The sequence below is a fragment of the Pseudomonas alkylphenolica genome (assembly GCF_016009175.1).
GTDB lineage: Bacteria > Pseudomonadota > Gammaproteobacteria > Pseudomonadales > Pseudomonadaceae > Aquipseudomonas > Aquipseudomonas alkylphenolica_B.
Window position 1 is genome coordinate 1 of record NZ_JADUCM010000026.1, and the last position, 57,519, is coordinate 57,519.

General features: G+C 63.0%; 49 protein-coding genes (1 of these 49 only partly in view). 37 read left to right on the forward strand and 12 right to left on the reverse strand.

Annotated elements, in window-relative coordinates:
- Positions 1-448 precede the first annotated feature (448 nt).
- The 11 genes from I5S59_RS19510 (at position 449) to I5S59_RS19560 (ending at position 14,870) form a co-directional block, all read left to right on the forward strand.
- The gene (locus tag I5S59_RS19510; RefSeq protein ID WP_197878081.1) at positions 449-955 is read left to right on the forward strand and encodes a DUF3015 domain-containing protein; all 507 of its coding nucleotides are present in this window, start codon (positions 449-451) and stop codon (positions 953-955) included.
- A 125-nt stretch (positions 956-1,080) separates the two neighbouring features.
- Positions 1,081-2,055 (forward strand): AAA family ATPase, encoded by a 975-nt coding sequence (locus I5S59_RS19515; protein ID WP_197878082.1) that lies wholly within the window; start codon positions 1,081-1,083, stop codon positions 2,053-2,055.
- Positions 2,056-2,059: 4 nt separating this feature from the next.
- A complete protein-coding gene (locus I5S59_RS19520) occupies positions 2,060-3,019 on the forward strand; it encodes a DUF58 domain-containing protein (RefSeq protein ID WP_197878083.1) in 960 nt (319 codons plus the stop codon).
- Entirely contained in the window at positions 3,016-3,522 is a 507-nt protein-coding gene (locus I5S59_RS19525) for a DUF4381 domain-containing protein (protein ID WP_197878084.1), read from the forward strand. Before I5S59_RS19520 ends, I5S59_RS19525 begins: the two co-directional genes overlap by 4 nt.
- The gene (locus I5S59_RS19530) at positions 3,509-4,510 is read left to right on the forward strand and encodes a vWA domain-containing protein (protein ID WP_197878085.1); all 1,002 of its coding nucleotides are present in this window, start codon (positions 3,509-3,511) and stop codon (positions 4,508-4,510) included. The genes I5S59_RS19525 and I5S59_RS19530 overlap by 14 nt, the downstream gene beginning before the upstream one ends.
- 1 nt (position 4,511) lies before the next feature.
- Positions 4,512-6,113 (forward strand): VWA domain-containing protein, encoded by a 1,602-nt coding sequence (locus tag I5S59_RS19535; RefSeq protein ID WP_197878086.1) that lies wholly within the window; start codon positions 4,512-4,514, stop codon positions 6,111-6,113.
- Entirely contained in the window at positions 6,110-7,417 is a 1,308-nt protein-coding gene (locus I5S59_RS19540) for a BatD family protein (protein WP_197878087.1), read from the forward strand. The genes I5S59_RS19535 and I5S59_RS19540 overlap by 4 nt, the downstream gene beginning before the upstream one ends.
- Positions 7,418-7,459: 42 nt before the next feature.
- Positions 7,460-8,458 (forward strand): HAD family hydrolase, encoded by a 999-nt coding sequence (locus tag I5S59_RS19545; protein WP_197878088.1) that lies wholly within the window; start codon positions 7,460-7,462, stop codon positions 8,456-8,458.
- Between the two features lie 104 nt (positions 8,459-8,562).
- Positions 8,563-10,128 carry an arylsulfatase gene (locus I5S59_RS19550; RefSeq protein WP_197878089.1) on the forward strand — a complete coding sequence of 522 codons (1,566 nt, stop codon included), beginning with the start codon at positions 8,563-8,565 and terminating at the stop codon, positions 10,126-10,128.
- An 83-nt stretch (positions 10,129-10,211) separates the two neighbouring features.
- On the forward strand, positions 10,212-12,746 hold the full coding sequence (locus I5S59_RS19555) for a fused MFS/spermidine synthase (RefSeq protein ID WP_197878090.1): 2,535 nt from the start codon (positions 10,212-10,214) through the stop codon (positions 12,744-12,746).
- A 150-nt stretch (positions 12,747-12,896) separates the two neighbouring features.
- On the forward strand, positions 12,897-14,870 hold the full coding sequence (locus I5S59_RS19560; protein WP_197878091.1) for a BCCT family transporter: 1,974 nt from the start codon (positions 12,897-12,899) through the stop codon (positions 14,868-14,870).
- Between the two features lie 10 nt (positions 14,871-14,880).
- On the opposite strand, the gene I5S59_RS19565 is transcribed toward I5S59_RS19560, so the two are convergent.
- Positions 14,881-15,798: a LysR family transcriptional regulator gene (locus I5S59_RS19565; protein ID WP_197878092.1), complete on the reverse strand. Its 918-nt coding sequence runs from the start codon at positions 15,796-15,798 to the stop codon at positions 14,881-14,883.
- A gap of 96 nt (positions 15,799-15,894) precedes the next feature.
- Here I5S59_RS19565 and I5S59_RS19570 point away from each other — a divergent pair, with 96 nt between their 5' ends.
- The 3 genes from I5S59_RS19570 to I5S59_RS19580 all read left to right on the forward strand — a co-directional run bounded on the left by I5S59_RS19570 (position 15,895) and on the right by I5S59_RS19580 (position 19,118).
- Entirely contained in the window at positions 15,895-16,212 is a 318-nt protein-coding gene (locus tag I5S59_RS19570; RefSeq protein ID WP_197878093.1) for a putative quinol monooxygenase, read from the forward strand.
- Positions 16,209-17,063: a type 1 glutamine amidotransferase domain-containing protein gene (locus tag I5S59_RS19575; protein ID WP_197878094.1), complete on the forward strand. Its 855-nt coding sequence runs from the start codon at positions 16,209-16,211 to the stop codon at positions 17,061-17,063. The genes I5S59_RS19570 and I5S59_RS19575 overlap by 4 nt, the downstream gene beginning before the upstream one ends.
- Positions 17,064-17,207: 144 nt before the next feature.
- Complete coding sequence (locus tag I5S59_RS19580) at positions 17,208-19,118, forward strand: tyrosine-protein phosphatase (RefSeq protein ID WP_197878095.1); 1,911 nt, start codon at positions 17,208-17,210, stop codon at positions 19,116-19,118.
- Between the two features lie 3 nt (positions 19,119-19,121).
- Here the strand turns inward: I5S59_RS19580 and I5S59_RS19585 are convergent, their stop codons facing one another.
- Positions 19,122-20,123 carry an AraC family transcriptional regulator gene (locus I5S59_RS19585; protein WP_332262088.1) on the reverse strand — a complete coding sequence of 334 codons (1,002 nt, stop codon included), beginning with the start codon at positions 20,121-20,123 and terminating at the stop codon, positions 19,122-19,124.
- 162 nt (positions 20,124-20,285) lie between these two features.
- Here I5S59_RS19585 and ppk2 point away from each other — a divergent pair, with 162 nt between their 5' ends.
- Positions 20,286-21,107: a polyphosphate kinase 2 gene (gene ppk2 / locus I5S59_RS19590; RefSeq protein WP_197878096.1), complete on the forward strand. Its 822-nt coding sequence runs from the start codon at positions 20,286-20,288 to the stop codon at positions 21,105-21,107.
- Between the two features lie 57 nt (positions 21,108-21,164).
- Here the strand turns inward: ppk2 and I5S59_RS19595 are convergent, their stop codons facing one another.
- On the reverse strand, positions 21,165-22,166 hold the full coding sequence (locus tag I5S59_RS19595) for an AraC family transcriptional regulator (protein WP_197878097.1): 1,002 nt from the start codon (positions 22,164-22,166) through the stop codon (positions 21,165-21,167).
- Between the two features lie 184 nt (positions 22,167-22,350).
- Here I5S59_RS19595 and I5S59_RS19600 point away from each other — a divergent pair, with 184 nt between their 5' ends.
- Positions 22,351-23,997, forward strand: a complete 1,647-nt coding sequence (locus I5S59_RS19600; RefSeq protein WP_197878098.1) for a fatty acid--CoA ligase — start codon at positions 22,351-22,353, stop codon at positions 23,995-23,997.
- Between the two features lie 101 nt (positions 23,998-24,098).
- Here the strand turns inward: I5S59_RS19600 and prpR are convergent, their stop codons facing one another.
- From prpR to I5S59_RS19630, 6 genes are all read right to left on the reverse strand, one after another.
- Entirely contained in the window at positions 24,099-26,033 is a 1,935-nt protein-coding gene (prpR, locus tag I5S59_RS19605) for a propionate catabolism operon regulatory protein PrpR (RefSeq protein ID WP_197878099.1), read from the reverse strand.
- 72 nt (positions 26,034-26,105) lie between these two features.
- On the reverse strand, positions 26,106-26,879 hold the full coding sequence (locus I5S59_RS19610; RefSeq protein WP_197878100.1) for an SDR family NAD(P)-dependent oxidoreductase: 774 nt from the start codon (positions 26,877-26,879) through the stop codon (positions 26,106-26,108).
- 15 nt (positions 26,880-26,894) lie between these two features.
- The gene (locus tag I5S59_RS19615) at positions 26,895-28,079 is read right to left on the reverse strand and encodes an acetyl-CoA C-acyltransferase (protein ID WP_197878101.1); all 1,185 of its coding nucleotides are present in this window, start codon (positions 28,077-28,079) and stop codon (positions 26,895-26,897) included.
- A 15-nt stretch (positions 28,080-28,094) separates the two neighbouring features.
- Entirely contained in the window at positions 28,095-30,212 is a 2,118-nt protein-coding gene (locus I5S59_RS19620; RefSeq protein WP_197878102.1) for a 3-hydroxyacyl-CoA dehydrogenase NAD-binding domain-containing protein, read from the reverse strand.
- Positions 30,213-30,227: 15 nt separating this feature from the next.
- Positions 30,228-32,015, reverse strand: coding sequence for an acyl-CoA dehydrogenase C-terminal domain-containing protein (locus tag I5S59_RS19625; RefSeq protein WP_197878103.1), 1,788 nt, complete (start codon positions 32,013-32,015; stop codon positions 30,228-30,230).
- 111 nt (positions 32,016-32,126) lie between these two features.
- The gene (locus I5S59_RS19630; protein WP_197878104.1) at positions 32,127-34,775 is read right to left on the reverse strand and encodes a LuxR C-terminal-related transcriptional regulator; all 2,649 of its coding nucleotides are present in this window, start codon (positions 34,773-34,775) and stop codon (positions 32,127-32,129) included.
- Positions 34,776-35,096: 321 nt separating this feature from the next.
- On the opposite strand from I5S59_RS19630, the gene I5S59_RS19635 reads away from it, so the two are divergent.
- Genes I5S59_RS19635 through I5S59_RS19655 form a run of 5 tightly spaced genes read left to right on the forward strand, consistent with a single transcriptional unit; the run spans position 35,097 to position 39,200 of the window.
- Positions 35,097-36,158: a phosphotransferase family protein gene (locus I5S59_RS19635; protein WP_197878105.1), complete on the forward strand. Its 1,062-nt coding sequence runs from the start codon at positions 35,097-35,099 to the stop codon at positions 36,156-36,158.
- The gene (locus tag I5S59_RS19640; RefSeq protein ID WP_197878106.1) at positions 36,155-36,529 is read left to right on the forward strand and encodes a DUF6285 domain-containing protein; all 375 of its coding nucleotides are present in this window, start codon (positions 36,155-36,157) and stop codon (positions 36,527-36,529) included. The genes I5S59_RS19635 and I5S59_RS19640 overlap by 4 nt, the downstream gene beginning before the upstream one ends.
- Positions 36,522-37,241, forward strand: coding sequence for a histidine phosphatase family protein (locus tag I5S59_RS19645; RefSeq protein WP_197878107.1), 720 nt, complete (start codon positions 36,522-36,524; stop codon positions 37,239-37,241). The genes I5S59_RS19640 and I5S59_RS19645 overlap by 8 nt, the downstream gene beginning before the upstream one ends.
- A 28-nt stretch (positions 37,242-37,269) precedes the next feature.
- Entirely contained in the window at positions 37,270-38,445 is a 1,176-nt protein-coding gene (locus tag I5S59_RS19650) for an acyl-CoA dehydrogenase family protein (protein WP_197878108.1), read from the forward strand.
- Entirely contained in the window at positions 38,442-39,200 is a 759-nt protein-coding gene (locus tag I5S59_RS19655) for an SDR family NAD(P)-dependent oxidoreductase (RefSeq protein WP_197878109.1), read from the forward strand. Before I5S59_RS19650 ends, I5S59_RS19655 begins: the two co-directional genes overlap by 4 nt.
- 55 nt (positions 39,201-39,255) lie before the next feature.
- Here the strand turns inward: I5S59_RS19655 and I5S59_RS19660 are convergent, their stop codons facing one another.
- A complete protein-coding gene (locus tag I5S59_RS19660) occupies positions 39,256-40,089 on the reverse strand; it encodes an alpha/beta fold hydrolase (RefSeq protein WP_197878110.1) in 834 nt (277 codons plus the stop codon).
- A gap of 281 nt (positions 40,090-40,370) precedes the next feature.
- Between I5S59_RS19660 and I5S59_RS19665 the strand changes: the two genes are divergently transcribed.
- The 4 genes from I5S59_RS19665 (at position 40,371) to I5S59_RS19680 (ending at position 44,320) form a co-directional block, all read left to right on the forward strand.
- Positions 40,371-41,492 carry a muconate cycloisomerase family protein gene (locus I5S59_RS19665; RefSeq protein WP_197878111.1) on the forward strand — a complete coding sequence of 374 codons (1,122 nt, stop codon included), beginning with the start codon at positions 40,371-40,373 and terminating at the stop codon, positions 41,490-41,492.
- Between the two features lie 14 nt (positions 41,493-41,506).
- On the forward strand, positions 41,507-41,797 hold the full coding sequence (gene catC / locus I5S59_RS19670; protein WP_197878112.1) for a muconolactone Delta-isomerase: 291 nt from the start codon (positions 41,507-41,509) through the stop codon (positions 41,795-41,797).
- A 33-nt stretch (positions 41,798-41,830) separates the two neighbouring features.
- Positions 41,831-42,763 carry a catechol 1,2-dioxygenase gene (gene catA / locus I5S59_RS19675; RefSeq protein ID WP_197878113.1) on the forward strand — a complete coding sequence of 311 codons (933 nt, stop codon included), beginning with the start codon at positions 41,831-41,833 and terminating at the stop codon, positions 42,761-42,763.
- Between the two features lie 201 nt (positions 42,764-42,964).
- Positions 42,965-44,320 carry an MFS transporter gene (locus I5S59_RS19680; protein WP_332262089.1) on the forward strand — a complete coding sequence of 452 codons (1,356 nt, stop codon included), beginning with the start codon at positions 42,965-42,967 and terminating at the stop codon, positions 44,318-44,320.
- Positions 44,321-44,377: 57 nt separating this feature from the next.
- Here the strand turns inward: I5S59_RS19680 and I5S59_RS19685 are convergent, their stop codons facing one another.
- Positions 44,378-45,007 carry an NIPSNAP family protein gene (locus I5S59_RS19685; protein ID WP_197878114.1) on the reverse strand — a complete coding sequence of 210 codons (630 nt, stop codon included), beginning with the start codon at positions 45,005-45,007 and terminating at the stop codon, positions 44,378-44,380.
- A 459-nt stretch (positions 45,008-45,466) separates the two neighbouring features.
- Between I5S59_RS19685 and iacA the strand changes: the two genes are divergently transcribed.
- The 7 genes from iacA (at position 45,467) to I5S59_RS19720 (ending at position 51,179) form a co-directional block, all read left to right on the forward strand.
- Positions 45,467-46,639 carry an indole-3-acetate monooxygenase gene (gene iacA / locus I5S59_RS19690; protein ID WP_197878115.1) on the forward strand — a complete coding sequence of 391 codons (1,173 nt, stop codon included), beginning with the start codon at positions 45,467-45,469 and terminating at the stop codon, positions 46,637-46,639.
- 16 nt (positions 46,640-46,655) lie between these two features.
- Positions 46,656-47,018 carry an IacB protein gene (locus I5S59_RS19695; RefSeq protein ID WP_128325479.1) on the forward strand — a complete coding sequence of 121 codons (363 nt, stop codon included), beginning with the start codon at positions 46,656-46,658 and terminating at the stop codon, positions 47,016-47,018.
- Positions 47,019-47,141: 123 nt separating this feature from the next.
- Entirely contained in the window at positions 47,142-48,416 is a 1,275-nt protein-coding gene (locus I5S59_RS19700) for an aromatic ring-hydroxylating oxygenase subunit alpha (protein WP_197878116.1), read from the forward strand.
- 14 nt (positions 48,417-48,430) lie between these two features.
- Complete coding sequence (locus tag I5S59_RS19705; protein ID WP_197878117.1) at positions 48,431-48,907, forward strand: aromatic-ring-hydroxylating dioxygenase subunit beta; 477 nt, start codon at positions 48,431-48,433, stop codon at positions 48,905-48,907.
- A gap of 12 nt (positions 48,908-48,919) precedes the next feature.
- Positions 48,920-49,660, forward strand: a complete 741-nt coding sequence (locus I5S59_RS19710) for an SDR family NAD(P)-dependent oxidoreductase (protein ID WP_128325476.1) — start codon at positions 48,920-48,922, stop codon at positions 49,658-49,660.
- Between the two features lie 50 nt (positions 49,661-49,710).
- Positions 49,711-50,670: a PDR/VanB family oxidoreductase gene (locus I5S59_RS19715; protein ID WP_197878118.1), complete on the forward strand. Its 960-nt coding sequence runs from the start codon at positions 49,711-49,713 to the stop codon at positions 50,668-50,670.
- 11 nt (positions 50,671-50,681) lie between these two features.
- Positions 50,682-51,179 (forward strand): flavin reductase, encoded by a 498-nt coding sequence (locus tag I5S59_RS19720; RefSeq protein ID WP_197878119.1) that lies wholly within the window; start codon positions 50,682-50,684, stop codon positions 51,177-51,179.
- A gap of 392 nt (positions 51,180-51,571) precedes the next feature.
- On the opposite strand, the gene I5S59_RS19725 is transcribed toward I5S59_RS19720, so the two are convergent.
- A complete protein-coding gene (locus I5S59_RS19725) occupies positions 51,572-52,048 on the reverse strand; it encodes a MarR family winged helix-turn-helix transcriptional regulator (RefSeq protein WP_128325473.1) in 477 nt (158 codons plus the stop codon).
- 233 nt (positions 52,049-52,281) lie between these two features.
- Between I5S59_RS19725 and I5S59_RS19730 the strand changes: the two genes are divergently transcribed.
- The 5 genes from I5S59_RS19730 to I5S59_RS19750 all read left to right on the forward strand — a co-directional run.
- A complete protein-coding gene (locus I5S59_RS19730) occupies positions 52,282-53,424 on the forward strand; it encodes an amidase (protein ID WP_197878120.1) in 1,143 nt (380 codons plus the stop codon).
- Entirely contained in the window at positions 53,421-53,963 is a 543-nt protein-coding gene (locus I5S59_RS19735; protein ID WP_197878121.1) for a nuclear transport factor 2 family protein, read from the forward strand. The genes I5S59_RS19730 and I5S59_RS19735 overlap by 4 nt, the downstream gene beginning before the upstream one ends.
- The gene (locus I5S59_RS19740; RefSeq protein ID WP_197878122.1) at positions 53,960-55,447 is read left to right on the forward strand and encodes an aldehyde dehydrogenase family protein; all 1,488 of its coding nucleotides are present in this window, start codon (positions 53,960-53,962) and stop codon (positions 55,445-55,447) included. Before I5S59_RS19735 ends, I5S59_RS19740 begins: the two co-directional genes overlap by 4 nt.
- Before the next feature lie 276 nt (positions 55,448-55,723).
- On the forward strand, positions 55,724-57,172 hold the full coding sequence (locus I5S59_RS19745; RefSeq protein WP_197878123.1) for an APC family permease: 1,449 nt from the start codon (positions 55,724-55,726) through the stop codon (positions 57,170-57,172).
- A 93-nt stretch (positions 57,173-57,265) separates the two neighbouring features.
- A protein-coding gene (locus I5S59_RS19750; RefSeq protein ID WP_197878124.1) for a hypothetical protein crosses the window boundary here: on the forward strand, positions 57,266-57,519 show its 5' portion. The gene runs 1,063 nt beyond the window's last position; only the first 254 of its 1,317 coding nucleotides appear in the window; its start codon is at positions 57,266-57,268; the stop codon falls past the right edge of the window.

Genomic DNA, 57,519 nt, shown 5'->3' on the forward strand with positions numbered 1-57,519 from the left:
GACATCTCAAGCTGACGAGCGGCTTCGGTCCTGCCAACCGTCTCAGCCAATGCAACAGCTTGGGCTTTGAACTCATCGGTATAGCTACGGCGGTTAGGTGGGTACATGGCAACCTCCAAGTTAGCGATTTAAGTATCGCTTCTTGGCGTCCGTTGTCACGGGACAGAACCATGCCTACTTTTTCCAAGAAAAAAGTAGGCCGCCGTAAGGGCGGAAGGGGCCGGCAGCCTCGCCACATGGAATGGATAAGCTCACAGCTTCAGCTTCAGCTTCAGCCTGAACATCTATGGAACATCGATGGAACGCCCTGAAGGACCATTTATTTTTCCCGGTAAATTTGAAGTTGCCGGGCGGATCGCCTAAACCCTCTAGCGAGGGCGCGTGTTCAACGCAGGGTAGTGAGGGCTTTCACGTGTCTGTGGCGTAAATCGACCAAGAGAGTACGAGCATGACAAACAAGCTGATCGGCAAGGCAGTGTTACTTGGGCTCCTCAGTACCGCCGCGATTTCCGCGCAGGCAGCACAGGCCGGTGGCGGGGGCTGTGGTTGGGGCAACATGCTGTTCGACGGCCAAAGCGGCCTGGCGCCGCACCTGCTGGCGACCACCACCAACGGCACCTCGGGCAACGCCACCTTTGGCCTGACCTCAGGTACCAACGGTTGCGATTCGAAAGTAAAACTGGGATATGGCGGCCGTTCGTGGCTGGCAATGAACAACATGCTGGAAGGCATCTCCGAAGACATGGCCAAGGGCGGCGGTGAGTCATTGAATGCCTACGCCACCTTGTTGGGCGTGCCCAACGATGATCGCCAACACTTTGCCAGCATCACGCAACAGCATTTCGACGAGATTTTCGCCAACCAGAACGTCACCGCCCAACAGGTCTACAGCAACACCCAGGCGGTGATGAGCCGCGACCCACGCCTGGCGCGCTACGTGCAGGAACCGGGCTAACCACCTGGCGCTTGGTGATCAAGCCCTCCCTGGAGGGCTTTTTCTTGAACAGCCAGGGTGTCGTCGCATTTACCAGCTTCACTGCTGGATTTACCCCAATCATGATCGACTCAAGGACAGAACCGGTGACCATACGAGAACAGGTAGCCGCACTGGAAACCACCGTGGCCCAACAGGTACTGGGGCAGGCCGACACCATTCGGCACGTGATTCTCGGCTTGCTGGCCAATGGTCACGTGCTGCTCGAGAGTTTGCCTGGCCTGGCCAAGACCCGCACCGTCAAGGCGCTGTCCACCCATCTGGACGCGACAATGCGCCGCATTCAGTTCACCCCCGATCTGCTGCCGTCGGACATCACCGGCGGGGAGATCCTTCAGCAAACGGCTGAAGGCAACCAGATCAAGTTTCAGCCCGGCCCGCTGTTCGGCAACGTGATTCTGGCCGACGAAATCAACCGCGCCCCGGCCAAGGTCCAGGCTGCCTTGCTCGAAGCCATGGAAGAGCGCCAGATCACCGTGGCCGGGCAAAGCTACCCGATGCCGGGCCTGTTCATGGTCATGGCGACCCAGAACCCCATCGAGCAAGAAGGCACGTACCCGTTGCCCGAAGCGCAGATGGACCGTTTTCTGATGAAGCTGCAACTGGACTACCCCAAGGTCGAGGATGAGATCCTCGTGCTGCAACTGGTCCGGGCCGAGGAGCAGAAAAACAGCGCGGCCCGTCAGGCACCGATGCAATTGCCTCAGGAGGTGGTTTTTGCTGCGCGCAGCGAGGTCGCCGGGTTGCACGTCAGCGATGCAATCGATCGCTACATGATCGACCTGATCAACGCCACGCGACACCCGGTCGACTATGACCCGGACCTGGCCCGCTGGATCAAGATCGGCGCCAGTCCCCGGGGCGGCATCAGCCTGGACCGGGTGGCGCGGGCGCATGCCTGGTTGGCCGGTAACGACTTCGTGTCGCCCGACGACGTGCGGGCCGTGGTGCATCCGGTACTGCGCCATCGCCTGCAGCTGTCGTATGACGCCATCGCCGACGGGGTAGGCGCCGACCAGGTGCTCGACCGTCTGCTCGACCGTGTCGCCATTCCGGCTTGAGACCATGACGACCTCAACGCTGGATAACCCGCCTGCCGATGGCTTCGTGCATGCCTCGCTCGGGCAACTGATGGCCCTGGAGCACCGTGTACGGGGCTTGAGTTTTCTCGCCCGTCAGCCGCTGTCGAGCATTCTGTCCGGCAACCATGCTTCGCGTTTGCGTGGGCGTGGCCTGAGCTTCGACGAGTTGCGCCGGTACATCCCCGGTGACGACTTGCGTCACCTCGACTGGCGCGCCTCGCTGCGCTACGGCAAACCTTTTGTACGCACGTTCACCGAAGAGCGCGACCGGCCGACCTTGCTGCTGGTGGACCAGCGCATGAGCATGTTCTTTGGCTCGCGGCGCAGCTTCAAGTCGGTGGTCGCCGCCGAGCTTGCGGCAGTCTGCGCGTGGATCGCCTTTCATGCCGGCGACCGTGTCGGTGGCATGGTTTTCGATGACCGTCAGGTGCAGCACATTCGCCCGCTGCGCAGCCGTTCACGGGTCGAAGCCCTGTGCGCCGCGGTTGTGCGCAGCAACCAGCAACTGTCGGCAACCAATCCGGACAACGAAGGCGACGGCCAGCTCGATACCGTGTTGCGCAATTGCATCAGCACCGCCGGGCATGATTGCCTGGTGTGCATCATCAGTGATTTTGCCGGCGCCACGGCACAGACGCTGCAACTGCTGCGCCAGTTGAGTGCACACAACGACGTCATCGCCTTGCAGGTCTATGACCCGCTGGCCTTGAACATACCGGCCTCCGGCCGGGTGACCGTGACCCAGGGCGAGCTGCAGGTTGAGCTGGATGTCGAGCGCCGCCAGGTGTACCGGCCCTTGAGCGAGTTTCTTTCCGGGCGGCTGCGCGAGGTGGCAGACATGCTGCGGCGCAGCCAGGTGCCGCTGATGATGATCGACACCGGCCAGGACCCGCTTGAACAGCTGCGCCGTGAATTGGGGCGGCTGTCCGGGGTGCCACGGTGAGCGCCCCCGTCGTACCGAGTATCGATCAGCTTCAGGTGCTGCCGACGCCGGTGCCGCCGTTCAGTTATGTGCCGCAGACCTGGGGCTGGCTGGTGCTGTTGCTGGTCGTGGTGTTCATTGCGACGCTGTGGGGTATTCGCCGCTGGCGCCGCTGGCAACGGGATCGTTACCGCCGCGAAGCACTGGAACAACTGGAAAACCTGCAGCAGGCGTTGAGTGATTCCGGCCAGCGTCTGGGTGCACTGCGTGCGTTGCCGGCGTTGCTCAAGCGGGTGGCGTTGTCGATGGCCGATGCGCCGCCAGTGCAAAGCCTGAGCGGAGAGCAGTGGCAGGCCTTTCTCAATCAGCGAGCAACAACACCCTTGCCAGACAACTTTGCCGGGCGGCTGTTTACCTTGGCCTATGCCCCGGACACGGCCTTGGCAGGGATCGCAGAACAGGAAGTGACGGCGCTGTTTGCGCTCAGTAAACAATGGATCGAGGCCCATCATGTGGCAGTTTGATTACCCCTGGGTGCTGTTTCTGCTGCCATTGCCCTGGTTGGCTTATCGCTACCTGCGCGACTATCGCGAAGCGCGCAGCGCCTTGCGGGTGCCGTTTTTTTCCGCCATGAGCCGTGCCGCGGGACAGACACCGGGTACCGCTGCTGCCAGCGGCGGGCGCTGGCAACTGCCGCTCAATTGCCTGGTTTGGGCATTGCTGCTGGCTGCCTGCGCACGCCCGGTGTGGGTGGAAAAGGCCATTGAACATGAGCAGCCGATTCGCGACATGATGCTGGCCATCGATATCTCGCAATCGATGCAGACCACCGATTACACCGACGCCAACGGCCAGCAGAGCGACCGTTTGACCGCGGTCAAAGGCGTGGTACGGGACTTCATTGTGCGACGCAAGGACGACCGTATCGGTTTGATCGTGTTCGGTACCGGTGCCTATCCCCAGGCGCCGCTGACCCTCGACCACGCCAGCCTCGGCGTGCTGCTCGATGAAGTCGGCATCGGCATGGCCGGCCCGAACACTGCGTTGGGTGACGCCATCGGCCTGACCATCAAGCTGCTGGACAAAGCCGACGAACAGGAAAAGGTGCTGATTTTGCTCACCGACGGCAATGATACCGGCAGTGCAATCACCCCTGACCATGCGGCACAGATGGCCAGGCAGCGCGGCATCGTCGTGCACACCATCGGTATCGGCGACCCGCAAGCCACGGGGGAGGGCAAGGTTGACCTGCAAACACTGCAGAGCATTGCGCAAACCACCGGCGGTCGCTTTTTCCGCGCCGATGACCGCAACGCGCTGCAGACGGTCTACGCCACCCTCGACCAGATCACGCCGCACAAGGTGAAAACCTTCAGTCACCAGCCCAAGCGCGACCTGTTCTGGTTGCCGCTGGGCGGCGCCTTGTTACTGCTGCTGGTCAGTCATCTACTGGCTGCATTGTTTGGCCGGGTCGCACGCGGTCGCAGCCGCCCGTTACAAGCGGGGCACTGATATGGAACTGGACTTCAGCGTCTTTCACTTTCTGCGCCCGCTCTGGTTGTTGCTGCTCATACCCGCAGCGCTCCTGCCATGGTTGTGGTTGCGCCGCCATGACCTCAAACGCCAACTCAACGGCCTGATTGCCCCGCATTTGCTCGAGCATCTGCTGATCACGCCGGTCGACCATCAACAGGTGCGCCCTGTCTATTTGCTGGCTGCGCTGCTTGCACTGGGAGGCGTGGCCGCTGCCGGGCCAACCTGGCAACAGGACATACCGGATTTTCTCGACAACCGTGCACCGCTGATTATCGCTGTCGACCTGTCGCCGTCGATGGACGCCGATGACGTTCCGCCATCGCGCCTCGCTGCTGCCAAGCACAAACTGCACGATCTTATCCAGCGCCGCGCCGGGGCGCGCACTGCGTTGATCGCCTATGCCGGCAGCGCCCACCTGGTACTGCCCGCCACCGAAGACCCGGAGCTGCTCGACACCTTCGTGCAGGCCTTGTCGACCGACCTCATGGATAACGCCGGCAAGGACGTTGTCGGCGTTATCGGGCAAGCCAAAAAGCTTCTGGATGCAGAAAAAATGCCCGGTACCCTGTTGCTGGTGACCGATGGCGCAGCGCCGGAACAGTTCAAAGCCATTCCCAAATTGCTGTCGGCCACCGATCTGCAGGTGCTGGTGCTGGCGGTCGGCAGCCAGGATGGCGGCCTGCTGCGCGATGCCCGCGGGCAACCGCGCATGGGTAACGATGGACAGCCACTGGTTGCCCGTTTTGATGCCCAGGGCCTCAAGCAACTGGCCAGCGCCGCGGATGCACCGCTGGGCAGCCTGACCCTCAACGATGACGACCTGGACTGGATCGAGCTGCATGCCCAGCAGCATTTCCAGCAAGTGCAGGGCGATACGCAGCAGGTGTACTGGAAGGATGCGGGCTACTGGCTGTGCTGGCCATTGGCGCTGATCGCCCTGTGTTGCGTGCGCCGTGGCTGGCGGGTGCACTGGCTCGGCAGCGTGCTGGTGGCGGTGCTGTTGAGCGCCAGCCCCGACACCGCGCGGGCCGGGGCGTTTGCCGACGCCTTTTTTACCCCGGACCAGCAAGGCCGCTGGGCGTTCGAGCACGGGCATTTTCCTCAGGCAGCGGCGCACTTCAGCAACCCGTACTGGAAAGGCCTGGCCGCCTATAACGCGGCTGACTACGACGCCGCAATGGCCAGTTTTGCCCGCCTGGACACGGCGTCGGCACATTTCTACCTCGGCAACATCTACGTGCATCGGTTCAAGTTCAGCCAGGCCATTGCGGCCTACCAGCAGGCGCTTAAAAAGCAGCCTGACTTTCCCCAGGCGACGGCCAACCTCGTCTTGGCCCAGGCCTTGTTGAAGGACTATGAAGACCAGCAAGAGGCCGGTACGCCGGATGAAAAGGCCGACAAGGTGGTCGAGGACCAGACCCCGAGCACCGGCGGCAAGGAGCAGCAGCAAACCACGCCGCAAGCGGCCTCCGACCAGCTGTGGCTGAACAACCTGACGACATCGCCGGCGCAGTTCCTCAAGCGCAAGTTCAGGCTCCAGGACGCGGCACGGCAACAGGCCGGGGAGGGTTCGCCATGAGGTGGCTGGTATATGGCCTGCTACTGTTCCCGCTGGTTGCGCTGGCAGTCCCCGATGTCCGGGTGCAAAACCGCCTGGTGCCGGAAACCGGCGTCATGGTCGGCGCCACCCTGACCATGGAGGTCGACCTGCTGGTTGATACCTGGTTCACCGCGGCGCCCGTACTGGCACCACTGAGCCTGCCGGGCAGCGTGGTGACACCGCCTGGCGGCGAAGCCCAGCACCTCAACGAACAACTGGATGGCAAAGCGTTTTACGGCTTGCGCTACACCTACCAGATCACACCGCAAGCGGCGCAGCAGTTCGACATTCCGGCGCTGCAGTTTCAGGTCCGGCCGGGGCAGGGCGACGGTCCGGTGACGGTGAGCAGTCAGCCCTTGAGTTTTGTCGCCAAGGCGCTTGCCGGTGTCAAGGCAGGTGATACGCATCCGCTGGTGGCCAGCAAGGTGACCTTCAGCCAACAGGCTCTGCATTCCCATGACCCGCTGCGGGTGGGCGACAGCATTACCCGTACTGTCACCGTTGAGGCCGAAGGCGCCCAGGCCATGCTGATTCCACCGCTGGCGTTTGCCGAGGTCGACGGCCTGAAACGCTATGTGCAAACCCCCAAGGTTACGCCGCTCAGTGATGGCCGCGGCGGCACCCTGGGCGGCAGGCGTGAAGACAGCGTGACCTATGTGGTTGCTAAAGCCGGTACGTACAACCTGCCTGCGATGACCCTCGACTGGTGGGACGCCAGCACCGGTGAGGCGCACAGTACGTCGGTCGACAAGCTGACTTTCGACGCTGCCGAGGGGACTTACACCGCGCCGTTTTCCATCACCCAGGACCTGCGCGATCTTGGCCAGAAGGCTCACGTTCGACTTGCCGGGCACTGGCTCCTGGCACTAACCGTGGTGATGCTGGCGGCAGGTCTGATCTACTTCGGCCGCCCTTGGGCCCAGGCCGCACGCGACGGGTTCCGGCGCTGGAGCGCCGAGCGGCGCAGCGCCTGGCTGGCATCGCCCGAATTTGCCCGGCGACAGGCCCGTGAACAGTTGAGCGCCAGGCCGCCGCAACTGGGTGCGTTGTACCTGTGGGTGCGGCGCAGTACCGGGCTGCGAACCCTCGCACAAATTTGTGCACAATCGCCCGACAGCAACGCCAAACGTTCACTAGACTTGCTCAGGATTCGCTATGGCACTGCCGTCTCGACTGAGGATGAGGCGGCCCCGCTGGTTCAGGCGCTCGAGGCGTTGCAACCGCAGCTGGCCCCGGTGAAGGTCAGCACGGCGCGCCATGGATTGAAATCGTTGAACCCCTGACTCATGCGAGTCGGGCACCAGGGAACTGTCCAAGGACGTCATATGCCTCAGAAGATCGCAAAACACTGGATTGTGATGCTGCTGTTGCTGATGCCGCTGTTCAGTCAGGCCGCGGACCCGTTGCCATCCTGGTACAACGGCGCCTCGCGCGGGGCCATCGAGAAATTTGTCGCTGCGGTGACCGAGCAGGGCGGCAAGGACTACGTGGCGCCAGCAGAGCGCATCGCCGTGTTCGACAACGACGGCACGCTGTGGAGCGAGCAGCCGATGTACTTCGAAGTGCTGTTTGCCCTGGACGAAGTCAAACGCCTGGCCCCGCAACACCCCGAATGGAAAACCCAGCAGCCGTTCAAGGCAGTCCTTGAAGGCGACCAGAAGGCACTGGCGGCCAGCGGTATGGACGGCATGCTGAAAATTGTCGCTGCCACCCATGCCGGAGTGAGTACCGAAGCGTTCATTGCCCAGACCCGCAGCTGGCTGGCGAAAACAGTCCACCCCAAAACCGGCAAGCCCTATACCGAAATGGTTTTCGCACCAATGCTGGAGTTGCTCCAGTACCTGCGTGAAAACGGCTTCAGGACCTACATCGTGTCCGGTGGCGAAGTGGCTTTCATGCGCGCGTTTGCCGAAGAGGTCTACGGTATCCCGCCCGAGCAGGTCATCGGCACTACGCTTGACGCCCGCTTCCAGGACAAAAATGGCGAGCTGACCATCCAGCGCTTGCCAAAACTGGTGCACAACGACGATGGCCCGGGCAAACCGGTCAGCATCGACTCCATTATCGGCCGCCGCCCGATCCTGGCCTTTGGCAACTCCGACGGTGACCTGCAAATGCTCCAGTGGACCATGGCCGGCCCCGGCAAACGCTTTGCCGGGCTGGTTCACCATACCGACAGCAAACGCGAGTGGGCGTACGACCGCGACAGCAAGGTCGGGCGCCTGGACAAGGCACTGGAAGCGGCACGCAACAACAACTGGGTGGTCGTGGACATGGCCCGGGAATGGCGACGCGTCTACCCGTTTGAAAGCATTCAGGAGTAGTGATCAACACACCGCAGGCGCAAAGGGATTTCGTTCAGCAGTCGAGTCCTCTGATGCACGTAGTCGTGGCACATGCCAGTAACGTGAAACGGAGAAATGGCCTTATGAAACTCAGAAGTAGGTGGCTTACAACAATGACACTCGCCGCCTCGGTGGCGTTAGGCGCGGGGGCAGTGCATGCGGCGGAAAAGCCGAACATTCTGGTGATCTTTGGCGATGACATCGGGCAAACCAACATCAGCGCCTATGGCAAGGGTGTGGTGGGGTACCAAACGCCCAACATCGACCGGATCGCCAAAGAAGGCATGCTGTTTACCGACTATTACGCGGAAAACAGCTGCACCGCAGGCCGTTCAACCTTCATCACCGGCCAGTCGGCGCTGCGTACCGGTCTGTCCAAGGTCGGCATGCCCGGGGTACCGGTCGGCCTGCAGGCGCGTGACGTGACCATCGCCCAGGCGCTCAAGGCCCAGGGTTATGCCACTGGGCAGTTCGGCAAGAACCACCTGGGGGACAAGGACGAGTACCTGCCGACCAACCACGGCTTCGACGAGTTCTTCGGCAACCTCTACCACCTCAACGCGGAGGAGGAGCCGGAGCGTCCGTACTGGCCGAAGGACGACGCGGCGTTCGTCAAGGCCGCTACGCCGCGGGGCGTGATCAAGTCCAGTGCCGACGGCAAGATCGAAGACACCGGCGCGCTGAACAAGAAGCGCATGGAAACCATCGACGATGAGACCACTCAAGCGGCGATGGACTTCATCGACAAACAGGTCAAGGCCGACAAGCCGTTTTTTGTCTGGATGAACACCACCCGCATGCATGCCTTCACCCACGTCCGCGAGTCCATGCAGGGCCAGAGCGGTATGCCGGGCAACGACTATGCCGACGGCATGCTGGAGCACGACGGTGACGTCGGCAAACTGCTGAAGAAACTCGATGACCTGAAAATCACCGACAACACCATCGTCGTCTACACCACCGACAACGGCCCGAACCAGTGGTCCTGGCCTGATGCGGCAACCACGCCGTTCCGCAACGAGAAAAACTCCAACTGGGAAGGTGCCTTCCGTGTGCCTGCGATGATTCGCTGGCCGGGCAAGATCAAGCCCGACACCACCTCCACCCAGCTGTTCTCGGGGCTCGACTGGTTCCCGACGCTGCTTGCTGCGGTGGGTGACACCGACATCAAGGAGCGTCTGCTCAAAGGAACCGACCTGGGTGGCAAGAACTTCAAGGTGCACCTCGACGGCTACAACCAGCTGGACTACCTGACCGGCAAAGCCGACAAGAGCGCACGTACCGAGTTCTACTACTTCAGCGATGACGGTGATCTGGTGTCCATGCGCATGGGCGACTGGAAAATTGTCTACTGTGAGCAACGTGCACCTGGCGGCCTGCAAGTGTGGAGTGAACCGTTCGTGTGCCTGCGGGTACCGAAACTGTTCAACCTGCGCATGGACCCGTATGAAAGGGCAGACGTGGTTTCCGACCAGTACTACGACTGGCTGACCAAGAACGACTACCTGCTGATGCAGGCCACGCAAAAGGCAGCCGGCTTCCTGCAAACCTTCGTTGACTACCCGCCTAGCCAACGCCCGGCGAGCTTCAGCATCGACCAGATCCGTGCTGACGTAGACAAGAAAATCGAAGAGAAGATGAAGAAGTAAGGCCGTGCCAGCGCCCGTCAAACGACGGGCGCTTTTTTTACGACTTGTATTTCGGATAGCTGCTGATCCGATAAGGCCAATTGATGCGTTCAGCCGTCAACTCCACCCGGTCCCGAAGCGCCGCTGCACAAGAGGTAGGCAAACGCCTGTCGCTGCAGCTGCTGATTCCCGCCTCTTTGCTTTGTGTTTCCGGTGCTGCGGCGCTGGTGTACCAGGTGCTATGGGTCAAACAACTGTCGCTGGTGGTGGGGGTGGAGGTGTACGCCATCACCACCGGCATCAGTGCATTTTTTGCCGGGCTGGCCTTGGGCGGCCTGGTGTTCGGGCGCTGGGCCGACCGCCTGCAGCGCCCGGTGAGGCTGTATGCCGGCCTGGAACTGGCGGTGGCCGTGCTGGGTGTGCTCAGTACCCTGGCCCTGGCCAATGCCGCCGGACTGTTTGCCCGGCTGGAGGCCAGCGTTGGCTTGCTGGCCTGGCTGCTGCCGTTTTTGCTGGTGGGCGTCCCTGCTTTTTTGATGGGGGGCACGCTGCCCGTGCTGGTGAGGGCGCTGACGCCGGCCCAGGGGCAAATGGCTGAAGCCGGCGGTCGCCTGTATGCGGCCAATACGGCCGGGGCGATTCTCGGCACCTTGCTCGCAGCTTTTGTTCTGTTGCCTCAGCTCGGCGTCACCGGTAGCGCCCTGGTGGCGGCCAGCCTGAACCTGGTGGCCGCGGCCGGGGCCTGGCTGTCGTGCCGCGCAGCCCCAGCGCTGGTACCCGCACCGCCTGCCGCTGCCTCGCCGCGCAACGCCAGTGCCACCCTGGCAATCGCCCTGTATTGCCTGGCCGGGGGCGTGGCGCTGGGCTATGAAGTGGTGTGGACGCAGTCCATTGTTCAGTTCATGAGTACCCGCGCGTTCGCCTTTGCCGTGGTGCTGGCGACGTACCTCGCCGGCCTGGTACTGGGCAGCGCCATTTACGCCCGGCGTGCCGACCGGATCAGTGATCCCTGGGGCTTGTTCGGCCTGCTGATTGCCCTGGCCGGGTTGCTGGCACTGGTGCAGATCGCCGGGCTTGGCCGTTGGTTGATTATTGCCCAGACGCAAGTGGAGGCCTTGGTCCTGCAGGTGACCGGCAATGAGCTGGCCGGCATGTGCGCACGCTTTGCCACCGCCGCCTTATGCGTGGTGTTCCTGCCTACCACACTGCTCGGTGCGGCCTTTCCCCTGGCCCTGAGATTGTGCGCCGACAGTACCCAGGCGGGCCGGGATGTCGGTGCGGTGGTGGGGCTGAACACCCTGGGAGGTATCGCTGGCGTCATGCTCACCGGCTTCGTGCTGGTGCCACAGCTGGGGCTGGTACGCACGCTGGTGGTGCTTGCCTTGCTGGCGGCAGCCATCGGCTGCGTGGTTATCTGGCGCGGCGTTGCGGTGCGTCCGGGGATGCGCGCGGCGATCCTCGGCGTGACCCTGGCCTCGCTGGTCATCGGTGTCTTGACCCCGCCCCAGCGCCTGGCACAGTTGCTCCCGGGCGCACGCGGCGGCCAGATCACGTTTTATCAGGAAGGGCGTGGCGGCACGGTGGCCGTGGTGTCCCAGGAACGCGGGGCGCGTACATTCAGCCGCCTGTACATCCAGGGCGTGTCCAATACCGGCGATGCCATGCCGTCGTTGCGCTACATGCGCCTGCAGGCATTGTTGCCGTTGTTGATTCACCACGGCGAGCCACGTTCGGCCATGGTCATCGGCTTTGGAACCGGCATTACCGCCGGGGCCATGTTGCGCTATCAGGGGCTGCAACGCCCGGTGGTGGCGGAATTGCTGCCAGAGGTACTGGCCGCAGCACCGTTGTTTACTGGCAACTTCAATGCAATCAGCGACCCGCGCCTGGACATCCGCCTGCGCGATGGCCGCCGGGAGCTGTTGCGCAGTGCCGAACGCTACGACCTGATCACCCTGGAGCCCCCACCACCTTCAGCCGCCGGCGTGGTCAACCTCTACTCAAGGGACTTCTATCAACTGGCGGCCGAGCGTCTTGAAGCCGACGGTATCGTCGCCCAATGGTTGCCGTTGCCGACCCAGAACGAAGACGACAGCCGTTCGCTGGTACGCAGTTTCCTGGATGTTTTCCCGCATGCCTCGCTGTGGACCACCGAGTTTCACGAGATGCTCCTGGTTGGCTCGCTGACACCACAGGAGCTGGACTACACGCGGATCAGCCAGCGCTTTGCCGAACCGCCAGTGGCCAAGGCCCTGGCGGAAGTAGGGGTGGATTCCGTGAATGCCTTGCTGGCCACCTGGGTGACCGACCGCGACGGGCTGGAGCGCTTTGCCGGCCAGGCCCGGGCGGTGACCGATGACCAGCCGCGGATCGAGTACGCACCCTGGGTGCGCGCCAAGGAGATCACCCGGGTGTTGCCGCAACTGTTGGCATTGCGCAAGGCGCCACCGTTGCTCAATGCCGATGTTGGCCAGCGGGCGGCGGTCGAGGACCAGTGGCAGGTACTGCAGCGCTTTTATGGCTTGACCTTGCTGGCCTACAACGGTAACCGCGAGGGCTGGGCGCGCGAGGCGCGGTTGTTGATGCAAGGGGAGGGGCGCAACCCGTATTTCCGCTGGTTCATGGGCGGTGGGCAGTAAACAGCCCGCTGTGTACTCATGCCCGCAATGGGGAAGGGGCGTGTCAAGGTGTCCGGGCCGTGGTGAGCTACGCTTGATCAGGCGCGCGATCGTCCGGTAACTGCGGCCGGTTGTCTGCTAATCGCAAGCAGTCACGGAGACACCCTGACGATGCAAACGCCGGTCAAACCCCGCAGCACCCTCAACCCGCCGGTGTTCTATACCAGTGCCGTGCTGATATTCCTGCTGGTGCTGTATGCCGTGGTGTTCCAGGAACAGGCACAAAGCCAGTTCAACCATGTCCAGCAGTGGATTTTCACCAACGCCAGCTGGTTTTACATCCTCGCCGTCGCGCTGATCCTGATCAGCGCGGTGTTCCTGGCTATAAGCCGTTATGGCGACATCAAGCTGGGCCCCGACCACAGTGAGCCGGAGTACCGCAGCAGAAGCTGGTTTGCCATGCTGTTTTCTGCCGGCATGGGCATCGGCCTGATGTTTTTCGGCGTGGCCGAGCCGGTCATGCATTTCACCAGCCCGCCGGTGGGCGAGGCGGGCACGGTGCAGGCGGCCCGCGAGGCGATGAAAATCACCTTCTTCCATTGGGGCCTGCATGCCTGGGCGATCTACGCCATCGTCGGCCTGATCCTGGCGTATTTCAGTTTCCGCAAAGGCCTGCCGCTGACGCTGCGTTCGGCGCTTTATCCGCTGATTGGCGAGCGTATCTACGGTCCCATTGGTCATGCCGTAGACGTGTTTGCGATCCTCGGCACGGTGTTTGGTGTTGCCACCTCACTGGGCTACGGGGTATTGCAGATCAACAGTGGTTTTCATCACCTGTTCGGGGTGCCGGTGAACACCACGGTGCAGATCATCCTGATTGCCGTGACCTGCGGGTTGGCGACGTTGTCGGTGGCCAGCGGTCTGGACAAGGGTATCCGCATCCTTTCAGAACTCAACCTGGCATTGGCCGTGGTGTTGATGTGCTTCGTGCTGCTGCTGGGGCCTACGGTGTTCCTGCTGCAGGCGTATGTGCAGAACACCGGGGCTTACCTGTCCGACATCGTCAACAAGACCTTCAACCTGTATGCCTACGAGCCGACCGACTGGATCGGCGGCTGGACCTTGCTGTACTGGGGCTGGTGGCTGTCGTGGTCACCGTTCGTTGGCCTGTTCATTGCCCGCATCTCCCGTGGGCGGACCATCCGTGAGTTCATTTGCGGGGTATTGTTTGTACCGGCCGGTTTCACCCTGTTGTGGATGACGGTGTTCGGTGATTCAGCGCTGCACATGATCCTCAACGAGGGCATCACCGACCTGGCGGCAGTGGTCGACCAGGACAGCTCGCTGGCGTTGTTCGCCTTCCTTGAGCATTTCCCGTTTTCGTCGCTGATCTCGATGCTCGCGGTGCTGATGGTGGTGGTGTTCTTTGTCACCTCCGCTGACTCCGGCGCTTTGGTCGTGGACATGCTGGCGTCTTCCGGGCATGACCATTCACCGCTGTGGCAGCGGATTTTCTGGTCGGTGAGCATCGGGATAGTGGCAATCGCGCTGCTGCTGGCCAACGGCTTGAAGGCCCTGCAAACGGCAACCATTGCCAGTGCGTTGCCGTTCTCGCTGATCCTGCTGGCCTCGATCTGGGGCTTGTACCGGGCGCTCAACCTCGACGCGACCCGCCAGGGCTTGCGCTACCAGGCGCTGCCGTCGCCCCGGCATGCCGCGCATTCGTTCGGGGGTTGGCAGCGGCGGCTGCGCAACATTGCCATGATGCCGCGGCGCTCACACGTCACCCGGTTTATCGCCGAGGTGGTCAGGCCGGCCTGTGACGAGGTGGCGGAAGAGCTGCGCAAGCAAGGTTACGACGTGGCCGTCGACGAGCAGGACGATGGGCGCATTACCCTGGAACTGGACCATGCTGGCGAAGGGCGCTTTCTCTATGAAGTGCGTCCCCGCGCTTTCGTGATGCCCAGCTTCGTGCTGCAGGAAAGCGATGAGGGCAGCGAGGCACGCAAGTACTTTCGCGCTGAAGTGCACCTGCGCGAAGGCGGGCAGGATTACGACATCATGGGCTGGAGCCGCGAGGATGTGATCGGCGACATCCTCGATCAGTACGAGCGGCACTTGCACTACCTGCACATGGTGCGTTGAACCGCAGCTGTCAGCCGCCAAGCCTTTGAGCCACCGCCTGCACCTGCTGGCGCAGCCAGCGCCGCAACGGGTCGGCATCGGTGCGGGCATGCCAGATCTGCATCACCTCGACCCGTGGCAGCGCCAACGGCAGCGGGTACAGGCGCAGGTCGGCATCATGTTCCACCGCCTCGACCGCCAGTGAGCGCAGGCAGGTCAGCAGCATGTCGGTGCCGCGAATCAGCCGGCTCGGGGCGATAAAGCTCGACAGTCCCGCCGCGATTCGCCGCTTCAGGCCTTTGGCCTGCAACGCTTTGTCCACCACGCCGTCGAGGTCGCCGGTGAGGGTGGTCAGCAGGTGCTCGCAGGCCAGGAAGGCATCGAGGTCCAGCCCCTTGCCCAGTCGTGTATTGCCCTTGGAGGCGAGCACGACAAAGTCTTCGCTGAGCAGGCGTTGCTGGTGGAAGGTATCCGGCAGGTCGGTATAGAAACCGGCAATGGCGACGTCGCAAGTGCCTTTTTCCAACGCTTCACGCGGCAACTGACCGCGGGTGTTGTGTGTGATCAACACCAGGTTGGGCGCCTGGCTGCGCAGTATCGGCAGCAGGCCGGGCAGCAAGGTTTGCTCGACGTAGTCGGTGCTGTAGAGGTGGATGCGTTCGGTGCGGGCGAGAAAATCGCTGCCGTCGCAGTGCTCATAGAAGGCCTCCAGTTCCCCCACCAGGCGTTGCACTTGCGGGGCCAGTTCATGCGCACGCGGGGTCGGCGACAGGCCACGCGGTGCGCGAACGAACAAAGGGTCGCCCAGTTGCTGGCGCAGCTTGTTCAGCTTGTGGCTCAACGCCGGCTGGCTGAGGGCCATGCGCGTGGCGGCCAACGAGGCATTGCGCTCCTGGTAGAGCACATGAAACACCAGCAGCAGGTTCAGGTCCTTCTTGTTGATATTCATATTTTAAATGCCAGAAATTAAAGCTTTCGAATTTTCGAATCTTAGCGACTTGTCTAGGATAGTGGCTACTGACATCGCTGACCCTCAGGAGACCCCATGACCATCAGCATCTTTGCGACAATCCGCCCCAAACCCGAGCACCGTGACGCCGTCGAACAAGCCCTGCGGGTCATGGTCGAGCGCTCGCGTGCCGAGCCGGGCAACCTGCGTTACGACCTGTTCGAGCGCGAAGGTGGTGAGCTGGCCTTCGACCTGTTCGAGCTTTATGTCGATGCTGCGGCGGTTGAAGCTCACCGCCAGAGTGCCCACTACCAGGCCTATCGGGCCGCCACGGGTGAGTGGGTAGCCGCCCCGGTCGAGGTACGCCTGGGCCGTGCGCTGGACCTGGCACCGTTCGAGGGAGCAGGGGCATGAGCCGGCGCACACTGACCAAGGTGGCCCTCGCTTTGGCCGGCACATTGCTGGCCGGCACTGCGGCTGCGGCGTCCAAGGGCGAAGTGCTGGTGCTGCTGTCCAGCGAACACCAGCTGCCCCTGCAAGGTGGCAAGCAGTACACCACCGGCTATTACCTCAACGAGTTCGGCGTACCGGCCGACGAACTGATCAAGGCCGGCTACACGCTGGTGCTGGTAACGCCGAAGGGCAATGCCCCGCGTGTCGACAAGACTTCGATCGACCCTTCGTACTTCGCTAAAGACGCCGCGCAAATGCAGCGCATCCAGACCCTGGTTGACGGCCTGCCCGGCATCCACGACAGCCTGTCACTGGGTGAGGTACTGGCCGGGGACCTGGACCGTTATGCCGGGCTGCTGATCCCAGGTGGCCATGCGCCGCTGATTGATCTGGCCAACAACCCGCAGGTAGGCGCCTTGCTGCGCCATTTCCATCAGGCTGGCAAGCCCACGGCCGCCATTTGCCATGGCCCGATCGCGCTGCTCTCGGCGCAGCAGGACCCAGCCGCTTACCACGCGGCGCTCAGCCGCGGCGAAACGCCCGCGGCCAGCAACTGGATCTATCAGGGCTACCGCATGACCATCTTCTCGGACCCGGAAGAGCAGGTGTTCGAAGGTTCGCTCAAGGGTGAGCGCCTGCTGTTCTACCCGGCCAAGGCCATGGCCGGTGCGGGCGGCAACATGAGTTATGCGCAAGCGTGGATGCCCAATGTGGTGGTGGATCGCGAGCTGATCACCGGGCAAAACCCGTTCTCGGATCACGCACTGGCCAAAGCGCTGGTGGAAAAGCTCGACGCCCAACAGAAAGATTGACCCCCGCCCCCCTTGTACGGACAGATTGCGCGGTCTAAGGACAGATCGCGCAGCGATTTGCGGCAGCTACCGCTCTGTAACATTTAGTTTCATGTGTGGCCTCAATAGTGACCAGCCCAACGCTGTCATCTATGAGGCTGCACCGTGTTTCAACGTCTTTTGTGTTCGCTGTCTGTCCTGAGCCTTTCCATCGCCGCCGCCCAGGCCGCGACCCTCGATACGCCGCGGCTGGCGAGTATCGACAACTTCCGTGATGTCGCCGGTACCACCAGCGCGTACACCACGCGCAACGATGGCACGATGCGTGCCGGGGTGTTCTACCGCTCCAACGCCTTGACGCCATCGGCCGCCGACCTTGCCACCCTCAATGGCCTGGGTATCCGCGCCATCTACGACCTGCGCACGCCCAGCGAGATCGCCGCCACCCCCGACACCCTGCTCACCGGGGCGACCTACCGCAACATCGACATTATTGGCAGCGGGACGTCCGGGGCCAATATCACCACCGTCTCGATCAGCAGTGCGGCCCAGGCCATGGCGATGATGCAGGACGCCAACCGCAGCTTTGTCAGCGATGCCGGCATGCGCAACCAGTTCGCGGCGCTGTTCACGGCACTGGCCGATGTCGACGGCGCGGCGTTGTTTCACTGCACGGCCGGCAAGGACCGCACCGGCTGGACCTCGGCAGTGCTGTTGAGCCTGGCAGGCGTCGATAACGCCACGATCATGGCGGACTACCTGGCGACCAATGACTACACCGCCGCGCGCGTGGCCAAGACCCTGGCCGCGATGCCGGCGAGCATGGCCGCGATTTATGGCCCGATGCTCACGGTCGACGCGAGCTTCCTGCAAGCCGGGCTGGACGAAGTGATCAGCCAGTACGGCAGCATGGACAACTACCTCAAGACCGGCCTGGGCCTGTCGCAAGAGACGCTCTACGTGCTGCGCGCCAAACTGGTCGAATACAACAGCCTGCCGGGCCAGGCCGGATTGCTCGGCAACGCCGCGGCGGGTGCCGGCCTGTTGCAACAGCTGCAGAACAGCAGCCTGTCGGGCGCCGATACGGCTTATAACTTCTACCTGCAATCGGCCATTGATGACGGCACCCTTGGCGGTGTCGAGTCGACGGTTGGCGGCCAGGTGCATGCCGATGCGGCCAGCTACCTGCTGCGTCAGGATGCGCTGATAGACCAGGCTGCAACGCCCTACACCCGGGGTACCGAGCTCAAGGTCGGGCAATACCGTCTGTGGAGTACCGCGCTGGCCAGCTACCTGGGCACCGATGGTTCGAACCACGCCGCCAGCAGCAACGAACACAGCCAGGGCATGATGGTCGGCCTGACCCAGCGCTTCTCGGAACAGCTCAGCGCCTACGCCGGTATTGGCTACAGCAACGGCTCGGTGGGTGGCGCCGGCGGCGAGGTGGATACCGACCTCAGCTTCATCCGTGCCGGTGCACGTTTTGCGCCCGATGGCCTGGAGCACGGGGTGTTCGTCGACGCCGATGCCAGCGCCGGCTGGCTGGACTACGACAGCAAACGCGACCTGGGCGGTGGCCTGGGCACGGCCAAAGGCGACAGCCACGGTACCCTCACAGGCGCCAGCCTGGCCTTGGGCTATCGCACACCGGTGAACGGCGTTGTATTTGAACCGACCCTCGGCGTGCGCGCCAGCCATCTGGAAATCTCCGACTTCACGGAAAAAGGCAGCGAACTGGCGCTGGCGGTAGACGGCATCAACGAGACCCGTACCAGCGCCTTCGTCAACCTCAATGCGTCGTTCAGCGCGTTTGACGTCGGCGCCTGGCAATGGGTGCCGGGTATCGACGTAGGCTATGAGCACGTGCTGGGCGATAACACCCTCGACAGCCAAGGGCACTTGCTCGGACTGGATGTTGAACAGCGTGCCGCGTTTGATAACCGCGACCAGTTCAGTGCCGGGGTCAACCTGATGGCGACCTTGGGGGCTTTGAGTGTCGGTGCCGAGGTAGGTGCCAGCGGTGGCGGCGACAGCCACGGTGCCAGTGGCAGCCTCAAGGCCAGTTACCTGTTCTGATTGTCAGCCTGGTGCTCTGCCGCCCATGCAGAGCGTCGGGCGCTTGCGTACGTCGGCCGGGCTTACGCCGTAAGCGCCCTGGAAGTACTGGCAGAACCTGCCGACGTTGCTGAAGCCGTGCTGCAGGGCCACCTCGGAGACCGATGGCGCGCCATCGCTGGCCAATGCTGAATAGGCCCGCTCCAGGCGGATCTGGCGTTGGTAGGCAACAATCGAAGTGCCGGCAAAGCGCTGAAAACCGTCCTGCAGCGCGCGCAGGCTGGTGCTGCTCAGCTGTGCCAGTTCACTGCCGCCGACCCGCGCGTGGGGATGGCTGTGGATGTAATCCATGGCCAGCTTCACATGGCGCGGTGCAATCTGCGGCGCCGGGCGGCGCAGGGCGTCAGTGAAATTGTGCGGCCAGGCCTCCAGTACCGCATCAATGAACATTTCCTGAAGACGGACCGGCATCAACGAACCGGTGTTGATCAGCAGGTCGAACTCGTTACCGGTGGCCAGTTGCACCAGGGCACGAATGCCTTGCAACGCCGGTGCGTCAAGGTTCACCCGCGGCTCGAAGCGCAACGGCTGTACGATCGGTTTGCCCAATAGCGTCGACAATCGCTCGGTGAGCAGCGCACGGCGTATCGAAAGACCGTGCTGAGTATGGCCGTCGACCACGCGCATCGAGTGCATGTCACGCTTGTCGATGGCCAGGCCGACGCCGCTCAGGCCTGCCGATTCACTGGCCTGGTTGAAAATGATGGTGCCGGCGGTGGGCAGTACGAAGGTGATTTCGTCTGCGGGGCTGGGGAGCGTGATGGTGAAGTCGCCCCGGTAATGCATGTGCCGAAAGCTGACGCCTTCATAGCGGCCATAGACGCCACCGATAACGATGTCCCGGGGCAGCGGCGGAGTATCGGCATAGAGGTTGCCGAACAGCTGGGCGAACATCGCCCCGAATGCATCGCTGTTCATCACGTCAGCGCGAAGGATGATGGGCTTGCGGGTTGTGCTGGAGTACACCGTGAGTGTCGCCTTGAACAGGAGCGCGGGCCGGCGCGGGAGTGCGCAGCGACGCTAGCAGCGCGCGATGACAAATGTATGACTTGGCTCAGGCTGCGTTGAGGACCTTCGACTAGACTCACACGCTGGATTCAAGGCATTAACGGACGCGAGGCTTTGTTCATGGCAAAAGACAAGAAAGATTCTGATAAGCGCAAGCCCTCAAAAGATACCAAGTTGAAGAACAAGGACTACCTCGAGCAATTGCGCTTGCTGCATGTCGAGCTGGTCAAGATGCAGGAGTGGGTGAAGGAAAAAGGCGTCAAGGTCTGCATTCTGTTCGAAGGCCGCGATGGTGCCGGCAAGGGTGGGACCATCAAGGCCCTGACCGAGCGGGTGAGCCCGCGGGTGTTTCGCGTGGTGGCGCTGCCTGCGCCCAACGACCGTGAAAAAAGCCAGATGTACCTGCAGCGCTATCTGCCGCACCTGCCGGCCGCTGGTGAAGTGGTGATCTTTGACCGCAGCTGGTACAACCGCGCCGGTGTCGAGCGGGTGATGGGGTTTTGCACCCAGGAGCAGGCTGAAGGTTTCCTCAACGCCGTACCGGCGGTCGAGCGCGCAATCATCGATTCGGGTGTGATCCTGCTCAAGTACTGGCTGGAAGTCAGTGAAGAGGAACAGACCCGTCGCCTTGAAGCACGCATCGAGGATGGGCGCAAAATCTGGAAACTGTCGCCCATGGACCTCAAGTCGTACAGCCGCTGGTATGACTATTCACGTGCCCGCGACGACATGTTCAAGGCCACCGACACCGGACATGCGCCCTGGTTCGTGGCCGACTCGAACGACAAACGCCGCGCGCGGCTGAACATCATCGCCGACATCCTCAGCCACATTCCCTACAAAGAGATCCCGCGCGAGAAGGTCAAACTGCCGAAGCGGCAGAAGCCTGGCAATTATCGAGAGCCCAATTACCAGTTCAAACGGGTGGTCGAGCAGTACTGACAACTGCTCTACGTGCCCATCGCAGGCAATGCCTGCGATGGGGCGCGCAGGGCGTCTTTAGCCGGCGTGCTCACGCCGCCACAGGGCCGGTGTCTTGTTGAACTGCGCCGTGAACCAGCGCGTGAACGAACTGGGCATCGAGTACCCGAGCATGTCGGAGATGCGCCCCAGCGAGTAGCCCGGGTTGTTCAGGTAACGGATGACCAGGTCGCGGCGCACACAGTTGAGCAAGTCGCTGAAGCTGGTGCCGTCGGCCTCCAGGCGCCGCTGCAGGGTGCGCACGTTCAGGCCCTGGATCAGCGCCACCTGCTCGGGTGTGGCTTTGCCCATCGGCAGCAGCAGGTAGATGGACTTGCGCACTTCAAAGGCCAGGCTGTGATCGTTCTTGCCCCTGAGCGAATTCAGGTAGCGCTCGGCATGGCGGGCCAGAGCCTGGTTGCCCAGCGGGTTGGCGGCGTCGAGGTTGGCGGCGGGGCAGGCGATGCCGTTGAACTCGCAGCCGAACTCCACTTTGCAGCCGAAGACACGCCGGTGCACCGCAAGGTCGTTCGGTGCCTCGTGGGTAAAACAGACGTACAGCGGCTGCCAGTGCACCCCCAGCAAGGCAGCGCAGAAGCGATGCAGAATGGCGGTGGCCAACTCGATGGACTGGCGGTTGCGAGTGCCTCGCTCGGTGATGAGTTCCTGGCGGATGATGACCGTCTTGCCGGTTTCCTCGATGAAGATCGCCAGGGAATCATTGAGCAGGTGCCGATACTGCACGATCACGTTCAACGCATCGCGCAGGGTGTGCTGGTGGCTGAGCAACAGGCTGACTTCGCCAAAATCTGCCAGGTTGCGCAGTTCGGCCATGCGCAGCCCCAGGGTTTCGCAGCGGGTAAGCTGTGCGGTGCGCTCCAGCAGCTCAACCGCAGGCTGGGCCGGGATGTGCTGCTTGCTGTCGGCGATGACCTCAGGGCAAAAGCCTGCCTCACGCAGCAGGGCGTCGCCGTCAAACTGCAGATGGCGGGTGACCTCCAGGTAATTGCTCAGCACGGCGGTACGGGCTAATAAAGTCATGGTGTCTTTCACCTCCCTTTGCTGACATCTGACATCCGGCGCGCCAGGCGCACTGTTATAGACGGTTAGTAGGCTGATCTGTACAGGTCGTCATCAAAAGACAAAAAGCTGACGCGAAAAGTGAAGCGCTGTGCGTGGTCGAAAATTACTGTGCAACGACATAACAGACGCAGGAAGTCGTTCCGTGGTGAAAACAAAAAAAATTCCACCTGCTCACAACGCCTACAACTACCCGTTGTTGATCAAAAGCCTGTTGCTGTCGGGCGTGCGCCATGCCCCGGAGCAGGAAATCGTCTCTGGTCATACGCTGCGCTACAACTACCGCACGCTCAACACGCGTATCCGCCAATTGGCCAACGCGCTGACCAACGCCGGGGTAAAGCCGGGCGATACCGTGGCGGTGATGGACTGGGACAGCCATCGCTACCTGGAGTGCTTCTTTGCCGTACCCATGATCGGCGCCGTGTTGCACACCGTGAACATTCGCCTGTCGCCCGAACAGATTGTCTACACCATGAACCACGCCGAAGACGACCTGGTGCTGGTGCATGACGATTTCCTGCCCCTGCTCGAGCCGATTGCCGACCAGCTGACCACGGTCAAAGGCTACATCCAGCTCAGCGATACCGGCGCAGCAGCTACCGGGCTGCCGGTGCTGGGCGAGTACGAAAGCCTGCTGGCCGAGGCCGATGGCGTTTACGACTTTCCCGACTTCGATGAAGACTCGGTGGCCACCCTGTTCTACACCTCCGGCACCACCGGCAACCCCAAGGGCGTTTACTTCTCGCACCGTCAGCTGGTGCTGCACACCCTGAGTGCGGTTGGCACGCTCGGCGCTTACAAGGGCCTGCCGCTGCTGCGTTCGGACGATGTCTACATGCCCATCACGCCAATGTTCCATGTGCATGCCTGGGGCGTGCCCTATGTCGCCACCCTGATGGGGATCAAGCAGGTGTACCCGGGGCGCTACGAGCCCAATAATCTGGTGCGCCTGTACCGCGAAGAAAAGGTCAGCTTCTCGCATTGCGTGCCGACCATCCTGCAGATGATCCTCGACAGCGCTGAAGCCGCGACGACGGACCTCGCCGGCTGGAAAATGCTGCTTGGCGGCAGTGCCTTGACCCACGGCGTAGCGGCCCAGGCAACCGGGCGCGGCATGAGCATTCATTGTGGCTACGGCATGTCCGAGACCTGCCCGATCCTCTGCACCACCTACCTGCGTGAGTCCGACTATGCGTTGCCGGCGCATGAACAGGTGTCGGCGCGGATCAAGACCGGTGTTCCCGGTGCGCTGGTGGATCTGAAGATCATCGACGCCAACGGCAAGGCGCTGCCCCACGATGGCAGCGCGCAAGGCGAGATCGTGGTGCGCGCACCCTGGCTGACCCAGGGCTACCTGAAAGAGCCGGAGCAGGGCGCTCAGCTGTGGGAAGACGGCTGGTTGCACACCGGTGACATTGCCTCCATCGATGCCCTGGGCGTGGTGGAGATCAAGGACCGCATCAAGGACGTGATCAAGACCGGCGGGGAATGGATCAGCTCGCTGGAGCTGGAAACCCTGATCAGCGAACACCCGGCGGTTGCCTCGGTGGCGGTGGTCGGTATTCCTGACCCGCAATGGGGCGAACGCCCGGTGGCGCTGGTGATCTGCGCGGCCAATGAACAGGTGGATGCCAACGCCCTGAAGACCCACCTGAACCAGTATGTTGAAAGCGGGCGCATCAACAAATGGGCAATCCCCAAGGAGATCCGCTTTGTAGCCGACATCCCGAAAACCAGTGTTGGCAAGATCAACAAGAAGCTGATCCGGGAAAACGAGTTGTCGATGTAATCCCTTCGCGGGTAAACCCGCTCCCACAAGGGGAGTGCAACGGCTGAGACCAGCACTGCACCTGTGGGAGCGGGTTTACCCGCGAAAGAAGACAGTTGCCCTTACGCCTCACGCAGCCGCCGCCACAGGGTGGTACGGCTGACCCCCAGCCGTCGCGCGGCTTCGTCCATGTTTCCCTGGCAGGCATTGACCACATGCCGGGCGTGTGCGCGTTCGGCCGTCTTGCCGTGGTGGCGCAGATCTTCCTGTACCGTAACGGGCTGCACCTCGTGCAAGGGTACAGGCACCTGCTCGAACAGCTCCGGAAACAGCGCACTCAAGCTGAAATCCGGGTCATCGCCGTGCAATGACTGAGCACACACCGCCGCCCGCTCGACAATATTCTCCAGCTCCCGAATATTGCCCGGCCAGCGATGGCGCTGCAGGAACGGCATCAACCGCTGCAGTACCCGGGTATCGGCCGGCGTCGCGCCCGGCTGGCGTTCAAGCAGGGCGTTGGCCAGCAACGCAATGTCCTCCGGGCGCTCACGCAGCGGCGGCACCGCCAGGCGCAGAATGTTCAGGCGATAGTACAAGTCTTCACGAAAGCGCCCGTCGGCGATGTGCGCGCGCAGGTCGCAATGGGTCGCCGCGACAACCCGGATATCCACTGGCGTCGGCTCGCTGGCGCCCAGACGCAACACTTCACGCTCCTGCAGCACCCGCAACAGGCGGGTTTGCAACGACACCGGCATATCGCCAATTTCATCGAGAAACAACGTACCGGTATGCGCGCTTTCGATCAGGCCGACCCGGCCACCCTTGCGTGAGCCGGTAAACGCGCCTTCTTCATAGCCAAACAGTTCGCTTTCCAGCAACGACTCGGCAAAGGCCGCGCAGTTGATCGCCACAAACGGTGCCGGTTGACGCGCACTGGCATTGTGCAAGCTTTGCGCGAGCAGTTCTTTACCTGTGCCGCTTTCGCCGGTGATCAGCACCGTCGAACCGGATTGCGCATAACGCTTTGCCAGCTGCAGGGTGGCGCGAAACGCTGGCGCCTGGCCGAGGATCTGCTCGAAACGGTAACGGGCCGTGAACTGCCGTGGCCGCGCCTGGATACGGATGCGCCGCTCGGCTCGCTGGATGGCATGGGTTTCCTGGCAGGTGATGACCATGCCGTCGGGCTGACCCGCTTCGATGATCGGGGTGAGGGTGGCCGCCAGGGTCTGCTCGCCAACGCGGACCAACTGGTTTTCTTCCTGCAAGGCCGCAGTATCGAGGGTCGGCAGCAGCTCGTGGACACAACGGCCCTGCGCCCATTGCGCCGTGACCTGAAGCAGGGCCGCCATCTTCGGGTTGATCGATTGCACGCGCCCCTCGGCGTCGACCGCGATCACGCCATCGCTGAGGTTGCGCAACACGGCATTCAGGCGCTGGTGTTCGCGCAGGCTCTGCGCACGGCTGTGGCAGAGCGACAGGGCATTGTTCAGGGTGCGGCGGATGCTATCGGCGTTGAGTGCCAGCACCCCTTGCACGCCCAACGCCTGGGCCAGCTCAACGATGGTCGAGGAACCGACGATCACCGCAAAGCCCTCATCGACCAGCTGCTGCACCTGGTGGCGGGCCTCTTCGAAGTTGCTGTAGGTGGCCTCGCGCAGCGCCACGGTGAACAGCGACTGCATCGCTGCCAGCTCCGGGTGGGCATGGCGAAAGCTCAGGATGCCGACGCGGGTGGCGCGTGACCTGGCCAGGTCCAACGCACGGATCAGGTCGAATTCGCCCATGTGGATGGCCATCACCGGGGTCGCGATGTGTTGGCGCAGGTACTCGGCGGTTGCCCCCGAACAGATGATCATGTCGGCGCGCTGTTCGGCTTCGAGCAGGCGCGCGGTGTCGAGCAACTGGGCCAACGGCGTGTCGACGATCTCGATGTGTGCGCGGCGGTGGTAATCGCCGGTTGCTTGTCCGATGAGGCGTGCCATGGGACTGGGACCGTCGGCCGGGCGCCGGTGGGTGAGCAGGGCGATGATCTTTGGCAGGTAGGGGGCTTCAGGCATGGGGGCTCCACAGGTGCGTGTGGCAGTGCAGGGGAAAGCGGGCGCCATCGTTGCAATGACGCCCGGGTGGTACTACAGCGGGTTGACCAGATGCCCGCCGTCCACGGCGATGATGCTGCCGGTCATGAACGCACTGGCTTCGCTGGCCAGCAGCAACAACGGACCGTCAAGCTCCTGCAGCCGGCCGAGGCGACGCAGGGGCACCCGCTCGCGGATGTAGCCCTGGCCGGCCTCACTGTCGAAGTAGTCGCTGTTCATTTCGGTCTTGAAGTAACCGGGGGCGATGGCGTTGACGCGGATGCCATGACGCGCCAACTCCAGGGCCATCGCCTTGGTCAGCTGCACCACACCGGCCTTGGCCGTGCAGTAGTGGCTCAGGCCCGTGCCCACGCGCAAGCCGAGGATCGAGGCAATGTTGATGATGCTGCCGCCGCGCCCGGCCTTGATCAGACGCTGGCTGGCACATTGGGCGACGCGGAACACGCCATCCAGGTTGGTCGACAGCATGCTGTGCCACTGCTCTTCGCTCAGTTCGGTAAAGCGTCCGGGATCGCCGATACCGGCATTGTTGATAACCACATCAATGTGGCCGAACTGTTCCTGGGCGGCATCGAAGGCCTGTTCGACGCTGTCGCGTCGCGTCACGTCGAGGCTCACGGCCAGCGCCTTGCCGCCGTTCTGCTGCAGCTCGCCGGCCAGCTGTTCGAGGCGTTCGACGCGGCGCGCAGCGACCACCAGGTTGGCACCGGCGCGCTGGGCCACGCGGGCGAAATGAGCGCCCAGGCCACTGGACGCGCCGGTGACCAGCACGGTCTTGCCGGTCAGGGAAAACGGGGTATCGAGCATGGTGGTTCCTTGTTCTCAGAGCACTTCAAAAAGACCGGCAGCACCCATGCCACCGCCCACGCACATGGTCACGACCACGTATTTCACACCGCGACGTTTGCCTTCGAGCAAGGCGTGGCCGACCATGCGCGCGCCGCTCATGCCGTACGGGTGACCAATGGCAATGGCGCCGCCGTTGACGTTGAGGCGTTCGGGGTCGATGCCCAGCGCCTGCTGGCAGTACAGCACCTGGCAGGCAAAGGCTTCGTTGAGCTCCCACAGGCCGATGTCGTCGACCTTCAGGCCGTGTTGCCTGAGCAGTTTCGGCACCGCCAGCACCGGACCAATGCCCATTTCCTCCGGGGCCAGGCCCGCTACGGCAATGCCGCGGTACAGGCCCAGCGGCGCCAGGTTGCGTTGCTCGGCCAGGCGCGCGTCCATCAGCACGCAGGCACTGGCACCGTCGGACAACTGGCTGGCATTGCCGGCGGTGACGCAGCCGCCGTCGATCACAGGCTTGAGCCCGGTGAGGTCCTGGAGCACGGTCAGCGGGCGGTTGCCCTCGTCCTGAGTCAGGGTGACCTGCTCGAAACGCTCGTCGCCGGTGGCCTTGTCGATCACTTTTTTGCTCGTCGTAACCGGCACGATCTCGTCGGCGAACAGGCCGGCCTGCTGGGCGGCAGCGGTGCGCTGCTGCGAGGTCAACGCGTAGGCGTCCTGTGCTTCGCGGCTGATGGCGTAACGGCGGGCGACGATTTCGGCGGTTTGCAGCATGGGCATGTAGGCATGCGCAGCGTTGAGCTCCACCTGGGTGTCGCGCTCGGCCATGGCCCATTCCATGTTGCGCGCCTGTACCAGGCTGATGTGCTCCTGGCCGGCGCCGATGGTCACCTGCATGCCGTCGACCATGATCTGCTTGGCGGCCGTGGCGATGGCCATCAGGCCTGAGGCGCACTGGCGATCCAGGGTCTGGCCGCTGACGCTGTAGGGCAGGCCGCTGGCCAGCGCGGCCATGCGCCCCAGGTTCCAGCCGGCGGTGCCGGCGGGCATGGCGGTGCCCATGACCAGGTCGTCGACTTCATCGGTTTCGATACCGGCGCGTATCACCGCAGCACGGATGGCATGGCTGGCCATGCTCGGCGACTTGAGGGCGTTGAAGGCACCGCGAAAGGCTTTGCCAATCGGGGTGCGGGCGGTGGAGAGGATGACAGCTTCTTTCATGACCGTGTCCTGTTATCAGCGTTGCGCAATGTGGGTGTGGCGATGGGCAACCAGGTGCTCAAGCAGCGGCGCTGGCTGCAACCACTGCTGGCCGTAGGCACCGAGCGCCTGACGGTAGTGCTCGATGCCGCGCAGCACGCTGTCCAGCCCCAGCTGCTCGGCGTAATGCAGCGGGCCACCGCGCCAGGCCGGGAAGCCGTAGCCATTGGTCCACACCAGGTCGATGTCGCCGCTGCGCAGGGCAATACCCTCATCAAGCAATTGCACGCCTTCATTGATCAGCATGAACAGGCAACGGTCGTGGATTTCCTGGTCGCTGATGGTGCGCCGCTCGATGCCCAGCTCGGCGGCGAGGCGCTCGGCAATCTCGACCACCCCCGGGTCTTCCAGGCGCTCGCGGCCCTGGTAGTGGTAAAAGCCGCGGCCGGTTTTCTGGCCATGGCGGCCAAGGGTGCAGAGTTCATCGGCGAGGCGGAAGTAACTGGGGTCGTGGGCCAGCTCGTCGCGCCGGGCCTGGCGCACCTGGTAGCCGATATCGATGCCGGCCAGGTCGTACATGGCAAACACGCCCATGGCCAGGCCGAGGCCGGTCAATACCGCGTCGACCTGCGCCGGGGTGGCGCCTTCCAGAACCAGGCGATGGGCTTCGCGGGCATAAGGTTCGAGCATGCGGTTGCCGATGAAGCCGAAGCACACCCCGGACACCACGGGCAGCTTGGCGATGCGCCGGGCCACCTTCAGGGTGGTCGCCAGCACGTCGGGGGCGGGGGCCTTGCCACGCACCACTTCCAGGAGGCGCATGACGTTGGCCGGGCTGAAGAAGTGCAGGCCGACCACATCCTGGGGGCGACGGGTGACGGCGGCGATCTGGTCGACGTCCAGCGTCGAGGTGTTGCTGGCAAGGATGGTGCCGGGCTTGCACACTTCATCGAGGGTGCGGAACACGTTCTGCTTGACGCCGAGGTTCTCGAACACCGCCTCGATGACCAGGTCGGCGTCGGCCAGGTCGGCATACTCCAGGGTGCCGGTGAGCAGGGCCATGCGCTGTTCGAGTTGCGCCTGGCTGATCTTGCCGCGCTTGCGGCTGGTCTCGTAGTTCTGGCGGATCTGCGCCAGGCCCCGGTCCAGCGCTTGCGACGACAGTTCCAGCACGGTCACGGCGATGCCGGCATTGATGAAGTTCATGGCGATGCCGCCGCCCATGGTGCCGGCGCCGATCACCGCCACCTGGTTGATGTCGCGCAAGGGCGTGGAGCGGTCGATACCAGGGATTTTCAGCGCTTCGTTCCTGGCGAAGAACTGGTAGCGCAGCGCCTTGGCCTGTGGGTGTTCAAGGGCCTGACGGAACAGGGTCTGTTCGTGTGCCAGCCCCTGGGTCAGGTCAAGTTCGCAGGCCGCACGCACGGCGTCGAGTACCGCCTGGGGCGCGTGTTGTCCGGGTTTGCGCGCTGCCAGCTGGGCGTTCTGCTCATTGAAAAACGTCGCGGTGGGGGCGCTCGGCGGTGCAGGGTGATGGGTGCGTGCAGGGGTGTCGCTGCCGGCGCTGTCGGCCAGCTGTTGACGGGTGTAGGTGCAGGCCTGGGCGAGCAGGTCGTCGCCGTGTTCAACCAGACAGTCGATCAGGCCCAGTTCATGGCCGCGGCGCGCCGAGATGGGTTGGCCTGCGAGCATCATCTCCAGTGCCGCCTCAACGCCAATCAGTCGCGGCAGGCGTTGCGGGCCGCCGGCGCCCGGAATCACCCCCAGGGTCACCTCGGGCAGGCCCAGCCGCGCCGAGGCTACTGCCACGCGGTGGCGGCAGATCAGCGCCAGTTCCAGCCCGCCGCCCAGGGCCACGCCGTCAATGGCGGCAATCAGTGGTTTACCGCGCCGGGCCAGGGCAGGCAACAGGTCGGGCAGGGCAGGCGCCTGCCAGGTCAAGGGGCCACCGAACTCGCTGATGTCGGCACCGGCACTGAACGGCAACTGCTGGCCATAGAGGACAATGGCGCGCACCTGCGGATCGTTGGCGGCGGTTGTACAGGCGTCGGCCAAGGCTTCGCGCAGGGCGTGGCCAAGTGCATTCACGGGGGCGCTGCACAGGCCGATCAGGGCCAGTTCCTGGTCACGGCGATAGTCAATCAACTGGGACATGGGTTCCTCGTCTCCTCAGCGGCCAAAGGCGCTGTCGGTAATGGTCATCAGGTTTGAGCTGCCGCTTTCGATCAGCGTGCGGTGAAGGGTGGCGCGGGGCAGCAGGCGTTGCAGGTATAAACGTGCGGTTTCACGCTTGCCCTGATAGAACGCCTGTTCGTCACTGCCGGCTGCCAGCGCCTGGTCGGCGAGGCAAGCGGCCCGCAGCCAGTAGTAACCGAGCAGGGTGTAGCCACTTTGCATCAGGTAGTCGAAGGCGCTGGCGCCGACCAGGTTGGCGTCGCTGTGGTGGCGTGCCTGCAAGGCCGCACTCACTTCGCGCCAGGCATCCACTTGTTTGAGCAGCGGCTGTGCCAGTTCGGTCGGAACGGCGGGACCACGGGCGAAACCTTCGATCTCTGCAAGCAACTCGCCCAGTGCCTGGCCGTTGTCGGCGAACACCTTGCGGGTCAGCAGGTCAATGCCCTGAATGGCATTGGTCCCTTCGTAGATCGTAGTGATGCGCACATCACGGGCAATCTGTTCCATGCCCGATTCACGAATAAAACCGTGCCCGCCGAACACCTGAATGCCCAGTTGCGCGGCTTCGTTGCCGGCTTCGCTGAGAAAGCCCTTGGCGATGGGCGTGAGCAGGGCCAGGCGGCGCGCGGCGACATCGCGCAGCGACGGTTCGGCAGCGTGATGCAGGCGGTCGACATCCTGGGCGCAGGCATAGGCGAGCATGCGCCCGCCTTCGGCAAAGGCTTTCTGGGTCAGGAGCATGCGTCGCACATCGGCATGGCCAATGATCGGGTCGGCTGGCTGCTCGGGGGTCAGGCGCGGGCTGGCGCGCATCTGCAAGCGTTCACGGGCGTACCCCAGGGCGCCTTGAAAGGCCGACTCGGCGTGGGCCTGGGCTTGCTGGGCAACCGCCAGGCGCGACTCGTTGATGAAGGTGAACATGGCATTGATGCCACGGTTCGCTTCACCCAGCAGGTGACCACAGGCGCCGTCGAAGTTGAGCACGCAGGTAGCATTGCCGTGAATGCCCATTTTGTCTTCGATGGCACCGCAACTGACGCCGTTGGGCTCGCCCACTTGCCCGCTGGCGCTGACCTGATGCTTGGCTACCACGAACAGCGAGATGCCCTTGATACCGGCGGGGGCACCTTCGATACGGGCCAGCACCAGGTGCACGATGTTCTCGGCGAGGTCGTGTTCACCGGCAGAAATGAACATTTTGCTGCCGCTGATCCGGTAGCTGCCGTCGGCCTGAGGCACGGCACGGGGGCGCAGCAAACCCAGGGCGGAACCGCAATGCGCTGCGGTCAGGCACATGGTGCCGGTCCAGCGCCCGGCGATCAGCGCCGGCAGGTAGCGCTGCTTGATCGCCGGGTCGGCGTGGGCACTGAGGGTGCTGATCGCACCGCCAGTGAGGTTGGCGTACATGGTCCAGGCATGGTTGGCGCTGCACAGCATTTCATGAATGACAAAGCCCAGCGTTGGCGGCAGGCCCTGGCCGCCGTAGGTGGGGTCTTTGTCCAGGCCCAGCCAGCCGTTGCTGGCAAACTGGCTGAAGGCAGCGGCAAAGCCCGGCGGCGTGGTGACCTTGCCCTCGTGCAAGCGGCAACCGTGTAAATCGCCGATGGCGTTCAAGGGCGACAGTTGATGGGCAGCGAACTTGGCGCCTTCCTCGACGATGGCATCGAAGGTGGTCGGGTCGAGGGCTTCACAATCGACCAGCTGTTGATAGTGGCCGGCAAGGTCGAGCAACTCATGGGCGACGAAGGCGATATCGCGTAAGGGGGCCTGGTAGGTGGGCATGCAGCGCTCCGGGATGGATTGGCGATGCCCCGTTTTACCAACAGGCGCTGCGCACAGCGTCCACCCCCGGGTTGATTGAGGGGTGGAAAGTGCGTTGGGTGGAGGTGGAGGTCAGTCCAGCAGGCCGAGCCCCTGGGCCATTTGCCGGGCGCTGTCGCGGTCGGCGACATCGAGCTTGCGGAACAGGTTGTTGATATGGGTCTTGACCGTGCTGAGGCTGATGAACAGGGCTTCGGCAATCTGCTGGTTGGTCTGCCCGCGTGACAGGCGCTGGAGCACTGCCAGTTCGCGCCGCGACAGCGGCACGATCAACCCCTGGTGGGGCTGTTCCTTGCCCGCCAACAGACGGGCGAACAGCGGGTTGAGGCGCTCGCGCGGTGGCGCCGGTGCGGCCAGCGCCAGTTGTTCGCGGGTCTGCGGGGTCAGCAGGTGCTGCAACGACTCGAGCTGGTCTTGTCCTTCGTATTGCAACAGCTGCCCGAAGCCGTGGCTGCTGGCCAGTTGCAGAGCGTGTTCCAGGCAGCGCAGCGCTGCATCGCGGGCACTGCGGTCCTGCTCCAGGGCTGTTTCAAGCAGCAGCACGTCGAGCAGCAGGCGCTGGTTCGACTGCGTCTGTGCCTGGTCCTTGAGCTCGGCATGAATCTGCCAGGCTTTGCGGTGCTGCCCCAGGTGGCGCTGCACCCAGGCATAGGCCAGCCATTCTTCCGGCAGCAGGTGTTCGCCATAGCGGCGAAAGCACCCGTGCCACTCGTCCAGCCACTCCAGCAGAAACGCCTGGTCATCCTCGCGTACGGCCAGCCGCGCGCGCCCGGCGCCGGCCGGGCGGTACAGCAGGAACAGCTGGTACTGGCGCGCCATGCGGCGCACTTCGTCCCAGCGCGCCTTGGCCTGGCGGGTTTCACCCGCCGCCCAGTACAGGCAGGCCTGATGGTGGAAGATCCACGCCAGAGCAGCGCAATGCGGGAAGTCCAGCGCCAGCGTTTCAGCCTGGACCAGGCACTGGCGCGCAGGCTCCAGCTGGTTGCCCTGCAGCAACACCAGGCCCTTGCCCAAATGGTGGAACAGGGCATAGAAAATGCCCGAGCTGCTGGTGCCGTTGGGGTTGGCCAGGCCGAGGAAGCGTTGCCAGGCCTGTTCGCCCTTGCCTTGGGCCAGCTCGATCTGGCCGAGCAGCGACTGCATGAGATTGGTGTACCCGCTCAGGCCGAAGGCTTGCAGCTCGTTGAGGGCGCGTTCGGCTTCAGCCTTGGCCTCATCCAGGTTGCCCAGCGCGAACAGGCAGCTGGCGCGGTCGAAGTGCAATACGGAGCTGGCTGCGTTGGGCTGGGGAAGCTGCTGCAAGGTGCGGTCGGCGATTCGCAGGCTGTGCATCAGGTTGCCGCCGAGAAAGGCCAGGCGGGTGCGCAAAAACGCCAGGGTTTGCTGGACCCGCTGCGGATGGCGGTGCGGGGCCTGCTGCCGGAGCAGCCCTTGCAGGCGCCGCAGGCACTGGCGGGCGTGTACCACGTCGTTGGTGACGATGACGATCGAGGCCTCAGTGGTGGCCAGGGTGAAACTGTCGCCGCCGGTTTGCCCGGCCAGCTGGGCGAGGAAATCGACCAGGGTGTTGATCTTGCCTTCGCGCAGCAGTTCGAAGGCATGGCGATCGACGATGGACAGCACCGCCTCGACATCCCCGGCGCGCACGAACTGGTGCAGCGCTTCGGTAAAGTGGCGCTGGCCCAGCAACCACTGCGCCGCCTGCTGATGCAGCTGGCGCAACTGCCGGGGGTCACGTTGCTCAAGGCGCTGGTAGAGGCTGTTGCGCATCACCGGGTGGTAGCGGTACTCGCTAAGGTCGTCCGGGCGGGTCTCGATGAACAGGTCCTGGCGTTGCAACTGGCGCAGTTGCTCGCGCACGTTGCTGCTGGCGCTGAGCTGCCCAGCCAGTTGCAGGTCAAAGACCTGCACCACCGAGGTCTGCTCGAGCAGGCGCAACAACTCGGGCTTGAGCTGGCGCAGGCGTTCTTCCTCAAGGAACTGGCGGGCATGGGCGTAGGCCTGGCGGCTGATTGCGCGCAAGTCGCTGGCCCCACCGTTCGAACCGGCCTGCTCGTATGCCTCAAGCCAGAACAACACGCCACTGATCCAGCCTTCGCTGCCGGCGCGCAGTTGGTAGATGGCGTCGGCACTGAGTTGTACGTTGCGCTGGGCGGCAAGTTGCCGGGTCTCTTCGCTGTCCAGAGCCAGGTCGTGGGCGGTGAGCAGGGTCAGCCGCGCATCGCGGCGCAGATGGGCCAGCGGTAGCCGCGGCGGACCTTCGCTGGCCGCCAGCAGGCGCAGGTTGGGCAGCGGGAACTGCAGCAGTTGGTCGAGGTACTGGTAAGCCTGAGGGGCATGCAGCAGGTGAAGGTCGTCAAGCAGCAAGGTAACCGGTTGGTCACTGCGCTCCAGGTGCTGCTGAATGTCGCTCCACAGGCGCTGCGCATCGCCTGCCGGGAGGCTCGCTGGCACATTCAGTGCGGCCTGCAGGTGGCCCAGCAGGCTCAAGGGCTGGTTATCGGCAGCGCTCAGGCGCAGCCACGCACAGGTGGCGCCGTGGCGGCGGGCGAACTGGCCGAGCAGGATGCTTTTGCCGTAGCCCAGCGGCGCCTGCAGCAAGGTGAAACGTCCGGCATCAACGGCCTGCTCCAGCCGCTCGAGCAGGCGCCCACGGGTGAGCGCGCGGCGCGGCTCGGCGGGAAGGCGTAGCTGGTTGGGCTTGAGCACGGGAAGAAGCATCAGGGCGTATTTCCTTGCAGGCAAAGCGTATTCAGCGCCGGGGCGCACGAGAGGGTGGCGCGCCCATCCTAGCCGAGAGTGGCAGCAGGGTGGGAGTGCCTGTGTGCAGGCGGTTGACCGGCGTTGCGTTCTTGAAACACGGGTTCATTGATGCAAGTGCGGTGTGCAATTCTGAAATCGATTCGATGTCATTAACTTCATGATTAATTTGAATATCGCGTTCAACTATATGATTAATAAGTGTTAAAAAATTCTATTTTGCGCGTGGCATCGATCTTGCTCCCGAGCAGGGCAGCTTTCAAATTGCGAGATCGAGCAACTATGCCAAGCAGTAATCCATTGCGGCGTGACTACGCCCAGACAGACATCGCGCAAGCCCATGAGGCGCTGGCTTCCTACCTGAGTGAGCAGCTCGATGGCAGGCCGGTGGTCATTGAACGTAGCGAGCGCCTGTCGGGGGGCGCCATCCAGGAAAACTGGCTGATCGAGGCCGTGGTGCACGAGGCCAAGGGGCCGCTGCGCCAGCGCTGGGTGCTGCGCACCGATGCCGCCTCTGCGGTGGCGGCGAGCATGAGCCGTGAGCAGGAGTTCGCCGTGCTGCGCGCGGTTCACCAGGCCGGCGTCAACGTGCCTGAGCCCCTGTGGCTCTGCCAGGATCCACAGATGATTGGCCGGGCGTTTTTTATCATGCAGGCACTGGCCGGCAGTGCCAGTGGCTTCGGTTTGACCACCACTGCATTCAGCGCTGAACAACGCCGTGCTATCTGCACCCAGCTCGGCGCCTGCATGGCACGCCTGCATCAAGTGACTCCGCCGCAGGGCGGCCTCGGCTTCCTCGGCTCGCCGGTGAGCGACCCGGTGCAAGACAGCGTCGACCGCTACCGGGCGTTTCTCGACACCTTGCCCGAGCGCCACCCGGTGCTGGAGTGGGGCCTGCGCTGGTGCGAAATCAACAAACCCGCGCCCTTGGCCTCATGCCTGATCCATCGTGACTACCGCACCGGCAATTACCTGCTGGACAACGGCGTGCTGACCGGCGTGCTGGATTGGGAGTTTGCCGGCTGGGGCGATCCGCGTGAGGACCTTGGCTGGTTTACTGCGCGCTGCTGGCGCTTCGCTCGCGCGGACCTGGCGGCAGGCGGTATTGGCGAACTGCAGGACTTGCTTGTCGGTTACCACAGCATCAGTGACCTGAGCCTGACGGGTGAGGATTTGCTGTTCTGGCAGGTCATGGCCCACCTGCGCTGGGCGGTGATTGCCTTGCAGCAACAGCAGCGCCATCTGTCCGGGCAGCAGCGCTCGCTGGAGTTGCTGCTCACGGGCCGCCTGGTGCCCACCCTTGAACACGAAATCCTCGCCCTGACCGGAGGCCCGCAGCCATGAGTCAACATATTGTGAGCGATTTGCTGGCGTGCGCCCGAGAGCTGCTGCTCAGCCAGTTGCTGCCGGCCTTACCCCCGCCGTTGCACTACGAGGCGCGGATGATCGCCAACGCCTTGGCGATTGCCGGCCGCGAATTGGACCAGTCGCCAGCCTGCCACGATGCGGAGTGGCAGGCGCTGAACGCGGTATCAGCGCTGCTGGGGCAGCCACCGTTGCCGCTGGAACAGGCGAAAGCCGTGCTCAGCGAGCACATTCGCCTGGGGGCCTTCGACGCCGACGGTGATGCCCGGCGCTGCCTGCTGGATGCCTTGCGGCGCAGTAACCGTGAACAGCTGAACATCAACAACCCCAAGGTACTGGCTGATGAATGACCTCGCTGCAGGCGCGTTGCGTCGCCGCCGTTGTTATCTGGTGCGCCACGGCCACGTGAACTATTTCGATGACGCGGGCAAACCCCTCGATCCGCGCAGCGTACCGCTGTCGGCTAAAGGCCTTGTGCAGGCGCAAGCGCTGGGGAAGGTGCTGTGCGATGTGCCGTTCGACCGTGCGCTGTGCTCGGATTACCCCCGCGCCAGGCAGACGCTGGATCAACTGATAACCGGCCGCACGCTTGCGGTCGATGAACTGAGCGGACTGCGCGAAATTCGCGCCGGGCGCCTGCGCGACATCCCCACGCACTCGCTGCACGACGAGGTGACCGGGGCCTACCAGCGCGCCGCCTGGGAAGGCGGGCGCTTTCTGCGAGGTGAAGGCTGGGCCGCGTTCCAGGCGCGGGTCCTGTCGCAGTTCAACCGGCTGCTGGCAGACCCTGACTGGCACAGCGCGCTGGTCGTCAGCCATGACGCGGTCAACCGCATCCTCCTGGCCTGGGCCACGGGCGCAGGTTTGCAGGGGCTGGCCGCCTTCGAGCAGGACCACGCCTGCCTCAATGTGATGGACATCGACATGGACGGCCCCCGCGTCGTGCGCGCTTTGGTGCGTACACAGAACTTCACCCCCTATGACCCGACCAAGGTCGGCATCGGGCACACCGTCATGGAGCACCTGTACAGCACCATTGACCCGCGCGGGCTGCACGCCTGATTTCACTTCGACGCCAAGGAATATCACCATGAATTTTGCACTCCCTGCCGAGCTGCTGGCCCTGAAGGCCAAGGTCCGCCGTTTTATCGCCGAAGAAATCGTGCCCATGGAGCGCGACCCGCGCCAGACCGCCCACGGCCCGAACGCCGAATTGCGTCAGGCGCTGGTTGAAAAGGCCCGTGCCCATGGCCTGCTGACGCCGCATGCCTCCACTGAGATGGGGGGGCTGGGCCTGAGCCACATGGAAAAGGCGGTGATCTTCGAAGAAGCCGCGTATTCGCCGCTGGGGCCGATTGCCCTGAACATTCACGCCCCCGACGAAGGCAATATCCACCTGCTGGAGCTGGTCGCAACGCCCGCCCAGAAGCAACGCTGGTTACTACCGATGGTGCAGGGCCACATCCGCTCGTGCTTCGCCATGACCGAGCCCAGCCCCGGAGCTGGCTCGGACCCTTCGATGATGACCACCACGGCGGTCCGCGACGGCGACGACTACCTCATCAACGGCCAGAAGTGGTTCATTACCGGCGCTGAAGGCGCCAGCGTCGCGATCATCATGGCGCGCATGGAAGACGGCACGGCCACCATGTTTCTCACCGACACCGACCGCCCGGGGTTCATTCTGGAGCGCATGATGGACTCGCTCGACAGTTGCTTTGCCGGCGGCCACGCGGTGCTGCGCCTGGAAAACCTGCGGGTGCCGGCTGCTGACGTGCTCGGCGAAATCGGCAAGGGCTTTCGCTATGCGCAGTTGCGCCTGGCACCCGCGCGCCTGACCCATTGCATGCGCTGGCTCGGCCAGGCCCGACGTGCCCATGAAGTAGCCTGCAGCTACGGCAGTCGTCGCCAGTCGTTTGGCAAGACGCTGGGCGAACATCAGGGGGTAGGCTTCATGCTTGCCGACAACGAGATGGACCTGCACAGCACCCGGCTGACCATCTGGCACTGCGCCTGGGTGCTGGACCAGGGCGAGCGCGGCAACGTCGAGTCGAGCATGGCCAAGGTCATCAGCTCCGAGGGTATCTGGCGGGTCATCGACCGCTGCGTGCAGGTGCTGGGCGGGCAGGGGGTCACCGGCGAGACGATTGTCGAGCGTATCTTCCGCGATGCCCGCAGTTTCCGCATCTATGACGGCCCTAATGAAGTGCACCGCATGAGCCTGGCGAAAAAAGTGCTGTCGCGCTTCACCGAGGACAAGCAATGAACCCGGGTACGTTTCAGGACCAGGTGGTGATGATCACCGGCGCAGCCAGTGGTTTTGGTGAACTGCTGGCGCGGCGTCTGGCAGGCCTGGGCGCGCGGCTGGTGCTGGGTGACCGCAACGAGACCGGGCTGGCCCGGGTCGCCGCACAGTTGCGTGAGGCAGGCGCCAGTGTCGTCGCTCAAGCTTGTGACGTAAGCCGCGAAAGCGAGGTCAGCGCCTTGGTCGATGTCGCGGTGGAGCATTTCGGGCGTCTGGACATCGGGGTCAACAACGCCGGTATCCTCACGCCGATGAAAGCCTTCATCGACACCACCGAGGCCGAGCTGGACCAGAGCTTCGCAGTCAACGGCAAAGGCGTGTTCTTCGGCATGAAGTACCAGATCCGCCAGATGCTCAGCCAGGGCAGCGGGGTGATCCTCAATGTCGCCTCGATTGCCGGGCTTGGCGGTGCACCGAAACTGGCCGCTTATTGCGCTGCCAAGCATGCCGTGGTCGGGCTGACCAAAGGGGCGGCGGTTGAATACGCCCGGCAGAACATTCGCATCAACGCCGTGTGCCCGTTCTACAGCGCGACGCCGATGGTGACCGACAGCGAAGTGGGCGAGAAGCAGGACTTCCTCGCCCAGGGCTCGCCGATGAAGCGCTTTGCCGAACCTGACGAGGTGGTCGCGGTGATGCTGATGCTCTGCGCCCGCGAGAACGGCTACATGACCGGGCAGGCCATTGCCGTGGACGGCGGCTTGTCGGCGTATTGAACAACCCTGAAAAGCCCGCGGCGGAACGCGGGCTTTTTTTATCGCTGCCCGGTAATTACTCGTCGCGGATAAATGCCAGCAGATCGGCGTTGATCTGGTCCGCATGGGTGGTCGGCATGCCGTGAGGCAAACCCGGATAGGTTTTCAGCGTGCCGTGCTTGAGCAACCTGATCGCCAAGCGGGCGGAGTCGTCGATGGGCACGATCTGGTCATCCTCACCGTGCATCACCAGGGTCGGCACCTGGATCTGCTTCAGGTCTTCGGTAAAGTCGGTTTCGGAAAACGCCTTGATGCAATCGTAGTGAGCCTTGGTGGCCCCCATCATGCCCTGGCGCCACCAGTTCTCGATGATGCCTTGCGACACCTTGGCGCCCGGGCGATTGAAGCCATAGAACGGACCGGCCGGTACATCGAGGAAAAACTGCGCGCGGTTGGCCAGCAAGGCCTCGCGAAAGCCGTTGAACACTTCAATCGGCAGGCCACCGGGGTTTTTCTCCGACTTGACCATGATCGGTGGCACCGCACCGATCAGCACGGCCTTCGATACCCGCCCAGGCTTGGCCCGCGCCGTATAACGAGCCACCTCGCCGCCACCGGTCGAATGCCCGACATGCACCGCACCGATCAGGTCCAGCTTGCCGGTGAGCTGAATCACGTCATCGGCATAGGTGTCCATTTCGTTGCCTTGCCAGGTCTGCGATGAGCGCCCGTGGCCGCGGCGGTCATGGGCAATGACGCGAAAGCCTTTGCCGAGGAAGAACATCATCTGGCTGTCCCAGTCGTCGGCGCTCAGCGGCCAGCCGTGGTGGAACATGATCGGCTGGGCCTCCTTGTCGCCCCAGTCCTTGTAGTAGATCTCGGTGCCGTCTTGGGTAGTAAAGGTACTCATGGCCTAACTCCTGTGCTCGCCTGGATCGCTGTGGCTGAAGGGTTGGGGTGGCGCGAAGCGGCCGCTCCGGTGACTGCGGGCCGTCATTTTGAGCCGCGTAAGAGTGTAGCCGGGCGTGCCGACCCTACCAGTCAAGGGGGTACCATACCCGCTGAGTATAGTGGAATATTCAATTGATATTGGACGTAATTATGGCGATGTGCAAAGCTGGGCAAAGCTCATAAAAACAACAGTCCAACGCGTCACACGACGTCCGGACACCCAGCCTCTGGAAGCTTGCAATGACCCATGCCGTGATCGAACGCATCGAAACCCTCATTGTCGACCTGCCGACCATCAGGCCGCACAAGCTGGCCATGCACACCATGCAATCGCAGACCCTGGTGATCATCAGGCTGCGCTGTGCCGACGGCATCGAAGGCATCGGTGAGTCCACCACCATCGGTGGCCTGGCCTATGGCTACGAAAGCCCGGAAAGCATCAAGCAGAACATCGACGCGCACCTGGCGCCGGCCTTGATCGGCATGGACGCCGGGAATATCAACGCGGCGATGCTCAAGCTGGACAAGATCGCCAAGGGCAATACCTTCGCCAAATCCGGCCTTGAGTCGGCACTCCTCGATGCCCAGGGCAAGCGCCTTGGCTTGCCGGTCAGCGAGTTGCTCGGCGGCCGTGTGCGCGACAGCCTGGAAGTGGCCTGGACCCTGGCCTCCGGCGATACCGCCCGTGATATCGCCGAGGCCGAGCAGATGCTCGAGCTGCGCCGCCATCGCATTTTCAAATTGAAGATCGGCGCCAATCCTGTCGACCAGGATCTTGCCCATGTGATCGCGATCAAAAAGGCCCTGGGCGACCGGGCCAGCGTGCGCGTAGACGTCAATCAGTACTGGAACATTTCCCAGGCCCTGCGCGCCTGCCGGGTACTGGGCGACAACGGTATCGACCTGATCGAACAACCGATTTCGCGCAACAACCGGGCAGGGAAGGTGCACCTGCATCAGGTCAGCCCGGCGCCGATCATGGCCGATGAATCGATCGAAAGCGTCGAGGATGCCCTGAGCCTGGCCATCGACGGTGCCGCCAGCATTTTTGCCCTGAAGATCGCCAAGAATGGCGGGCCGCGTGCCGTTCTGCGCACCGCACAGATTGCCGAGGCGGCAGGCATTGCCCTTTACGGCGGCACCATGCTCGAAGGCAGCGTCGGCACCCTGGCCTCGGCCCATGCCTTCATCACCCTTAATCAGTTGACCTGGGGCACTGAGCTCTTCGGGCCGTTGCTGCTCACCGAAGAAATCGTCACCGAGGCCCCGGTATACCGCGACTTCCACCTGCACGTGCCGCGCACCCCAGGCCTGGGGCTGACGCTGGACGAAGAGCGTCTGGCACGTTTTGTTCGCCGTTGATAGAGGTAGACACCATGCTGTTTCACGTAAAGATGACGGTAAAACTCCCCACCGACATGGCACCGGATGCCGCGGCCAAGCTCAAGGCGGAGGAAAAGGAACTGGCCCAGCGCCTCCAGCAGGAAGGCACGTGGCGTCACCTGTGGCGCATTGCCGGTCACTACGCCAACTACAGCGTATTTGATGTGCCCAGTGTCGAGGCCCTGCACGACACGCTGATGCAACTGCCGCTGTTTCCTTATATGGACATCGAGATCGATGGGCTCTGCCGCCATCCGTCCTCGATTCATGCTGACGATCGTTGATCACCTTCAATAACAATAAGACGGGTAATAACCATGACCGTGAAAATTTCTCAGACTGCCGACGTCCAGAACTTCTTCAATGAAGTGGCCGGTATCAATAACGACCAGGGTAACCAGCGTTTCAAGCAGATCGTCCTGCGCATCATTCAGGACGCTGCGCGGCTGATCGAAGACCTGGAAATCAGCGATGACGAATTCTGGAAGGCGGTGGACTACCTCAACCGCATGGGTACTAACCAGGAGGCCGGCCTGCTGGTCGCCGGGCTGGGTATCGAGCATTTCCTGGACTTGTTGCAGGACGCCAAGGACGCCCAGGTCGGCCTGACCGGCGGCACCCCGCGTACCATCGAAGGGCCTCTGTACGTTGCCGGTGCGCCGCTGTCGCAGACCGAGGCGCGGATGGACGACGGCACCGACCCGGGCACGGTGATGTTCCTCAAGGGCCGTGTGCTCGATGCGCAGGGCAACCCGGTTGCCGGCGCCACCGTCGACGTCTGGCACGCCAGCACCCAGGGTACGTACTCCTACTTCGACTCCAGCCAGTCGCCGTACAACCTGCGTCGGCGCATCCTCACCGACGAGCAGGGCGGCTACCGTGCGCGCAGCATCGTGCCGAGCGGCTACGGTTGCCCGCCCAGCGGCACCACCCAGGAAGTCCTCAATCAACTGGGCCGGCATGGCCAGCGCCCGGCGCACATCCACTTCTTCATCTCGGCGCCGGGCTACCGTCACCTGACCACGCAAATCAACTTCGAGGGTGATCAGTACCTGTGGGACGACTTCGCCTACGCCACGCGTGACGGCCTGGTCGGGCGCCTGGACTTCAACAACGATGCCCAGGCCTCCCGCGAGCGCGGGCTGGAAGGTCAGCCGTTTGCCGATCTGGAGTTCAGCTTCCAGTTGCAGGACGCCAAGGACGCCGGCGCCACCGAGCGCAGCCAGCGCCCGCGTGCATTGCAGGAGTAAGCCTGCAACGCAGCTGGTTTATTCGCGCCTGCCGGTTGGTGACCGGCAGGCGCGGAGCTCCTACAAACTACCCCGCACCGTTTGATGTTCGTTGTTCTCCTGCCCCTGGCACTCACGCCTAACAATAAATTCAATAAAGCGTGGTGTTGATCACGCGTGCGCCTGGCCGTGCGTTCAGATCGACCCCGTGGGAGTGTGATCGTGAATATAGAAGCCGTAGCGCCCGTTGTGCTGAAACAGAAACGCTACCTTTACGAGTGGTATGTCGTTGGCTTGTGCATGGTCGCGTACATCTTCTCGTTTGTTGACCGGCAAATACTGGCGTTGATGATCGAGCCGATCAAAGCCGACCTGCAGATCACCGATACCCAGTTCAGCCTGTTGCATGGCCTGGCGTTTTCACTGTTCTACGCGTTCATGGGCATGCCCATCGCCTACCTGGCCGACCGCTTTTCACGCCCTAAGATCATCGCCCTGGGCGTGGTGTTCTGGAGTTTCGCCACGGCCACCTGTGGCGTAAGCAAAAACTTCCTGCAGATGTTTCTCGCGCGTATCGGCGTTGGCGTGGGGGAGGCAGCGCTGTCGCCGTCGGCCTACTCGATGTTCAGCGACCTGTTCCCCAAGGAAAAGCTGGGGCGTGCCGTAGGCATCTACTCCATTGGTTCGTTCGTGGGCGGGGGCATTGCCTTTCTGGTCGGCGGCTACGTCATCGACCTGCTGAAAAACACCCAGGCCATCGAGTTGCCGTTGCTGGGCGCGATGCGCGCGTGGCAGCTGGCGTTCTTTCTGGTCGGGTTGCCCGGGGTGCTGGTCGGCTTGCTGATCTGGCTCACCGTGCGCGACCCGGCGCGCCAGGGCATCAAGGCGGATAAACACGGTGCACCGTCACGTGTTTCGATGCTGGATTGCCTGCGGTTCCTGTGCCGCCATCGCCAGACCTTCTTCTGCCACTATGTGGGCTTTTCGTTCTACGCCATGGCCTTGTACAGCATGATGAGCTGGACCCCGGCGTATTACATGCGCACCTTTGGCATGAGCCCGGTGGACGCCGGTTACATGCTCGGTATCGTCCTGTTGGTGGCCAACACCACCGGGGTGTTCTTCGGCGGCTGGCTCACCGACTACCTGGCCAAGCGCGGCTATCAGGACGCGGCGATGCGCACAGGGGTGATTGGCGCGGTCGGCATGGTGGTACCGGCGGTGCTGTTTACTCAGGTCGGTACGCTGTGGTTGTCGGTCGGCTTGCTGGTGCCGGCGATGTTCTTCGCGTCGTTCCCGATGCCGACATCGGCCGCCGCCATGCAGATCCTGGCACCCAACCAGCTGCGGGCCCAGGTGTCGGCGCTGTTCCTGCTGGTCAGTAACCTGATCGGGCTGGGCCTGGGCACGACGCTGGTGGCGATGCTCACGGATCGCTATTTCGGCTCGCCTGCAGCCGTCGGCATGTCGATGTCGCTGGTGATCGCCGTTGCCTCGTTGCTGGCGATTTTCCTGCTGGGCAGAGGTTGCACCCATTTCCGCCAGAGCGTGCAGGCCGAGCAGTCCGCAAGCCACTGACGTGGTGGCTTGGCCCGGGCAGGCTGCGCGCTGAGCAAGGCCTGCCCGGGCTGGCACTTATGACAAAGGCGAAAACGCGGCAGGAAGGTACGCCACCGAGTTCATTTCCTGCAGTTGCGGGGCGGAGTTTTCCGGCGGCCAGACACCGTCCTTGACCGCACGCGTGCGCACGTCCAGACGCTGCTCCAGGCTCGCGTAGGGCCAGATATGCAGGTAGCGCGGCACCCGCCCGCTGGTGGCATAGAAGGCTGCATAAACCTGCGAGTACGCCTCATCGGTGCGCGGTCCCACTGCTTTTTTCCAGCCCTCCAGCGTCGGCTCAAGGCCAGAAGGCACCAGGTTGTATTCGCGCAACTCATAAAAGGGGCCGTGCGGGCCGGGTGGCAGCGGCTGCAGAAACGGGAACAGGCAGTAGTCATCGATGTGCTGGTGCAACAGGTACTCGCCAATGCCCAGGCCATCCGCTGCCAGCAACAGGCGCTGGCGTTCGGCGTCCCTGATTTCGCTTGAGGCGAAGCTACGCATCACCGCAATGGTGTTTTGCGGGCCGATCTCGGAGACCCAGCACCCCACCAGTTCGACGCCTTCAAGCGCTTCAGACAGTGCTGCCTGCAAGCGCGGCAGGGCGAGGGGGACGGTGCGAACGCGCAACGTCAGACGAATCAACTCGTACAGCTGATGGCTCATGTGCAACTCCTCGGGGTTTCAGTGGCGAGGCATCATGGCGTGAGGGCCTGTCGTTGAATAGACGGTTCAATAAAAAAATAAAATAAATTTCCAGTATTTTTCGAGATCGAATGACGTTGACTAGAAATTTACTGAATAAAAAATTCATATAAAACAAAGATATGAGACATTTTCATAAACCATTTTCTACATTTTCCGCTCGATTTTTTGCCGCGTTATAAGCGTGAATAATCCATTGACTATTCACGTAAATGGAGGCACATTTGCTCCACGGCACCAAAACAAAAAAGGTACTCGATCATGCCGACCCATCCCGCTTGTCCCAAGCAGCCGGGTGCCTGTGAACAGGCGCCGGCACCCGCAGCACTGGCGTGCAGTCACGCTGCAGCCCCGAGGGCTTTTACGTCCTCTTGCCCCTTGCTCATTGCCCTTAACCGTGACTGAAGACGGAGTGTTCCTATGAATCCGCTTAGCGTGCCGGACGCAGCTCCTGTGTCTGCGCTATCCAGTGGTCCTGCCTTTGAAGCGCTGCTTGACGGTGTTCGGGCCCGTGCCCGGCTGGGTGAGTTTGATCGCCAGCGTCACATTTCCCGTGATGTCATCGACGCCTTCAAGGCGCAGGGCGTGTACCGCGCACTGGTGCCTCGGCGCTTTGGTGGCAACGAATGCTCGCCGGCGCAGTTCTGCGAAATGATCGAGCGTATTTCCCATGCCGACGGCTCGGCCGGTTGGGTCGCCAGCTTTGGCATGAGCCCGGTCTACCTCGCGGCCCTGCCGCTGGAGACCATTGCCCAGGTGTATGCCAACGGCCCGGACATCGTGTTTGCCGGCGGCATCTTCCCGCCGCAGCCTGCCGAAGTGGTACCCGGCGGCTTTCAGGTCAAGGGGCGCTGGAAGTACTCCAGCGGTTCCATGGGCGCTGACATCGTCGGTGTGGGCATCGCGCCGAAAAACGGCGACAAGTTCGACCTGCCACGCATTGCGGTGATGCCGCAATCAAAGGTACGCATCGACCAGACCTGGGAAACCGTCGGCCTGCTGGGTACCGGCAGCCACGACTTGGTGATCGATGACGTCGTGGTCCCAGAGCAATGGACGTTTGTCCGCGGCGGGGCGGCCAACCTCGACGAGCCGTTCTTCCGCTACCCGTCGCTGTCGTTTGCCACCCAGGTGCTTTCGGTGGTGGGGCTGGGCGTCGCCCGCGCCGCACTCGACGAGCTGGCCGGCATGGCCAGCGGCAGAATCTCGGTGACCGGTGCCCCGGCACTGGCCGACCGCCCGCTGGCCCAGGTCGACATCGCCAAGGCCGAAGCTGCGTTGCGCTCGGCACGCGCGTTCTTCTACGAGTCGATCGAGCAGGCCTGGGATCACGTGCTGGCCGGTAACCCGGTGCCGGCCGAGACGACCAATTTGCTGCGACTTTCTTCGACCCACGCCACCCGCGTTGCGGCCGACGTGGCGCGCACCGCGCAAATGCTTTCGGGCATGACCGGTGTCTACAACGAGAGCCCGCTGGCGCGCTGCGTCAATGATGCGCAGGTGGTCACGCAACACGCGTTCATGGGCGACGTTACTTATCAGAATGCCGGAGCGATCTTCTTCGGCAAACAACCGCTTCCTGGCTATATCTAATTACCGAGAATTGATCATGAGCGATAAAAAAGCATTGCGCGTGTTGTTTTGCATGGGCATCAACCAGAACTTCTTCGACGCCCCGCGTGAAGAACAACTGCAAGTCTGGGCAGCCTTTAGCGAAATGTGGAACGGTATCCATGACCTGCCTGGCGTTGAAGTTCTGGGCAACATGGATGATGACAAAAGCATGGTCGGCCCGTCTGACGGCTTCCCCTGGACCACGTACCTGCTGGCCGATGTCCCGGATATCGAGACCGTGCATGCCGCCTGCAACCTGTTCCGCACCACTGCGGTGGGCGAGACCCCTTACAAACTGTGGCGCTATGCAAAAGTCGAGGCGCGTGTCGGCCGTGAGCTGATTATCCAGCGCACGTGATTGACGGCAACGTGCCGCGAACGACGAACCACTGCATTTAAAAAAACAAAGTCCCGTTGTTGCGATGGCTAATTGCAACAGGCGGTCAAGTGTTGCCGGAATTTCGTCCGGCAAGGAGATACCGTGAGCAATCTGATTCCCGCCGTAAACCTGGCGGTCGACCCTGCCGAACTGGTGAAGGCTGACCGCGTCCACACCTCGCTGTATACCGACCCGGCGCTGTTTGACGCTGAACTTGAAAAAATCTTCTACAGCACCTGGGTGTGGGTCGCCCACGAAAGCGAAGTGCCGGAAGCCGGCAACTACAAGACCACCTACGTCGGCAAGCAGCCGGTGATCGTGGTGCGCGACCGCAAGAAGAACATCAACGTGCTGCTCAACCGCTGCCGCCACCGTGGCGCCACCGTGTGCGAACACAAGAAAGGCAAGACCGCCAGTTTTGTCTGCCCGTACCACGGCTGGGGCTATGCCCTGGACGGTTCGCTGCGCGGCATTCCGCACCCGGAAAGCTACGCCGATTGCATCGACAAGGCTGAGCTGCCGCTGGTGAGCCTGCGCGTGGAAAGCTACAACGGGATGATTTTTGCCACCTTCAAAGACGACATCGAGCCGCTGAGCGACTTCCTCGGTGCGGCGAAGAAGTGGATCGACCTGTTCATGAAGCAGGGCGCCGGCTACGGCATCAAGGTGCCGGGCGAGCACCGTTTCCGCTTCCCGGGCAACTGGAAGATCCAGCTGGAAAACACCACCGATGCCTACCACTTCCCGCTGGTGCACAAGAGTTTCCTGTCGTCGGTCGACGAACAGACCCTGGAGCTGTTCGACTTCGTCGAAGGCCCGGGCTACGTCGAGGACCTGGGCAACGGCCACAGCGTGATGGTGATGATTCCCGACCTGGTCGACCTCGAAGCCGCCCTCGACAAGCCGATTCCCGAGCGTTTCGAATCGCTGGCCGCCGAGCTGCGTGACGAAGGCATCGAAGAGCAGCAGGTACGTCGCATCGTCCGCGCCGTGGGCGGTTCGGGCTTCAACCTCAACCTGTTCCCCAACGTTGCCTGCTCGATGGCGTTCTTCCGCGTGCTGCAGCCGATCTCGGTGACCGAGACCGAGATCCACCACTCGGTGATCACCATGGACGGCGGCCCGGCCGTGGCCAACCGCTACCGCCTGCGCCTGCACGAACACTTCCAGGGCCCGATGGGCTTCGGCACGCCGGACGATTCCGAAGCCTGGGAGCGCGTGCAGAAGGGCGCCAACGCCGGTGAAGACCTGTGGATCATGCTCAACCGCGGCCTGCCGGGCGAGAAGCCCAGCGAAGATGGGCTGGTATCCGACGTCAGTGCCGAAACCGGCATGCGTGCGGCCTACCAGCAGTGGAAAAAGATGATGTCGGCTTGAGAGTGGAGAACCTTATGAACCTGCAATTGCTGCAAGAAGTCACCGCTTTCATCTGGCAGGAAGGCGACATGCTCGACCATGGCGAATACGACGCCTGGCTCAACCTGTGGACTGACAAGGGGACGTACATCATCCCGATCAATCCCAAGGAAACCGATTTCGAGAACACCCTGAACTACGCCTACGACGATCACCACATGCGCAAGCTGCGGGTCCAGCGACTGATCGGCGGCGAGTCGATCTCCACCAGCCCGCAACCGCGCACGGTGCGTTCGCTGTCGCGTTTTCGCGTGCTGGTCGATGACGGCATGAACCTGACCGTGCGTTGCGCGCAGAACATCCGCGAGTTCCGCAAGGAAAGCCTCAAGCACTACACCGCCGACCTGACCTACGAACTGGTCCGTCACGAAGGCAGTTTCAAGATCCAGCGCAAGCTGATCAGCCTGATCAACAGTGACGATACCCTCGCCGGTATCGGCTACATCCTCTAAGGGAGCACTGCGATGAGCCAAGTCGCATTGGTGACCGGCGCCGGCCAGGGCCTGGGCCAGACGTTCTGCGCCCGGTTGCTTGAAGCCGGCTACCAGGTGGTAGTCAGCGACCGTAGCCTGGACGCCGCGCAAGCGTCGGCACGCCTGCTGGATCCTGCCGGTGAACGCACCCTGGCCGTGCAGCTGGATGTCGGCAGCAAGGCCGATTTCGAGCAGGCGCTGAGCCAGGTGCTGGCGCGCTTCGGCGCACTGCACGTGGTGGTCAACAACGCGGCGGTGACCAAGACCACGCCGCTGATGCAGATCAGCCCTGAAGAGTTCGATGCGGTGGTGGGCCTGAACCTGCGCAGCATTTTCCTCGGCTGCCAGGTGCTCGGTGCCTACCTCGCCGACGCCGGTTACGGGCGGATCATCAACATGGCGTCGCTGGCCGGGCAAAACGGTGGTACCGCAACGGGTGCGCACTATGCCGCAAGCAAAGGCGCGATCCTGACCCTGACCAAGATCTTTGCCAAGGAGTTCGCCAGCCGCGGTGTGACCGTCAATGCCATCGCCCCCGGGCCGATCGACTCGCCGGCGGTGCATGCGGCGGTGCCGGCCGACAAACGCGATGCGTTGCGCGCCAACATCCCGGTGCAGCGCTTTGGCGATGCGGACTTCCTCGGTGACCTGATCGTTCAGTTGGCGCGGCCTGAAGCCTACTTCACCACCGGGGCGACCTGGGACGTGAACGGCGGCCTGTTCATGCGCTGAGCCAACCCGGGCCACTGCGGTGGCCCTCCCGACTACATGGAGCGAATGCCATGAATGAAGAGCTTTTGAATGTCGTGGTACGCAAGCGCGTACTGCAAGGGGACGGCGTAGTCGTCCTCGACCTGACCCGTGCTGACGGGGCGCTGCTGCCAGCGTTTGCGGCCGGCGCCCATGTCGATATCCACCTGGCCCCGGGCCTGGTTCGCCAATACTCGCTGTGCAGCAACCCCAGCGATGTCAGTTGTTACCGCCTGGGTGTGTTGAAAGACCCGGCCTCGCGCGGCGGTTCGGTGAGTGTGCATGACATCCTGGTCGAAGGCCGTGAGGTGCAGATCAGTGCGCCCCGCAACCTGTTCCCGCTGGCCGACAACGCCCAGCGCTCGGTACTGCTGGGCGGCGGCATCGGCATCACGCCGATGATCGCCATGGCCTATGCGCTGCATGAGCGCGGCGAGGCGTTCGAGCTGCATTACTGTGGGCGCTCGCGCCGCAGCAGCGCCTTCTTGCAGGAACTGCAGGACGCGCCATTTGCCGAGCACGTGGTGACCCATTTCGATGACGAAGCACCCGAGCAGAAGCTCGACCTGGCCAAGGTGCTCGGTGCCGGTACAGCCGGTGTGCACATGTACACCTGCGGCCCGTCCGGTTTCATGGACTGGGTGATCGGCGGTGCCCGCGCGCAAGGCTATGCCGAGGACCACATCCACAAGGAATACTTCCAGGTCGAGGTGGATGCCAGTGGCGCCAGCTTCGAAGTGGTTGCCGCACGCAGTGGCAAGACCGTGGAAATTGCCGAGGGCCAGTCGATTCTCGATGCCCTGGCCAAGGTCGGCATCAAGATTGAAAAATCCTGCGAGCAGGGTGTGTGCGGTACCTGCCTGTGCGATGTGCTTGAAGGTGAGCCCGATCACCGTGACGTGTACCTGACCGACGAAGAAAAAGCCGGCAACGACCAGATTCTGGTGTGCTGCTCGCGCGCCAAGTCGAAAACACTCGTGCTGGACATTTGAGGAGAACGACCATGGTAGACCTGACCAGCTTTCGTAATGCAATGGCGATGCTCGGTGGTGCCGTTTCGGTCATTACCACCGACGGTGAGGCCGGCCGCTTCGGCTTCACGGCGTCGGCGGTGTGCAGCGTTACCGACTCGCCGCCCACCCTGCTGGTGTGCATGAACCGCGCGTCGCCTTCCAATGCCCAGTTCCAGGCCAACGCGGTGGTGTGTGTGAACGTGTTGGCCGCCACCCACCAGGAGCGTTCCGGTGCATTCTCCAACAAGGCGCTGAGCATGGATGAGCGCTTTGCGACGAGCTCGTGGACCTCCCTGGAAAGCGGTGCACCGGTGATGCTCGACGCGCTGGTGAACTTCGACTGCCGGATTGCCCAGGTGCACGAAGTGGGCTCGCACAGCATCTTCTACTGTGAAGTCCTGGCCATTCGCCACGGCGGTGCGGACGAAGGCCTGGTGTACTTTAACCGTGCCTACCACCGGCTTGGTCAGGCGTCCAAAGCCTGCTGAATCTTCTTACGTAGGAGCCAGGCTTGCCGGCGAACCAGGCTCCGCAGTGCCCTTGATGTACCGCGCCATCGTTTTTCGCGGGCAAGCCATCGACGTAGGAGCCAGGCTTGCCGGCGAACCGGGCACTGCGGTGCCCCTGATGCACCGCGTCATCGTTTTTCGCGGGCAAGCCTCGCTCCTACAGGTGGTGTCGACGTAGGCGCCGGGCTTGCCGGCGAACCGGGCGCCGCGGTGCCCCTGATGCACCGGGTTATCGTTTTCGCGGGCAAGCCACGCTCCTACAGGTGGTGTCGACGTAGGAGCCAGGCTTGCCGGCGAACCGGGCGCCGCGGTGCCCCTGATGCACCGCGTCATCGCTTTTCGCGGGCAAGCCACGCGTCTACAGGGCGATTTTAGAAGCTTTCCAGGTTGTGGAAGACGGTTTCCAGGGTCTTGTTGAAGCGCTCGACCTGGCTTTCGGTCAGGCCGGCAAAACTGCGCTTGAACAGCTCGCTGGTAACGCCTTGCATGCGCTCGATGGTCGCCAGCCCCAGCGGCGTGATGCACACCTGGGTGACACGGCCGTCTTCAGTGCTCTGGGCGGTATCGATCAGCCCGTCTTCCTTCATCCGGTAGACGATTTTGGTGATGGTCGACAGCTTGGCGATGGCGTGGGTCGAGATCTCGGAAATGCTCGACTGGCCATTCTGGTTGAGGATCCACAGGACGCGCCAGCGGGCGACATCCAGGTCCACCTTCTTGAGCAGCCGCTCCATGTTCTGGGTGTACTGGCCGTGTACGCGGGCGAGCCAGTAGAACGGAAAATCTTCTTTACGGAAGTCTTCGCTGGAGGGGTCGTAGCGGCTGTGGCGCTTCTTGGTCGGGCTCATAAATGACTGACTGAAGTAAGGGGTGCCCAATCATAGACTTTTCCCGTAATAAGGGCACCCCGAAATTGGCTGCGACCAAAGCGCACACATCGCTCTGGCTAGCCACTGTGCGTGTTTCGGCCGATAGTCCGCCAATCTAATGCGTGAATATTCAGTTGACTATTCATGTAAACAAAAGCAGCTTTAAGCATTATTGGCGCGCGGTGCGCGCGCCTGCGAACGAGGGGTGTGCAATGGCAATCGTGGTTGAGTCGTTGAACTTGGGGGGCAGCGGCCCCAGCGTGATGGTGAAAGACACCATCGACATCGCCGGATCACCGACCCGGGCGTCAAGCCGTGCCCTGGCGCAGGCCGAGCCTGCCGCGCAGCACGCCGACGTGGTCCAGCGCCTGCTCGATGCCGGCTGCCGGATTACCGGCAAAACCAGCCTGCATGAACTGGCCTTTGGCACTACCGGGATCAACCACTACACCGGCACTCCGGTGAACCCGCGCTTCCCGGCGCTGATTCCCGGTGGTTCGTCCAGCGGATCTGCTGCGGCGGTGGCCGCAGGGCTGGCAGATTTCAGCCTGGGTACCGATACCGGTGGTTCGGTGCGGGTGCCGGCCTGTTGCTGCGGGGTGTTCGGCTTCAAGCCGACCTTCGCACGGGTCAGCCGCCGAGGCGTCATGCCTGCCGCTACCACGCTCGATTGCGTAGGCCCGTTTGCAGCCACGCTACCGATGCTGATCACCGCGATGACCATCATCGATCCGGGCTTCACCCCGGCCCGTACCCCGGCCAGCGTCAAGGTCGGCGTGCTCAAGGTGCCGGCCAGCGCAGCGGTGGAGACCACGGTACAGGCTGCCTTGGACGCCAGCGGTCAGGTGCTGGAAGCGGTTGAATGCGCCGATTTCGAAGCGGCCTACAGTGCAGGCATGGTGATTATCAACCGTGAAACCCATGCCGCCTGCGGACATTTGCTGGCCGGCGGCAAGGTCGGCGCCGATATCGCCGGGCGCCTGGAGGCAGCCGGCAGCATGACGGACGCTGCCGTGGCAGACGCCGAGCACGTTCGCCAACGTTTCAGTGCACAAGTCGATGCGGCGTTGCAGCACTGCGACATCCTCGCGCTGCCGACCATGCCCGACGTGCCGCTGCGGGTCGAAGACGCCGCCGACACCCGCGCAGTGCTGGGCATGACGTCGTTGGTGCGGCCGTTCAACCTGTCCGGGCACCCAGCTGTGACCCTGCCGTTGACCAGCGCCCAGGGCCTGCCGGTCGGTTTGCAACTGGTGGGGGCCAAAGGCGCGGACGAAGCCTTGCTGGCAGCGGCGACCTTGCTGGTGCAGCGCATCGCAGAAAACCCGGGCCGTCCCCTGGAGGCTGGGCAATGAGCAGCCTTGAGGAACTGCAACAACGCCTGCAGCGCTTTGAATCCGAGCACGCCGTACGGGCCTGCATGAATCGCTACATGGTGCTGTGCGATGCCCTGGATGCCAACACCCCGCTGGATGAACTGGCAGGTCTGTTCACCCGTGATGCGGTGTGGGAAGGCAAGGGCGCCAAATACGCAAAAAGCTTTGGCGGCTACCGGGGGCGCGAGGCGATCCGCGCCATGTTCGCCACCTACATGCAGCCGCCGGCGCACTTCGCCCTGAACGTGCACTTCCTGACCAGCGAGCTGATCGACGTGGCGGGCGAGCAGGCAACCGGCAGCTGGGTGATGCTGCAAACCAGCACCTTCACCAACCAGGCCTCACACCTCAATGCCGCACGCTTGACGGTCCGCTTTGCATTTGAAGAGGGCCAGTGGCGCATGGCGCATTTCCAGACTGAAAACCTGTTCGGGCGGCCAACCAGCGCCTGGAACAGCGAGGCGCCGTTGCCGGTGCCCACTGCAACGACTCAACAAGAACAAGGTGAATTGCAATGACCGAAGTAGCGCTTCTCGACAGCGTGGTGACATTCCTGTCCAAACCGCTGGGCAGCTTTATCGATGGCGCCGCCGTTGTCGACGGGCAAGCCGGTGCGATCGACATCATCAACCCGGCCACCGAGCAGGTGATTGCCCGGGTTCAACAGGCTTCGGCCAGCCAGGTCGATGCGGCCGTCGCTGCCGCTTCCCGGGCGTTCCAGGGAAGCTGGGCACAGACCTCGCCGTACCTGCGCGGCGTGCTGCTGAACAAACTGGCCGATGCGATCGAAGCCCATGGCGAAGAACTGGCCCAGCTCGAAGCCTTGAACTCGGGCAAGGCCATCAACGTGGCCCGCGGCCTGGAAGTGGCGCAATCGGTGATCTTCCTGCGCTATTTCGCTGGCTGGACCACCAAGATCAACGGCGAAAGCATCACCCCGTCGTTGCCGTCGATGGCCGGCGAGCACTACACCGCGTTCACCCGGCGCGAGCCAGTGGGTGTGGTGGCCGGTATCGTGCCGTGGAACTTCCCGCTGCTGATCGCCGTGTGGAAACTGGGTTCGGCGCTGGCCACCGGTTGCACCATTGTGCTCAAGCCGAGCGAATTCTCGCCGCTGAGCCTGTTGCGGCTGGTGGAGCTGGCAAAAGAGGTGGGGCTGCCTGATGGCGCGATCAACGTCGTCACCGGGGCAGGCCAGGTGGGCCAGCAACTGACCGAGCACGCGGCGGTGCGCAAGGTGTCGTTCACCGGTTCAGTGCCCACCGGTATCGCCGTGGGTGCTGCCGCGATGAAGTCGAAGCTGACCCGCGTGACCCTGGAACTGGGGGGCAAGAACCCGGCCGCACTGCTGGCAGACGTCAACATCGATGAGATCATCCCCGGGTTGCTGATGACGGCCTTTACCCACCAGGGGCAGATCTGTGCATCGCCCGAGCGTATCTATGTACACCGCTCGCGCATCGACGAGCTGTCGGAAAAGCTCGGCGCGGCCCTGGCTTCAATGAAAATCGGCTCGCCACTGGATGAAAGCGTGCAGTTCGGCCCGCTGGCCAACAAGGCGCATTACGACAAGATCGTCGGTTACTTCGCGCGCATGGGCGAGGGCAACCAGGTGGTGACGGGCGGGAATACGGTGGGCGAGAAGGGTTATTTCGTCCAGCCTACCTTGCTGCGCACCACCAACCCCGACGACCTGTTCCTGACTGAAGAAACCTTCGGGCCGATCGTCTGCCTGATGCCGTTCGACACCGACGAAGAGCTGCTCGAGTTGCTCAACGACACGCCGTATGGCCTCGGTGCAAGCCTGTGGACCAACGACCTGTCCAAGGCCTTGCGGATGATTCCGCGCATCGAGTCGGGCACGGTCTGGGTCAACATGCACACCTTCCTCGATCCTGCCGTGCCGTTTGGTGGCAGCAAGTCGTCCGGGATCGGCCGTGAATTCGGCAGCGCCTTCATCGAGGCGTTCACCGAATTGAAGTCGGTGATGATCCGTTACTGATCCGTTTCCAGCCCGCCCGGCAGCGGCGTGACAGCAAGGCTTCTCATTGCCGCTCACGCCACGCCGGCCGGGCCCTCTGCCTTTGGTCGCGAGCCTTCGGAAACACCCCCAAGCGGCGCAAATGCGGCCAATTTGGGATAGCCGCAGGGCAGGGCGAAGCCTAGCATCGCACTTAGCCTGAAGGTCATAACAATAACTCGCCGCAACGCTCTGTGTGCAAGAGCGAAGCGGCTTTAAATCCCGCGAAGACTGCCTCATAAAACAAGGTATAAAAACATGAGCGAATCCCTGCGCGACGGCTCCTCCACGGAGCTGCGGCGTGGCAGCCTTGGTGTTGCCATGATCATCTTCTTTGTGCTGTCGGCGGCCAGTCCGCTCAGCGTACTGGCCGGTGGTTTCCCTATTGGCATGATGCTGGGTAATGGCGCGGGAACGCCTGCTTTACTGCTTGGAACCCTGGTGGTGCTGCTCTGCTTTGCTGCGGGCTATACCCGCATGGCCAGCCATATCACCCATGCCGGTGGCTTTTACGCCCTGATTTCCCGTGGCCTGGGTGGCCTGGCCGGTGGCGCCGCCGGGATGCTCGCCATGGTTGCCTACAATGTGCTGCAAGCTGGCATGTACGGTTTGTTCGGCGCCATTGTCGCCGGCACCCTGGCCGAAGTGTTCGGCATCAGCCTGCCCTGGTGGGTGTGTTCCGCCGTCGCCCTGGGGCTGATTGCCTGCCTGGGTTACCGCAACATCGACCTGTCGGCGCGGGTGCTGTCGATCACCGTGATCGCCGAGTACGTTGCGGTGCTGGTGCTGGACGTGGCGATTCTTGGCAGTGGGGGCGCGCACGGTGTCAACGCCGATGCCTTCACGCCGGCGCACATCACCAGTGGCAACCCGTCCATTGGCCTGCTGTTCTGCTTTGCGGCCTTTATCGGCTTTGAAGCGTCGACGCTGTACAGCGAAGAAGCCAAGGACGCCAAGCGCACCATTCCCAAGGCCACCTACCTTTCGGTGTTGCTGATCGGCGGCTTCTACACCCTGTCGCTGTGGGCGATGGTCGTCGGCGCTGGCGCGGATGACCTGGTCAGCACATTGCAGGCGTTGCAGGATCCGACCACCTTCCTGTACGCCTTGTCTGACCAGTACGTAGGCGCAGGCTTGACCAATACCATTCGCCTGTTGTTCGTGGCCAGTCTGTTTGCCGGGTTGCTGGCGTTCCATAACGCTGCTGCGCGCTACTTCTTCGCCATTGGCCGTGACGGCCTGCTGCCGGCCAAGCTGGGCACCACCCACCAGAAACACCAGAGCCCGCACCTGGGGTCCGGTCTGCAGTCGCTGATCGCCGCCAGCATCCTGGCCGTATTTGCCCTGGCAGGTGCCGACCCGGTACTGCAACTGTTCTCCTGGTTCTCGAACGTGGCCACCCTGTGCCTGATTCTGCTGATGGTGCTGACATCGCTGGCGGTCATCGGCTTCTTCAAGTCCAACCCGCACCTGGCCGACAGCCGGCTCAAATGTTTCATCCTGCCGGCGCTCTCCGGCGTGGCGCTGCTCGCTGTGTTGATCACTGCGGTCATTCACTTTGACGTGCTGACCGGTGCAAGTACCACGCTTTCGCTGGCGCTGTGCACCATTGTTCCGGTGGCCGCGCTACTGGGCATCGGACTGGCTGCACGCCTGCGCAGCGTTGCTCCCCTAAGGTTCAGCGGCCTGGGTAACCACGCCGCCTGAAGCGCAGCGCGCATCGGTCCGTCGTGGGCCGATGCGCGGCTCAAGTAACGGCCAGCCACCACTCGCATCATTCTGTCGTCAGGATTTCTTACCATGTCTTCGCGTCTTGCTCTGTGCGGCATCGCCGCAAGTATTGCTGTGTCCGGTGCTTTTCAAAGCGCCCAGGCAATTCCCCTGGTCGACACGCCGGATACGCATGTCAGCTTTGAAGGGTTGGCCGCGTACGGGCTGTTCAACAGCCGTAAAAACTACGATGGAACCGAGGGTGGTTCGCATTGGCGGGAAGGCTTCATCAAGTACGGGGTCAAGGCCGACACCGCCCTGGGTAACGCCGGTTCCGCCTACAG

What these genes read in the sequence shown, in the direction of transcription:
- I5S59_RS19510 (WP_197878081.1), top strand. Translation starts at nt 449, where the DNA reads ATGACAAACAAGCTGATCGGCAAGGCAGTGTTACTTGGGCTCCTCAGT.
- I5S59_RS19520 (WP_197878083.1), top strand. Translation starts at nt 2,060, where the DNA reads ATGACGACCTCAACGCTGGATAACCCGCCTGCCGATGGCTTCGTGCAT.
- I5S59_RS19530 (WP_197878085.1), top strand. Translation starts at nt 3,509, where the DNA reads ATGTGGCAGTTTGATTACCCCTGGGTGCTGTTTCTGCTGCCATTGCCC.
- I5S59_RS19535 (WP_197878086.1), top strand. Translation starts at nt 4,512, where the DNA reads ATGGAACTGGACTTCAGCGTCTTTCACTTTCTGCGCCCGCTCTGGTTG.
- I5S59_RS19540 (WP_197878087.1), top strand. Translation starts at nt 6,110, where the DNA reads ATGAGGTGGCTGGTATATGGCCTGCTACTGTTCCCGCTGGTTGCGCTG.
- I5S59_RS19545 (WP_197878088.1), top strand. Translation starts at nt 7,460, where the DNA reads ATGCCTCAGAAGATCGCAAAACACTGGATTGTGATGCTGCTGTTGCTG.
- I5S59_RS19550 (WP_197878089.1), top strand. Translation starts at nt 8,563, where the DNA reads ATGAAACTCAGAAGTAGGTGGCTTACAACAATGACACTCGCCGCCTCG.
- I5S59_RS19555 (WP_197878090.1), top strand. Translation starts at nt 10,212, where the DNA reads ATGCGTTCAGCCGTCAACTCCACCCGGTCCCGAAGCGCCGCTGCACAA.
- I5S59_RS19560 (WP_197878091.1), top strand. Translation starts at nt 12,897, where the DNA reads ATGCAAACGCCGGTCAAACCCCGCAGCACCCTCAACCCGCCGGTGTTC.
- I5S59_RS19565 (WP_197878092.1), bottom strand. Translation starts at nt 15,798, where the DNA reads ATGAATATCAACAAGAAGGACCTGAACCTGCTGCTGGTGTTTCATGTG.
- I5S59_RS19570 (WP_197878093.1), top strand. Translation starts at nt 15,895, where the DNA reads ATGACCATCAGCATCTTTGCGACAATCCGCCCCAAACCCGAGCACCGT.
- I5S59_RS19575 (WP_197878094.1), top strand. Translation starts at nt 16,209, where the DNA reads ATGAGCCGGCGCACACTGACCAAGGTGGCCCTCGCTTTGGCCGGCACA.
- ppk2 (WP_197878096.1), top strand. Translation starts at nt 20,286, where the DNA reads ATGGCAAAAGACAAGAAAGATTCTGATAAGCGCAAGCCCTCAAAAGAT.
- I5S59_RS19595 (WP_197878097.1), bottom strand. Translation starts at nt 22,166, where the DNA reads ATGACTTTATTAGCCCGTACCGCCGTGCTGAGCAATTACCTGGAGGTC.
- prpR (WP_197878099.1), bottom strand. Translation starts at nt 26,033, where the DNA reads ATGCCTGAAGCCCCCTACCTGCCAAAGATCATCGCCCTGCTCACCCAC.
- I5S59_RS19610 (WP_197878100.1), bottom strand. Translation starts at nt 26,879, where the DNA reads ATGCTCGATACCCCGTTTTCCCTGACCGGCAAGACCGTGCTGGTCACC.
- I5S59_RS19615 (WP_197878101.1), bottom strand. Translation starts at nt 28,079, where the DNA reads ATGAAAGAAGCTGTCATCCTCTCCACCGCCCGCACCCCGATTGGCAAA.
- I5S59_RS19620 (WP_197878102.1), bottom strand. Translation starts at nt 30,212, where the DNA reads ATGTCCCAGTTGATTGACTATCGCCGTGACCAGGAACTGGCCCTGATC.
- I5S59_RS19625 (WP_197878103.1), bottom strand. Translation starts at nt 32,015, where the DNA reads ATGCCCACCTACCAGGCCCCCTTACGCGATATCGCCTTCGTCGCCCAT.
- I5S59_RS19630 (WP_197878104.1), bottom strand. Translation starts at nt 34,775, where the DNA reads ATGCTTCTTCCCGTGCTCAAGCCCAACCAGCTACGCCTTCCCGCCGAG.
- I5S59_RS19635 (WP_197878105.1), top strand. Translation starts at nt 35,097, where the DNA reads ATGCCAAGCAGTAATCCATTGCGGCGTGACTACGCCCAGACAGACATC.
- I5S59_RS19640 (WP_197878106.1), top strand. Translation starts at nt 36,155, where the DNA reads ATGAGTCAACATATTGTGAGCGATTTGCTGGCGTGCGCCCGAGAGCTG.
- I5S59_RS19645 (WP_197878107.1), top strand. Translation starts at nt 36,522, where the DNA reads ATGAATGACCTCGCTGCAGGCGCGTTGCGTCGCCGCCGTTGTTATCTG.
- I5S59_RS19650 (WP_197878108.1), top strand. Translation starts at nt 37,270, where the DNA reads ATGAATTTTGCACTCCCTGCCGAGCTGCTGGCCCTGAAGGCCAAGGTC.
- I5S59_RS19655 (WP_197878109.1), top strand. Translation starts at nt 38,442, where the DNA reads ATGAACCCGGGTACGTTTCAGGACCAGGTGGTGATGATCACCGGCGCA.
- I5S59_RS19660 (WP_197878110.1), bottom strand. Translation starts at nt 40,089, where the DNA reads ATGAGTACCTTTACTACCCAAGACGGCACCGAGATCTACTACAAGGAC.
- I5S59_RS19665 (WP_197878111.1), top strand. Translation starts at nt 40,371, where the DNA reads ATGACCCATGCCGTGATCGAACGCATCGAAACCCTCATTGTCGACCTG.
- catC (WP_197878112.1), top strand. Translation starts at nt 41,507, where the DNA reads ATGCTGTTTCACGTAAAGATGACGGTAAAACTCCCCACCGACATGGCA.
- catA (WP_197878113.1), top strand. Translation starts at nt 41,831, where the DNA reads ATGACCGTGAAAATTTCTCAGACTGCCGACGTCCAGAACTTCTTCAAT.
- I5S59_RS19685 (WP_197878114.1), bottom strand. Translation starts at nt 45,007, where the DNA reads ATGAGCCATCAGCTGTACGAGTTGATTCGTCTGACGTTGCGCGTTCGC.
- iacA (WP_197878115.1), top strand. Translation starts at nt 45,467, where the DNA reads ATGAATCCGCTTAGCGTGCCGGACGCAGCTCCTGTGTCTGCGCTATCC.
- I5S59_RS19695 (WP_128325479.1), top strand. Translation starts at nt 46,656, where the DNA reads ATGAGCGATAAAAAAGCATTGCGCGTGTTGTTTTGCATGGGCATCAAC.
- I5S59_RS19705 (WP_197878117.1), top strand. Translation starts at nt 48,431, where the DNA reads ATGAACCTGCAATTGCTGCAAGAAGTCACCGCTTTCATCTGGCAGGAA.
- I5S59_RS19710 (WP_128325476.1), top strand. Translation starts at nt 48,920, where the DNA reads ATGAGCCAAGTCGCATTGGTGACCGGCGCCGGCCAGGGCCTGGGCCAG.
- I5S59_RS19715 (WP_197878118.1), top strand. Translation starts at nt 49,711, where the DNA reads ATGAATGAAGAGCTTTTGAATGTCGTGGTACGCAAGCGCGTACTGCAA.
- I5S59_RS19720 (WP_197878119.1), top strand. Translation starts at nt 50,682, where the DNA reads ATGGTAGACCTGACCAGCTTTCGTAATGCAATGGCGATGCTCGGTGGT.
- I5S59_RS19725 (WP_128325473.1), bottom strand. Translation starts at nt 52,048, where the DNA reads ATGAGCCCGACCAAGAAGCGCCACAGCCGCTACGACCCCTCCAGCGAA.
- I5S59_RS19730 (WP_197878120.1), top strand. Translation starts at nt 52,282, where the DNA reads ATGGCAATCGTGGTTGAGTCGTTGAACTTGGGGGGCAGCGGCCCCAGC.
- I5S59_RS19735 (WP_197878121.1), top strand. Translation starts at nt 53,421, where the DNA reads ATGAGCAGCCTTGAGGAACTGCAACAACGCCTGCAGCGCTTTGAATCC.
- I5S59_RS19740 (WP_197878122.1), top strand. Translation starts at nt 53,960, where the DNA reads ATGACCGAAGTAGCGCTTCTCGACAGCGTGGTGACATTCCTGTCCAAA.
- I5S59_RS19745 (WP_197878123.1), top strand. Translation starts at nt 55,724, where the DNA reads ATGAGCGAATCCCTGCGCGACGGCTCCTCCACGGAGCTGCGGCGTGGC.